The 57442-nt window shown below is 41.7% G+C and carries 64 protein-coding genes (1 of these 64 cut by a window edge); 50 read left to right on the top strand and 14 right to left on the bottom strand.

Annotated elements, in window-relative coordinates:
• Positions 1–897, bottom strand: the 5' portion of a protein-coding gene (locus tag BN1067_RS15905) for an aminotransferase class I/II-fold pyridoxal phosphate-dependent enzyme (protein WP_053219810.1). It extends 576 nt beyond the left edge of the window; only the first 897 of its 1473 coding nucleotides appear in the window; the start codon lies at positions 895–897; the stop codon falls past the left edge of the window.
• A gap of 185 nt (positions 898–1082) precedes the next feature.
• On the opposite strand from BN1067_RS15905, the gene BN1067_RS15900 reads away from it, so the two are divergent.
• Positions 1083–2060: an NAD(P)H-dependent flavin oxidoreductase gene (locus tag BN1067_RS15900; RefSeq protein ID WP_053219809.1), complete on the top strand. Its 978-nt coding sequence runs from the start codon at positions 1083–1085 to the stop codon at positions 2058–2060.
• Positions 2057–2326 carry a UPF0223 family protein gene (locus BN1067_RS15895; protein ID WP_053219808.1) on the top strand — a complete coding sequence of 90 codons (270 nt, stop codon included), beginning with the start codon at positions 2057–2059 and terminating at the stop codon, positions 2324–2326. The genes BN1067_RS15900 and BN1067_RS15895 overlap by 4 nt, the downstream gene beginning before the upstream one ends.
• Before the next feature lie 187 nt (positions 2327–2513).
• Here BN1067_RS15895 and BN1067_RS15890 read toward each other — a convergent pair whose 3' ends face one another.
• Positions 2514–3131, bottom strand: a complete 618-nt coding sequence (locus tag BN1067_RS15890; RefSeq protein ID WP_053219807.1) for a YktB family protein — start codon at positions 3129–3131, stop codon at positions 2514–2516.
• 173 nt (positions 3132–3304) lie between these two features.
• Between BN1067_RS15890 and BN1067_RS15885 the strand changes: the two genes are divergently transcribed.
• Complete coding sequence (locus BN1067_RS15885; protein ID WP_053219805.1) at positions 3305–3490, top strand: hypothetical protein; 186 nt, start codon at positions 3305–3307, stop codon at positions 3488–3490.
• Between the two features lie 229 nt (positions 3491–3719).
• On the opposite strand, the gene BN1067_RS15880 is transcribed toward BN1067_RS15885, so the two are convergent.
• On the bottom strand, positions 3720–4346 hold the full coding sequence (locus BN1067_RS15880) for a YktB family protein (RefSeq protein ID WP_053219806.1): 627 nt from the start codon (positions 4344–4346) through the stop codon (positions 3720–3722).
• 173 nt (positions 4347–4519) lie between these two features.
• Here BN1067_RS15880 and BN1067_RS15875 point away from each other — a divergent pair, with 173 nt between their 5' ends.
• Together BN1067_RS15875 and BN1067_RS15870 are read left to right on the top strand one after the other, a co-directional pair.
• On the top strand, positions 4520–4705 hold the full coding sequence (locus BN1067_RS15875; RefSeq protein WP_053219805.1) for a hypothetical protein: 186 nt from the start codon (positions 4520–4522) through the stop codon (positions 4703–4705).
• Between the two features lie 308 nt (positions 4706–5013).
• On the top strand, positions 5014–5817 hold the full coding sequence (locus BN1067_RS15870; RefSeq protein WP_053219804.1) for an inositol monophosphatase family protein: 804 nt from the start codon (positions 5014–5016) through the stop codon (positions 5815–5817).
• A 182-nt stretch (positions 5818–5999) separates the two neighbouring features.
• On the opposite strand, the gene BN1067_RS15865 is transcribed toward BN1067_RS15870, so the two are convergent.
• Positions 6000–6179, bottom strand: a complete 180-nt coding sequence (locus BN1067_RS15865) for a DUF5325 family protein (RefSeq protein WP_053219803.1) — start codon at positions 6177–6179, stop codon at positions 6000–6002.
• A 136-nt stretch (positions 6180–6315) separates the two neighbouring features.
• On the opposite strand from BN1067_RS15865, the gene BN1067_RS15860 reads away from it, so the two are divergent.
• The gene (locus tag BN1067_RS15860; RefSeq protein ID WP_234400716.1) at positions 6316–6672 is read left to right on the top strand and encodes a YlaH-like family protein; all 357 of its coding nucleotides are present in this window, start codon (positions 6316–6318) and stop codon (positions 6670–6672) included.
• 49 nt (positions 6673–6721) lie between these two features.
• Here BN1067_RS15860 and BN1067_RS15855 read toward each other — a convergent pair whose 3' ends face one another.
• The 3 genes from BN1067_RS15855 to BN1067_RS15845 form a co-directional block, all read right to left on the bottom strand.
• On the bottom strand, positions 6722–6982 hold the full coding sequence (locus BN1067_RS15855) for a YlaI family protein (protein WP_324777925.1): 261 nt from the start codon (positions 6980–6982) through the stop codon (positions 6722–6724).
• Positions 6983–7085: 103 nt separating this feature from the next.
• Positions 7086–7691 (bottom strand): YhcN/YlaJ family sporulation lipoprotein, encoded by a 606-nt coding sequence (locus tag BN1067_RS15850; RefSeq protein WP_053219802.1) that lies wholly within the window; start codon positions 7689–7691, stop codon positions 7086–7088.
• Positions 7692–7803: 112 nt separating this feature from the next.
• Positions 7804–8295 carry a hypothetical protein gene (locus tag BN1067_RS15845; protein ID WP_053219801.1) on the bottom strand — a complete coding sequence of 164 codons (492 nt, stop codon included), beginning with the start codon at positions 8293–8295 and terminating at the stop codon, positions 7804–7806.
• Between the two features lie 203 nt (positions 8296–8498).
• On the opposite strand from BN1067_RS15845, the gene BN1067_RS15840 reads away from it, so the two are divergent.
• Together BN1067_RS15840 and ftsW are read left to right on the top strand one after the other, a co-directional pair.
• Complete coding sequence (locus BN1067_RS15840) at positions 8499–8780, top strand: YlaN family protein (RefSeq protein WP_026570491.1); 282 nt, start codon at positions 8499–8501, stop codon at positions 8778–8780.
• Positions 8781–8961: 181 nt separating this feature from the next.
• The gene (gene ftsW / locus BN1067_RS15835) at positions 8962–10164 is read left to right on the top strand and encodes a putative lipid II flippase FtsW (RefSeq protein ID WP_053219800.1); all 1203 of its coding nucleotides are present in this window, start codon (positions 8962–8964) and stop codon (positions 10162–10164) included.
• Positions 10165–10251: 87 nt separating this feature from the next.
• Here ftsW and BN1067_RS15830 read toward each other — a convergent pair whose 3' ends face one another.
• The gene (locus tag BN1067_RS15830; RefSeq protein ID WP_199868542.1) at positions 10252–11148 is read right to left on the bottom strand and encodes a COX15/CtaA family protein; all 897 of its coding nucleotides are present in this window, start codon (positions 11146–11148) and stop codon (positions 10252–10254) included.
• A gap of 514 nt (positions 11149–11662) precedes the next feature.
• On the opposite strand from BN1067_RS15830, the gene cyoE reads away from it, so the two are divergent.
• The 8 genes from cyoE (at position 11663) to BN1067_RS15790 (ending at position 19163) form a co-directional block, all read left to right on the top strand.
• Positions 11663–12598, top strand: a complete 936-nt coding sequence (gene cyoE, locus BN1067_RS15825) for a heme o synthase (protein ID WP_053219799.1) — start codon at positions 11663–11665, stop codon at positions 12596–12598.
• A 185-nt stretch (positions 12599–12783) separates the two neighbouring features.
• Positions 12784–13842, top strand: coding sequence for a cytochrome c oxidase subunit II (coxB, locus tag BN1067_RS15820; RefSeq protein ID WP_053219798.1), 1059 nt, complete (start codon positions 12784–12786; stop codon positions 13840–13842).
• A gap of 38 nt (positions 13843–13880) precedes the next feature.
• Complete coding sequence (ctaD, locus tag BN1067_RS15815; RefSeq protein WP_053219797.1) at positions 13881–15740, top strand: cytochrome c oxidase subunit I; 1860 nt, start codon at positions 13881–13883, stop codon at positions 15738–15740.
• Positions 15740–16357 (top strand): cytochrome (ubi)quinol oxidase subunit III, encoded by a 618-nt coding sequence (locus tag BN1067_RS15810; RefSeq protein WP_053219796.1) that lies wholly within the window; start codon positions 15740–15742, stop codon positions 16355–16357. The genes ctaD and BN1067_RS15810 overlap by 1 nt, the downstream gene beginning before the upstream one ends.
• 3 nt (positions 16358–16360) lie before the next feature.
• Positions 16361–16675 (top strand): cytochrome c oxidase subunit IVB, encoded by a 315-nt coding sequence (gene ctaF / locus BN1067_RS15805; protein ID WP_053219795.1) that lies wholly within the window; start codon positions 16361–16363, stop codon positions 16673–16675.
• A gap of 448 nt (positions 16676–17123) precedes the next feature.
• Positions 17124–18026, top strand: coding sequence for a cytochrome c oxidase assembly factor CtaG (gene ctaG, locus BN1067_RS15800; RefSeq protein WP_053219794.1), 903 nt, complete (start codon positions 17124–17126; stop codon positions 18024–18026).
• Positions 18027–18064: 38 nt separating this feature from the next.
• The gene (locus tag BN1067_RS15795; protein WP_053219793.1) at positions 18065–18520 is read left to right on the top strand and encodes a DUF420 domain-containing protein; all 456 of its coding nucleotides are present in this window, start codon (positions 18065–18067) and stop codon (positions 18518–18520) included.
• Between the two features lie 106 nt (positions 18521–18626).
• On the top strand, positions 18627–19163 hold the full coding sequence (locus tag BN1067_RS15790) for a GNAT family N-acetyltransferase (RefSeq protein ID WP_053219792.1): 537 nt from the start codon (positions 18627–18629) through the stop codon (positions 19161–19163).
• 55 nt (positions 19164–19218) lie between these two features.
• Here the strand turns inward: BN1067_RS15790 and ytvI are convergent, their stop codons facing one another.
• Positions 19219–20277, bottom strand: a complete 1059-nt coding sequence (ytvI, locus tag BN1067_RS15785; RefSeq protein ID WP_053219791.1) for a sporulation integral membrane protein YtvI — start codon at positions 20275–20277, stop codon at positions 19219–19221.
• Between the two features lie 268 nt (positions 20278–20545).
• Positions 20546–20911, bottom strand: coding sequence for a YugN family protein (locus tag BN1067_RS15780; protein WP_053219790.1), 366 nt, complete (start codon positions 20909–20911; stop codon positions 20546–20548).
• 225 nt (positions 20912–21136) lie between these two features.
• On the opposite strand from BN1067_RS15780, the gene BN1067_RS15775 reads away from it, so the two are divergent.
• The 6 genes from BN1067_RS15775 (at position 21137) to BN1067_RS15750 (ending at position 24683) form a co-directional block, all read left to right on the top strand.
• Positions 21137–21565 (top strand): CBS domain-containing protein, encoded by a 429-nt coding sequence (locus BN1067_RS15775; protein ID WP_053219789.1) that lies wholly within the window; start codon positions 21137–21139, stop codon positions 21563–21565.
• Positions 21566–21745: 180 nt separating this feature from the next.
• The gene (locus tag BN1067_RS15770; RefSeq protein ID WP_053219788.1) at positions 21746–22813 is read left to right on the top strand and encodes a CAP domain-containing protein; all 1068 of its coding nucleotides are present in this window, start codon (positions 21746–21748) and stop codon (positions 22811–22813) included.
• A 164-nt stretch (positions 22814–22977) separates the two neighbouring features.
• Positions 22978–23391, top strand: a complete 414-nt coding sequence (ylbD, locus tag BN1067_RS15765; RefSeq protein ID WP_053219787.1) for a spore coat protein YlbD — start codon at positions 22978–22980, stop codon at positions 23389–23391.
• An 18-nt stretch (positions 23392–23409) separates the two neighbouring features.
• The gene (locus tag BN1067_RS15760; RefSeq protein WP_053219786.1) at positions 23410–23643 is read left to right on the top strand and encodes a YlbE-like family protein; all 234 of its coding nucleotides are present in this window, start codon (positions 23410–23412) and stop codon (positions 23641–23643) included.
• Between the two features lie 187 nt (positions 23644–23830).
• Positions 23831–24271, top strand: a complete 441-nt coding sequence (locus tag BN1067_RS15755) for a YlbF family regulator (RefSeq protein WP_053219785.1) — start codon at positions 23831–23833, stop codon at positions 24269–24271.
• 136 nt (positions 24272–24407) lie between these two features.
• The gene (locus BN1067_RS15750; protein WP_053219784.1) at positions 24408–24683 is read left to right on the top strand and encodes a YlbG family protein; all 276 of its coding nucleotides are present in this window, start codon (positions 24408–24410) and stop codon (positions 24681–24683) included.
• A 68-nt stretch (positions 24684–24751) separates the two neighbouring features.
• On the opposite strand, the gene BN1067_RS15745 is transcribed toward BN1067_RS15750, so the two are convergent.
• Positions 24752–25138, bottom strand: a complete 387-nt coding sequence (locus BN1067_RS15745) for a DUF7147 family protein (RefSeq protein ID WP_053219868.1) — start codon at positions 25136–25138, stop codon at positions 24752–24754.
• A 384-nt stretch (positions 25139–25522) separates the two neighbouring features.
• Between BN1067_RS15745 and rsmD the strand changes: the two genes are divergently transcribed.
• Together rsmD and coaD are read left to right on the top strand one after the other, a co-directional pair.
• Positions 25523–26083 carry a 16S rRNA (guanine(966)-N(2))-methyltransferase RsmD gene (gene rsmD / locus BN1067_RS15740; protein ID WP_053219783.1) on the top strand — a complete coding sequence of 187 codons (561 nt, stop codon included), beginning with the start codon at positions 25523–25525 and terminating at the stop codon, positions 26081–26083.
• A 2-nt stretch (positions 26084–26085) separates the two neighbouring features.
• Entirely contained in the window at positions 26086–26565 is a 480-nt protein-coding gene (gene coaD / locus BN1067_RS15735; RefSeq protein ID WP_053219782.1) for a pantetheine-phosphate adenylyltransferase, read from the top strand.
• 74 nt (positions 26566–26639) lie between these two features.
• Here the strand turns inward: coaD and ylbJ are convergent, their stop codons facing one another.
• Positions 26640–27842 carry a sporulation integral membrane protein YlbJ gene (ylbJ, locus tag BN1067_RS15730; protein ID WP_199868541.1) on the bottom strand — a complete coding sequence of 401 codons (1203 nt, stop codon included), beginning with the start codon at positions 27840–27842 and terminating at the stop codon, positions 26640–26642.
• A gap of 182 nt (positions 27843–28024) precedes the next feature.
• Here ylbJ and BN1067_RS15725 point away from each other — a divergent pair, with 182 nt between their 5' ends.
• Together BN1067_RS15725 and BN1067_RS15720 are read left to right on the top strand one after the other, a co-directional pair.
• The gene (locus BN1067_RS15725; RefSeq protein WP_053219780.1) at positions 28025–28819 is read left to right on the top strand and encodes a patatin-like phospholipase family protein; all 795 of its coding nucleotides are present in this window, start codon (positions 28025–28027) and stop codon (positions 28817–28819) included.
• The gene (locus BN1067_RS15720) at positions 28806–29819 is read left to right on the top strand and encodes a SepM family pheromone-processing serine protease (RefSeq protein ID WP_053219779.1); all 1014 of its coding nucleotides are present in this window, start codon (positions 28806–28808) and stop codon (positions 29817–29819) included. The genes BN1067_RS15725 and BN1067_RS15720 overlap by 14 nt, the downstream gene beginning before the upstream one ends.
• Before the next feature lie 52 nt (positions 29820–29871).
• Here BN1067_RS15720 and BN1067_RS15715 read toward each other — a convergent pair whose 3' ends face one another.
• Positions 29872–31092, bottom strand: a complete 1221-nt coding sequence (locus tag BN1067_RS15715; protein ID WP_053219778.1) for a nucleotidyltransferase — start codon at positions 31090–31092, stop codon at positions 29872–29874.
• A 217-nt stretch (positions 31093–31309) separates the two neighbouring features.
• Here BN1067_RS15715 and BN1067_RS15710 point away from each other — a divergent pair, with 217 nt between their 5' ends.
• The 4 genes from BN1067_RS15710 (at position 31310) to BN1067_RS15695 (ending at position 33552) form a co-directional block, all read left to right on the top strand.
• Complete coding sequence (locus BN1067_RS15710; RefSeq protein ID WP_053219777.1) at positions 31310–31840, top strand: YceD family protein; 531 nt, start codon at positions 31310–31312, stop codon at positions 31838–31840.
• Between the two features lie 114 nt (positions 31841–31954).
• A complete protein-coding gene (gene rpmF, locus BN1067_RS15705) occupies positions 31955–32128 on the top strand; it encodes a 50S ribosomal protein L32 (protein WP_026570466.1) in 174 nt (57 codons plus the stop codon).
• 100 nt (positions 32129–32228) lie between these two features.
• A complete protein-coding gene (locus BN1067_RS15700; RefSeq protein ID WP_053219776.1) occupies positions 32229–32999 on the top strand; it encodes an enoyl-CoA hydratase/isomerase family protein in 771 nt (256 codons plus the stop codon).
• Between the two features lie 70 nt (positions 33000–33069).
• The gene (locus BN1067_RS15695) at positions 33070–33552 is read left to right on the top strand and encodes an RsfA family transcriptional regulator (RefSeq protein WP_053219775.1); all 483 of its coding nucleotides are present in this window, start codon (positions 33070–33072) and stop codon (positions 33550–33552) included.
• 105 nt (positions 33553–33657) lie between these two features.
• Here the strand turns inward: BN1067_RS15695 and BN1067_RS15690 are convergent, their stop codons facing one another.
• Positions 33658–34137 (bottom strand): N-acetyltransferase, encoded by a 480-nt coding sequence (locus BN1067_RS15690; RefSeq protein ID WP_053219774.1) that lies wholly within the window; start codon positions 34135–34137, stop codon positions 33658–33660.
• 235 nt (positions 34138–34372) lie between these two features.
• On the opposite strand from BN1067_RS15690, the gene BN1067_RS15685 reads away from it, so the two are divergent.
• The 20 genes from BN1067_RS15685 to BN1067_RS15590 all read left to right on the top strand — a co-directional run bounded on the left by BN1067_RS15685 (position 34373) and on the right by BN1067_RS15590 (position 57397).
• Positions 34373–35263: a 2-dehydropantoate 2-reductase gene (locus BN1067_RS15685; RefSeq protein WP_053219773.1), complete on the top strand. Its 891-nt coding sequence runs from the start codon at positions 34373–34375 to the stop codon at positions 35261–35263.
• Positions 35256–35639: a DUF3397 family protein gene (locus BN1067_RS15680; RefSeq protein WP_053219772.1), complete on the top strand. Its 384-nt coding sequence runs from the start codon at positions 35256–35258 to the stop codon at positions 35637–35639. Before BN1067_RS15685 ends, BN1067_RS15680 begins: the two co-directional genes overlap by 8 nt.
• Positions 35640–35713: 74 nt before the next feature.
• Positions 35714–37339: a bacillithiol biosynthesis cysteine-adding enzyme BshC gene (gene bshC, locus BN1067_RS15675; RefSeq protein ID WP_053219771.1), complete on the top strand. Its 1626-nt coding sequence runs from the start codon at positions 35714–35716 to the stop codon at positions 37337–37339.
• A gap of 292 nt (positions 37340–37631) precedes the next feature.
• Positions 37632–38063, top strand: coding sequence for a division/cell wall cluster transcriptional repressor MraZ (gene mraZ, locus BN1067_RS15670; protein ID WP_053219770.1), 432 nt, complete (start codon positions 37632–37634; stop codon positions 38061–38063).
• A 32-nt stretch (positions 38064–38095) separates the two neighbouring features.
• Positions 38096–39076: a 16S rRNA (cytosine(1402)-N(4))-methyltransferase RsmH gene (gene rsmH / locus BN1067_RS15665; protein WP_053219769.1), complete on the top strand. Its 981-nt coding sequence runs from the start codon at positions 38096–38098 to the stop codon at positions 39074–39076.
• Positions 39073–39459, top strand: coding sequence for a cell division protein FtsL (ftsL, locus tag BN1067_RS15660; protein WP_053219768.1), 387 nt, complete (start codon positions 39073–39075; stop codon positions 39457–39459). Before rsmH ends, ftsL begins: the two co-directional genes overlap by 4 nt.
• A 19-nt stretch (positions 39460–39478) precedes the next feature.
• The gene (locus BN1067_RS15655) at positions 39479–41692 is read left to right on the top strand and encodes a penicillin-binding protein (RefSeq protein WP_053219767.1); all 2214 of its coding nucleotides are present in this window, start codon (positions 39479–39481) and stop codon (positions 41690–41692) included.
• 73 nt (positions 41693–41765) lie between these two features.
• A complete protein-coding gene (locus BN1067_RS15650) occupies positions 41766–43706 on the top strand; it encodes a stage V sporulation protein D (protein WP_053219766.1) in 1941 nt (646 codons plus the stop codon).
• Between the two features lie 200 nt (positions 43707–43906).
• Positions 43907–45385 carry a UDP-N-acetylmuramoyl-L-alanyl-D-glutamate--2,6-diaminopimelate ligase gene (locus BN1067_RS15645; protein ID WP_053219765.1) on the top strand — a complete coding sequence of 493 codons (1479 nt, stop codon included), beginning with the start codon at positions 43907–43909 and terminating at the stop codon, positions 45383–45385.
• 28 nt (positions 45386–45413) lie between these two features.
• A complete protein-coding gene (locus tag BN1067_RS15640) occupies positions 45414–46775 on the top strand; it encodes a UDP-N-acetylmuramoyl-tripeptide--D-alanyl-D-alanine ligase (RefSeq protein ID WP_053219764.1) in 1362 nt (453 codons plus the stop codon).
• Between the two features lie 79 nt (positions 46776–46854).
• Positions 46855–47814: a phospho-N-acetylmuramoyl-pentapeptide-transferase gene (gene mraY, locus BN1067_RS15635; RefSeq protein WP_110943619.1), complete on the top strand. Its 960-nt coding sequence runs from the start codon at positions 46855–46857 to the stop codon at positions 47812–47814.
• Entirely contained in the window at positions 47811–49160 is a 1350-nt protein-coding gene (murD, locus tag BN1067_RS15630) for a UDP-N-acetylmuramoyl-L-alanine--D-glutamate ligase (RefSeq protein WP_053219762.1), read from the top strand. Before mraY ends, murD begins: the two co-directional genes overlap by 4 nt.
• A gap of 60 nt (positions 49161–49220) precedes the next feature.
• The gene (spoVE, locus tag BN1067_RS15625; protein WP_267893613.1) at positions 49221–50336 is read left to right on the top strand and encodes a stage V sporulation protein E; all 1116 of its coding nucleotides are present in this window, start codon (positions 49221–49223) and stop codon (positions 50334–50336) included.
• A 312-nt stretch (positions 50337–50648) separates the two neighbouring features.
• Positions 50649–51452, top strand: coding sequence for a cell division protein FtsQ/DivIB (locus BN1067_RS15620; protein WP_053219760.1), 804 nt, complete (start codon positions 50649–50651; stop codon positions 51450–51452).
• Positions 51442–52140: a DUF881 domain-containing protein gene (locus BN1067_RS15615; RefSeq protein WP_053219867.1), complete on the top strand. Its 699-nt coding sequence runs from the start codon at positions 51442–51444 to the stop codon at positions 52138–52140. Before BN1067_RS15620 ends, BN1067_RS15615 begins: the two co-directional genes overlap by 11 nt.
• Positions 52141–52142: 2 nt before the next feature.
• Positions 52143–52856: a DUF881 domain-containing protein gene (locus tag BN1067_RS15610; RefSeq protein WP_053219759.1), complete on the top strand. Its 714-nt coding sequence runs from the start codon at positions 52143–52145 to the stop codon at positions 52854–52856.
• Positions 52856–53224, top strand: a complete 369-nt coding sequence (locus BN1067_RS15605) for a small basic family protein (RefSeq protein WP_053219758.1) — start codon at positions 52856–52858, stop codon at positions 53222–53224. Before BN1067_RS15610 ends, BN1067_RS15605 begins: the two co-directional genes overlap by 1 nt.
• Positions 53225–53519: 295 nt before the next feature.
• A complete protein-coding gene (gene ftsA / locus BN1067_RS15600) occupies positions 53520–54803 on the top strand; it encodes a cell division protein FtsA (protein ID WP_053219757.1) in 1284 nt (427 codons plus the stop codon).
• A 69-nt stretch (positions 54804–54872) separates the two neighbouring features.
• Positions 54873–56012 (top strand): cell division protein FtsZ, encoded by a 1140-nt coding sequence (gene ftsZ / locus BN1067_RS15595; protein WP_053219756.1) that lies wholly within the window; start codon positions 54873–54875, stop codon positions 56010–56012.
• A gap of 161 nt (positions 56013–56173) precedes the next feature.
• Positions 56174–57397 (top strand): ISL3 family transposase, encoded by a 1224-nt coding sequence (locus tag BN1067_RS15590; RefSeq protein ID WP_110943399.1) that lies wholly within the window; start codon positions 56174–56176, stop codon positions 57395–57397.
• The last annotated feature ends 45 nt before the right edge of the window (positions 57398–57442 follow it).

Raw genomic sequence — 57442 nt, 5'->3', positions numbered from 1 at the left:
GATAGCGGTTCTTGTCTTATTTGCCAGTACAATCGTTTCTTCAATGAATACTTGTCCGTTCACTGCCAGATGCTTGCGGGCAGCGTCGATGGAAGCAAGCAACAGATAGGAAGTGGAGGTGGTAGTCAGCATGGAAAGGACACTTTGTACCCTTTCATGGTTGACCAGTCCTTCTCTCAAGTTGAGTACCGAGCTCTGTGTTAAAGATCCTCCTAGCTTGTGGACACTGGTGGCAGCCAAGTCTGCACCTGCTTCCATCGCAGATACGGGAAGCTCTTCATGGAAATGAATGTGAACGCCATGAGCTTCATCAACCAAAACAGGTACTTCAAAGGAATGGGCAATTTCGACAATCCTTTTTAAGTCTGCTGCAATCCCGAAATAAGTTGGATTGATGACCAACACACCTTTAGCGTCCGGATTAGCATTCAATGCTTTCTTGACTGCTTCCGGTGTAATACCATGGGATATCCCCAGTTCTTTATCCACTTCTGGATGGATGAAAACAGGTGTGGCACCGGAAAAAATGATTGCAGTGGTCACCGATTTATGAATATTGCGCGGGACGATAATTTTGTCTCCAGGCCCGCAAACACTTAACACCATCGTCATAATGGCCCCGCTGGTTCCTTGGACTGAGAAAAAAGTATAGTCTGCCGAAAAAGCTTTGGCCGCAAGATCCTGAGCTTGTTTGATCATTCCTTGAGGATGATGGAGATCGTCAAGCGGTTCTATGTTGATTAAATCGATTCCAAGCGCATTATCTCCTATGAAATCCCGGAAATCCGGGTTCATTCCTACACCTTTTTTATGCCCGGGGATGTGGAATTGAATTGGTTTCTGTTTCATATGATTGACCAATCCAGTAAATAAGGGCGTGTTTTCCTGTGATGTCATTGTTCAAAATACACCTCTTTAGAACGCTTCGAAAAGCGGATGAATTCAATTAATAGCTCTTATTTGCCGCTCACTCTTGTGAATGTGCAGTGTATCAGAAATTATAGCAAAACAGAAGGAGAATCGCTACTTTTAGAAAAATGGACAGGTTAGTGATACGATTAAGAAAGAAAGAGGGGGATTTTATGAACTGGGAAACAAGAGTGACGGATTTGTTAGGTATTGAGTATCCGATTATTCAAGGAGGACTTGCGTATTTGGCCTATGCGGACCTGGCAGCTGCAGTATCCAATGCTGGTGGACTTGGGCAAGTAACCGCTATGAGCCTTACAGATGAAAAACAATTACAACAGGAAATAGAAAAAGTGAGAAGCATGACAGACAAACCGTTTGGAGTCAATTTTGCCATTGGACAGCAGCGCCGTCCTTTTAAGGGAATGGTACAAACCGCAATTGATGAAGAAGTTCCTGTTATCACTGTAACTGGAGGTAATCCTGAACCTATCTTGGCAATGACAAAAGGGTCAAGCATCAAAACTATGGTCCTTGTTGCAGCTAAGCGACAAGCCCAAAAAGCAGAAGAGTTGGGTGCAGATGCAGTGATTGTTGTCGGACAGGAAGGGGGCGGACATATCGGCAGAGAGGATATGGGGACCTTTGTTTTGACGCCTCAGGTTGTCGAATCGGTTTCCATACCTGTAATAGCTTCTGGCGGGATAGGAGATGGAAAAGGAATGATGGCTGCTCTTGCTTTGGGAGCTGAGGGAGTGGAGATGGGAACCAGATTTATCGCCACTAAAGAATGCATTCATGCTCACCAGGCATATAAGCAAGCTCTTATAGAAGCGGGAGAACAGGATACGATGGTAATCAAACGATCACTCGGTGCTCCTGGCAGAGTGCTCCGTAATAAATGGACAGAAAAAATAATAGAGCTGGAGCAAGACAATCCTGGTTTTGAGGTTTTACAACCTTATATTAGCGGGGATTCCAACAAACGCTATATTCATTTGGGTGATGATTCGAGTGGTTTCGGATGGGCTGGGCAAATTTCGGCAAGAATAACCGATATCCCCAGTGTGAAAAATTTAATCGAAAGAATGATTGGTGAGGCCAACGATTTTCGAAGGACTTGGTCTGTAGGAAAGGAGAGGGACTTATGAATTATAGTTATCCAATCGATGAGACATGGTCGAAACAGGAGATAATTGATGTGGTGAATTTTTACTCATTGGTGGAGCAGGCATATGAAAGTGGTGTGAAACGTGAAGACCTTATGTTGGCTTATACGCGGTTTAAACAAATCGTTCCTTCGAAAAGTGAAGAAAAGCAGCTTTGTGGCAAATTCGAAAAAGAGTCTGGCTACTCTTGTTATCGAACAGTAAATAAGGCAAAAGAAGCAGACTCTGGAGAAAAAATAAACATGTAATATATACATACGAAGAAATCCAGGATGATTAAGGTACGCCTGTCATTACAAAAATGAGCCTGGGACATAAGCATTGCGACCAATATAAAATCCGAACGATGCCAATTCGTTCGGATTTTTGATTACCTTGCCTCCGGTTGATGCAGCTACTTTCTGCCGGAATTTCTGTTTTTGCCTGTCTCGTTTCTTATCGATTTGAAATGGCAAGCTTGTAAAAAGGAAGCAAGGTATCACAGGTTTGTTTAACTTCTTGTAACAATTTATCACCATCCTGTGCTGTGGAGCTATCAGGATCTATATGTTTTCCTACAAGAAATTCAGCTTTTTTAACATCCCTGAATCGGATTAAATCCTCTTCACGCAAGTCCGAAATCGGCATTGCCGCCTTCTTGGTGTGGTCAAGAGAGACTACAAAGTTTTCCGGCAGCTGTTTCAATGCATCCATATTATCCAGATACGTTTTTGCTATGGTTTGTTTTTCCGGAAGCTCATAAATCAATGCCAGCCATATAAACATATGGTCATCAAACAACCCTACCTGGAAATGAGGGTGCTTCTTGTATCCTCTTTTGTTTGCCGCTACGGCCAGCCAAGTATCTGCTGGAGGATTGACGGATCTCCTGGCGTGTTGGGCGATATGTAAAAACATTTCGTTACCGAGCTTTGCAGCCAGGTGATCTTTTAATTCATCACCGATAACTTGAAACTTTGGTTGGATTCGTTCTCTGATTGCTCCCATTCTGGCTTCGAGACCATCGATTTTAAATGTGTCGAAATCTTTTTTTGAAAATCCATTTATTTCCACATGCGCTCTTCCTTCCTTATGTTGCTTAGTACTTATTTTATCATAGTGTCCTACCAAGACAAATGGAACAGCCTTGGTTTAAGTAAATGGACAGGGGGGTATCTAAAAATTAACAAAACGTTAAAATTAGCAAAAAATTAACGACCATAAAAACCAAAGGGAAGGGGATAAAAGTGAAATACGTAATGGAAGCAATAAAAAAACGTGAGGCGGAAGAAAAACTGCCGGTGATAAAGTTGGAAATTGATTATGAATTAATTACCTTGTATGATGCTATGAAAGATAATGATCGAGAAGCAATGGATAATTCCAAAGAACGCTTGAATGAATTGCGACGTGAAATGCTTGCCCTATCTTAAAAGGAATGAGCTTCTGCTCGTTCTTTTTTATTACCCTTTTTCACTTCTTTGTTGCTTGTTTCAAACCTTCTATAAATTTACAATAAGAAAGGAAATGTAAAAAAAAGAGGTTAGGTAGATAAAGTACCGTGACTGTCCGCTCCGATGGGATTATTTTATTTTCCATCCTCTCTAAAGAATCATCCGGAAGATCGATGCTCTGATGAAAGCGAGTGTCATCCTAGAAATTTCAGGACGTATTCATTAGAATAAGGAATACGATGTAGTGGTTGTTTGGGTTAGATAAATAAGAAAAAAGGATGTTGGCTATGGAACTGGAAGCTAGACAAAAACTCTTTGAAACAGCGAAGCAATGGATACTAGAGGCGGNNNNTTTTTTAACATCCCTGAATCGGATTAAATCCTCTTCACGCAAGTCCGAAATCGGCATTGCCGCCTTCTTGGTGTGGTCAAGAGAGACTACAAAGTTTTCCGGCAGCTGTTTCAATGCATCCATATTATCCAGATACGTTTTTGCTATGGTTTGTTTTTCCGGAAGCTCATAAATCAATGCCAGCCATATAAACATATGGTCATCAAACAACCCTACCTGGAAATGAGGGTGCTTCTTGTATCCTCTTTTGTTTGCCGCTACGGCCAGCCAAGTATCTGCTGGAGGATTGACGGATCTCCTGGCGTGTTGGGCGATATGTAAAAACATTTCGTTACCGAGCTTTGCAGCCAGGTGATCTTTTAATTCATCACCGATAACTTGAAACTTTGGTTGGATTCGTTCTCTGATTGCTCCCATTCTGGCTTCGAGACCATCGATTTTAAATGTGTCGAAATCTTTTTTTGAAAATCCATTTATTTCCACATGCGCTCTTCCTTCCTTATGTTGCTTAGTACTTATTTTATCATAGTGTCCTACCAAGACAAATGGAACAGCCTTGGTTTAAGTAAATGGACAGGGGGGTATCTAAAAATTAACAAAACGTTAAAATTAGCAAAAAATTAACGACCATAAAAACCAAAGGGAAGGGGATAAAAGTGAAATACGTAATGGAAGCAATAAAAAAACGTGAGGCGGAAGAAAAACTGCCGGTGATAAAGTTGGAAATTGATTATGAATTAATTACCTTGTATGATGCTATGAAAGATAATGATCGAGAAGCAATGGATAATTCCAAAGAACGCTTGAATGAATTGCGACGTGAAATGCTTGCCCTATCTTAAAAGGAATGAGCTTCTGCTCGTTCTTTTTTATTACCCTTTTTCACTTCTTTGTTGCTTGTTTCAAACCTTCTATAAATTTACAATAAGAAAGGAAATGTAAAAAAAAGAGGTTAGGTAGATAAAGTACCGTGACTGTCCGCTCCGATGGGATTATTTTATTTTCCATCCTCTCTAAAGAATCATCCGGAAGATCGATGCTCTGATGAAAGCGAGTGTCATCCTAGAAATTTCAGGACGTATTCATTAGAATAAGGAATACGATGTAGTGGTTGTTTGGGTTAGATAAATAAGAAAAAAGGATGTTGGCTATGGAACTGGAAGCTAGACAAAAACTCTTTGAAACAGCGAAGCAATGGATACTAGAGGCGGGGGAGAATATCCGTGCTGTGATTAACGAACCCTTGAAAATCGATACCAAATCGAACGCAAATGATCTTGTTACCCATATGGACCAGCAAACGGAACAGTTTTTCATCGATAAAATCAGGAAGCAATTCCCTGACCATTCCATCCTCAGTGAAGAAGGATATGGAGATCAATTGGAAAGTGATAAAGGGGTAGTCTGGATTATTGATCCTATTGACGGAACCATGAATTTCGTCCATCAAAAAAGGAACTTTGCTATTTCTATTGGGATTTACCAAGATGGGATCGGGGAAATCGGGTTGATTTACAATGTGATGGATGATGTGTTGTACGCTGCCCAGCGAGGCAATGGAGCCTACCGGAATGAGGAGAAACTCCAGCCGCTAAAACAGGAACTCCCTTTAGAAGAGGCGATTCTCATTCTGAACAATTTTTGGACAGGGCCGAATTTGAAGATAGAAGAGACGAAAATGCAGGCTCTTGTAAGAAAAGTCAGAGGGACGAGATCGTATGGTTCTGCAGCTCTGGAACTTGCCTATGTGGCGGAAGGAATTGCAGATGGCTACCTGACAATGAAGCTGGCACCTTGGGATATTGCCGGAGGTCTTGTCCTTGTCAGCGAAGTAGGCGGCATGACGACTAGAGCAGATGGAAGTCCGATTCATATTCTCGAAGAAAATACCCTTCTATCCTGTAATCCCAAGATCCAACAGGAACTTGTGAGAGAATACATTGAGCTTAAGTGAAGAACTCCCATTCAGTAAAAATAACAGGAATTATGCTGATTTCTATGGAGGATCCTAAGTTCTATTTACAATTTTTTATCCTATCTAATAAAAGAAAAATCATCAGCTGTTCCCTGCTGATGATTTTTCCTGGTAAAAAACGGCTTTAGACCCTGCCCGAATGAAGTTTAATAGAATGACACTCAGGAAAGCGACTGTTTTTTCCGCTTTCTTGTAAGACCTGCCCCCATCAATAGAAATCCTGCCAAAATAAATAAAACCATCCATAAGTAGTTCCGGAAGCCAATAGCAATTCCCGCTGCTACAAAGCTTGAGATAACCAGCAAAGCCAGTAACAGCATAGGTAGTTGAATTTTTTTCATGGTTTCACCTCTAATCTTCTAACATAAGTATAACGAAATTTTCTGGCATTGAAAACGATATATTCTTATGCTAGCACAGTCGATTATGTTTTAGTATGATAGGGAGGGAGTTAATCGGAAAGAAGGAGTGAAAAAGGTGGAGGAAACAACGAATGGAATCGATGTCGGCAATAATTTGCCCATTGTCGATTTTCTGTTTAATACTGCGGCAAATGGAGACCTCCTTGTTGGTTTTCTTTTGTTGTACCTGACCATTGCCATCTTGTTGGCGATTAGTTATAAATTGGGATTTGCCAGAAAATTACCGCTGCTTAAGTCTTTGATTGTCTATATCTTTTTGTTTATCGGGGCTTTTGTTATAGCAATGCTCGGGCTTAAACTACCTATGGCAGAATGTCTGGTTATCATTGCGCTAGTACTTGGTATCTACCGATTCCGTCTTGCCCAAGATCGAAAGCGGCGAAATAACCAGACAAACCCAAATGAAAAGTAATAAAAAAGGAACACACCAACGAAAAGTTAGCGGTGCGTTCCTTTTTTCATTAAATCAAATGATTCTTTTTCTTTTTTTCTCTGTATAACTTAAAATTCCCACTTGCATGTCTTTCATTGGTGTTCTTTTCAACTCTGGCATAGCAAGTTTTACAAATATACATGTGGATTCGACGATTTCGTAACCTTTTCGCCTGTAAACAGTTGCTGTCTATATTTTCAATGATATCACATAAGACACATTTCACTTTCACTAGTATCACCTCGCGGTAACTCTTTCTACCATTGTAACATAGACAAGGGGCTTTCATCTAATGCTTATTCCTGAAAAAACGGGCCAATGACCAGGGGCTAAATAAAGGACCATCACCAAAAAATGATGGTCCGTGCAAATCAGCCTTGTTAAATGGCTTGTTATTGACTTTTTTGGTGATTGGATTGGTCGTTTTCAATATTGTCCAATTCCTGTTGTTCTTTTTGCGGTATTACTTCTTTATTTTGATCAGGCTCTTCTGGCTGATCATCATTGATAGGAACTTCCGGCATATACCTGCCTACAACCGCGGAAAGTTCATCCACAAATCCTTGGGCAGGATGTCCTTGTTGAATTTTATCTGCCATGTGCCTGATTCGTTCCATCCCGTCTGCATCTGCGATGACTACTGCTGTTTTGCCATATGGATCGTGGTGGAGCGCTTCCGCAACCGAGTATTTGATGGTGCTGACACGTGAACGATCTAAATCCTTATCTACATCTATGCCGACTACTGCATAAGGGCCAGCCACGACAGAGGAAGCATCATGCACATTAGGTACATCAGCAGCTAAACTGGCTAGGTGGTCCGCTATCTCCTGGTTGCTGTAATTTTTTTGCTGTCCGTCACCAGGGTCTGAATTTTCGACCTGTATGGTAGGATCCTGGTTTTGTTGGTCAGGCAAGCTTTTTTCCTGCTGGCAACCAACAAGCACAAGTCCGAGCGACAAGCAGCCTGTACATAGGAAAATAAACCGTTTAAACATAAGGCAGTCCTCCTTTTACTCCTATCATTTCAAATCTTTTTCAGTTTATGCATGGGTTGGAGTAAAAGCGGCATGCGCCTCGTTTAAGAAAAGTTAAAAGAAAATAGGGAATTCACTCAATGATTATTTTGGTCACGCCTTCAATCGGTTCTGTTCGATCGGAACCATCCGCAAAATATATATGTACCGGACCGTTATTTTGTATTGGTTTTCCGTTTTCTGCGAATAAGAACAAGGCGTTTTCCAAATTTGATAAAGATATGATTTCCTCATGGCCATTCAAAACAAGCCTGGCTTGACTGGCATTTGATTCAATTTCAGCTGTATTAAGAAAATCCTTGATCGGCATCACGTATGTTCCTTTGAGGATTTGTTCTTTCTCAAAGCGTTTGATGCTTCGGTTAACTGGTGGTTTGCTGCTTTGGTTGACTTCGCGCTCCCAACGGGTGGAGGCTTGTCTCAACGCTTCTTCTTCATCCTTCTCCTGGTGTTTATCGAAAGCAGTAAACGCCTTTTCAAACTCAATTTTGCGATCATCAAAGATCCACACAGTGGGATCCAATGTAATGTTATATTTTACTTTTCCCGTCAGCTGGACAATCATCCGTAACCAGTCCCTTTCTATTTCTATTATAGTATTCGTTTACAAGAATAGCAGACTTCGCCTGGAAATTCATCTCTCCAAATAAAATGAAACCCTGTTGAAAAATAGGTTCCATTCCAAAGTTATTTCTGTTCTTATCTTGCATTTTTTACGGACAACAGCTAATATAAATAGAAGAGAGTCTGTTAAACGGAGGGGATTTTGTGATACCTGAAGTGGCTGTTAGCAATCGTGATAAAGCCTATGCCCTTCTAGAGGCTGATGCAAATAAAATATTGAAATTGATTAAAGTACAAATGGATAACCTGACAATGCCTCAGTGTCCTTTATATGAAGAGGTTTTAGATACGCAAATGTTTGGTTTGTCGCGCGAAATTGATTTTGCTGTCCGTTTGAATTTGGTAAGTGAAGAAGACGGCAAAGCGTTGCTTGAAAATTTGGAAAGACAATTGAACGTGCTGCATGAAGCGGCTCAAAAATCGTAAAGAAGGACGGGTGGAATGCGGTCCGTCATAAAGACGAAAACCTTTGCCTATGACGGCGGGGTTTTTTTGTTACCAAGTACTATAAATGATGCGGTTGGGTCTCAAAAACATCCTTTTCCTCACGAATACGATAAGAGTCAAATGGGATTTGGCTACCAATACATAGTAAGGAGTCATCACATTGAAACAGAAATGGAAAGATTTAGATTTCACCCTTTTTATCACCCCGTTACTATTGTCTGCGTTCGGTATTGTGATGATTTACAGTGCCAGTATGGTAATTGCAGTTGTAAAGAATGAGGTGCCAAGTAATTTTTTCATGCTTCGGCAACTAATGTGGTTTGGCATTGGCCTTGTTTTTTATTTGTTTTGCAGCATGTTTGCTTATCGCCATTATCAAAAGCTTATCAAGCCGATGATCATGATGATATTTATCTTGTTGCTGTCTGTTCTTTTGTTTGGAGATGAAGTAAATAATGCGCAGTCATGGCTGGTTATCGGACCATTAAGATTGCAGCCAGCTGAATTAGCGAAGCTGGGGCTGATCATTTATCTGGCATCAGCTTATTCCAAGAAACAACAATATATTGATGACTTTTTTAAGGGGGTATTGCCACCGTTAGTGATGACGGGCATTTTGCTGGCGTTGATTATTAAACAACCGGACATCGGTACTGCAGCAGTGATATTGTTGATAGCATCTACTGTCATTTTCAGTTCAGGCATAAAATTCCGTCATCTTTTCTTGGTGGCTGCCTCTTTACTCGTGTTAATCGGACTGGCTGCAACCCAAATGGTTACACCAGAACGTATTTCACGATTTACCGGAGCATATCAGCCTTTCGATGATCCCGACTTGAATGGCTTCCATCTGATTCAGTCTTATCTGGCAATAGGAACAGGTGGAATTACGGGACAAGGACTTGGACAAGGCATTCAAAAGCTGGGCTACCTCCCTGAACCACATACCGACTTTATCATGGCCGTTATTGCAGAGGAGTTAGGATTCCTTGGAGTGTTTATCGTCGTGGGAATGCTTGCTACAATTGTCCTTCGTGGATTATATATTGCACATCAATGTAGAGATAGCTTTGGATCTCTCATGGCAATCGGTATTTCATCCATGGTTGGAATACAAGCATTTATTAACCTCGGTGCTATTAGCGGGCTTTTGCCTATTACAGGAGTGACACTACCATTTGTCAGTTATGGTGGTTCATCCTTGCTTATCCTGTTGATTTCAATGGGAATACTCAATAATATTGCAAAATCTGTGCGGGCAAATGAACAACGGATGACAAAAGAAACGATACCGGATGATAAACCATTCGAAAAAAATAGCAAAGTGGTAAGGCAGCGAAGGTCATGGTCTCAGCTGCAATGAAAGTTTCTCAATAGATTACATCGAAAAATAAGAAGCACCCTTTCCAATCCGGAAAGGGTGCTTCTTGTTGATGATTTGAGATTCCAACTATCGTTCATACTTCGCGCTCCTGGAAGAAAGCAAAACAAAATAACTTAGTACTCCGAAGAAAATAGAAATGACCAAAGCATGAAATAGGGCAGCTGCCAAATTAACCTTTGTAAAAATCACTAGTGCCCCCAATGCGACCTGGGCTACCATCAGGAAAGAAGCCGAAGCCCAACCCCAAAGCATGACACGGTTATGTTTATATTGTTGATAAATCTTCACCATTAAGTATAAGGTCCAAATAAAAGCTAATCCTGCTGCAAATCGATGCCCCATTTGTATCCACTGAGTAAAATGAAACTCAAAGTTAAAAGGAGTTCGGTTATCGCAGAACGGCCAGCTTCGGCATGCAAGACTTGAATGGGCGTGACGTACCAGTGCACCAGTATAGACTACGAGTAATGTGTAAATGAACAAACCGTAGAAATGGCGGCGAATTCCCTTGGTGATGATCAGGGAGCTTGCGTCAAATTTCTGATCGATTTCGAATATCAGCAATGTAAGCAGAAACACTGCCGCAAAAGAAATCAGCGAAATGCCGAAATGTAGAGCAAGAACAAAATCCGATTGAGACCACAATACAGCAGCTGCCCCAATCAATCCTTGCAATACTAAGAAGAAAATTGACACAAAGGATAAAAATTTCACTTCTCTAATATGACCGACCACTTTCCAGGAAAGCACCGATAAAATCAGGACAATAATTCCGGCAGCTCCTGAGACAAGGCGATGGCTTAATTCTATGATCAGCTCTGCAGACAGTTCGCCTTCACAAATCGGCCAGTTCGCTCCACAGCCCATTCCTGATCCGGTTTTGGTCACCAATGCTCCTCCTAGCAGAACGAGCACCATGATAGTAGAAGCTATAACAGATAAACTTTTTAGGAACTTAATCAAGGTTCCACCTCACAATCTTAGTGGAAGAGATTTTCAGGCTGTCTTCAGCCAATAGATGATCGTCGAAACATACAAGGGTTATACTACCATGTTTGCCGGCTATTTTCACTATAAAAAAAACGAAAAAAGCCTTGCATTGTTGATATTTGTTTGCTAGAAATAAATATGAGGATTTGATTCTCGTATTTAACGACGTTAAAGAGCTGATTTGACCGCTGTTTCGGTTCTGTCAAAATGATTAAAGGCTTTTATGCCTTTAATTTTATTTTGTCCTGCCGTTCACAAAATTGTCATCATTTCTTTTCCGGAAAAGCCGGTTTTACGGCGTTTAGTTAAATAGATTGAATATCGAATCCGTGATACAATATGGATATAACCTGCGTAGTTGTTAAAAATAGGTTATACTAACGACATTGACGATCAACCAGGTTTGAAGTAAGGGAAGCAGCATTAGAGGTTTTCCACTCCAGGCGATTGATTGCAAAGGGAGCTGGAAGGAGGGTTGTAGGCTAGAATGAATAAAGTAGAAGCAACTTCTTCTCATGTAATAGGGAAGACAGACAGCAAGGATAAGTCTGCTCTCTGGGCGGATATTATGGCTCTCATCAAAATTGGTATCATAAATTCCAATTTGATCACTGCTTTTGCCGGATTCTGGCTGGCACTGTATTTTACAGGAGGAATCCTGTCTGATTATTGGGGAAGATTGATATTAATGGTAGTCGGAACGGCATTGTTGATAGCCGGTGGCTGCATACTAAATAATTATTACGACCGGGATATCGACCCAGTCATGAAACGAACGAAAGACCGTCCGACTGTTACAGGTAGTATTTCGTTGAAGGTGATCCTTGGAATGGGGATTCTTTCTTCTTTGACAGGGTTTGTCCTCTTGTCGTTCACGACTATCGAGGCAGCTGTAATTGGTGCTTTCGGGTGGTTTGCCTATGTTGTCCTTTATACGATGTGGACAAAACGCAGATACACCATCAATACCGCGGTCGGCAGTCTATCAGGCGCCGTTCCACCAGTCATCGGTTGGGCGGCAGTAGATCCAAGTCCGCATGCTGCGGCTTTTATTTTGTTTTTGATTATGTTTTTATGGCAGACGCCGCATTTTTTGGCATTAGCTATAAAAAAATGCAAAGAATATAAAGCTGCGAGCATACCAATGCTTCCGGCTGTACATGGTTTTTCCATTACTAGAAGACAGATGGTTATTTATGTAGCATGCTTATTGCCTTTGCCTTTTTACTTGTTTTCACTAGGAAAGACATTTTTAATCATAGCCGGTTTGTTAAACGCTGGTTGGCTGATTATGGGCATAAGCGGCTTTTTTATGAAAAACAACATGAAGTGGGCAAATCTCATGTTTGTTTATTCTTTGAATTATTTGATGATACTATTTGTAACCATGGTATTAGTAACGCTTCCAGGTGTTGTTAATTAATTTAGAATACTATAACGAAGTTCACCTATAAATCGGCGGGAAGAGCGGCTTGTTCGAACCTTGTGTAAAAATATGTTACCTTGGGTACAACAACAAGCCGTCCTGTCTACATACTATGAACTTTACATCTGGGTATTCTAATTATTTAAATAAAAGGACACAAGAGAAAGAGAGGTATCATTCGAATGAAAGGTTGGATGGGAAAGTTCCGGGCACTTGCTTTATTCGGTTTCCTGACGCTTGTATTATCAGGCTGTGGGAAAGAAAACTTGAGTGCCTTAACACCTAAAGGTTATGGATCCAAAGCAGCCTTGAACCTTATCAATATTTCTTTAGGCGTCATGATTTTTGTGTTTGTTGTCGTTATGGTGATTTACGCAATTGTCATTGTCCGCTTTAGAAAAAAGAAAGGGCAAGAGGGTTACATTCCACCGCAAACAGAGGGGAACAAAGCGTTGGAAGTAATTTGGACAGTTATCCCTATTATTTTACTGGTCATTATTGCAATTCCTACTGTGGCCATCACGTTTGATCTGGCAGACGAAAGCGCTGCAGATGAATCAATCAACGTAAACGTAACTGGTAATCAGTTTTGGTGGCATTTTAATTACGAAGGGGAAGAAATTCAAACAAGTCAAGACTTATATATTCCTACTGGTGAAAAAGTGTATTTGAACATGAAAACCAGTGATGTCCTTCACTCTTTCTGGGTACCGGCACTGTCCGGTAAAATGGATTTGCATCCGGAAAACGAAAACACGATGTACATTCAGGCAGATGAAGAAGGGGTTTACGATGGAAAATGTGCTGAGTTTTGTGGTACTTCCCATTCGTTGATGGACTTCAAAGTAATCGCTGTTAGTCCCGAAGAGTACGACCAATGGGTAGAAGACATGCAAAATGTTGATCCGGAAGCACAACCGGAAACAGCAGACGCCCAGGAAGGACAAGAATTATTCGAGGAAAACAGTTGTATCGGCTGTCACGCTATCGGTGCTTCTCCAGCTGCGACGGGTCCGAATTTGACCAACTTTGGTGACCGTACTACGTTAGCTGGTGTGGAAGAACATACCAAAGATAATATTGTTGAGTGGATTATGGATCCGGAGAGTGTGAAACCCGGAAACAAAATGACAGACGCTAACTATGAAGTGAACCAAGAAGAAGCAGAAAAAATTGCTGAATATTTATTACAATTACAACCATCGGACATTACTCCTGAAAGTGCAGAGACAAACGAGTAATAAAAAGGGATGGAAGAGGTTAAGGGAGGTTTAAAAGCGTGAGTACTGCAATTGCGCAAAAAAAAGGCTTCGGCGCATTTATCTGGGATTACTTAACCACTGTCGATCATAAAAAAATTGCCCACTTATATTTAGTGGCTGGTGGTTTGTTTTTCCTGATTGGTGGCCTGGAAGCATTACTTATTCGTATTCAGCTAATAGAACCAGGTAATGATTTTGTTAGCGCAGGCTTTTATAATGAGTTATTGACGATGCATGGGACGACGATGATCTTCCTTGCAGCAATGCCTTTAATTTTTGCAATTATGAATGCTGTCGTTCCATTACAAATAGGGGCCAGGGACGTAGCATTTCCGTTTTTGAATTCATTGGGTTTTTGGCTGTTCCTGTTTGGCGGCCTTATTCTTAATTGCGGCTGGTTCTTAGGTGGATCTCCTGACGCGGGATGGACTGCTTATGCGCCATTGTCAACCGTATCACCGGGCCATGGTGTCGATTTCTATGTGCTGGGTCTGCAAATATCCGGTGCAGGTACGTTGATAGGGGGAATTAACTTCCTTGTCACAATTATCAACATGCGGGCACCAGGCATGACTTATATGCGGATGCCGTTGTTTACATGGACGGCTCTTGTTACAAGTACGCTGATTTTATTTGCGTTTCCAGCATTGACTGTTGGTTTGTTTTTGCTAATGTTTGATCGACTGTTCGGTTCAGGATTTTTCGATGCTTCGATGGGCGGTAACTCGGTCATTTGGGAGCATTTATTCTGGATATTCGGGCATCCGGAAGTATACATCCTAATTCTCCCTGCATTTGGGGTATTCAGTGATGTACTATCTACATTCTCGAAAAAGCGCCTGTTCGGTTATACAGCAATGGTATTTGCGACTACCTTGATCGGTTTCCTTGGCTTCATGGTTTGGGCGCATCACATGTTTGCAACTGGTTTAGGACCTGCTGCCAACTCTATTTTTGCGATTGCCACCATGGCTATCGCAGTTCCGACAGGTATTAAAATTTTCAACTGGCTGTTCACACTTTGGGGAGGCACGATTACCATCAATTCTGCCATGTTATGGGCGTTGGGTTTCATTCCTTCGTTCACGATTGGGGGAACTACAGGTGTCATGCTCGCCGCTGCAGCTGCAGACTATCAATATCATGATACGTACTTTGTTGTTGCCCACTTCCACTATGTTATCGTTGGAGGGGTAGTATTCGGATTGTTCGCTGCCATGCATTACTGGTGGCCAAAAATGTTTGGAAAAGTACTTAATGAAAAATTGGGTCAAATTACTTTCTGGACATTCTTTACTGGTTTCCATCTAACGTTCTTTATCCAACATTTCTTAGGTCTAATGGGCATGCCTCGCCGTTATTGGACATATTTGCCTGGACAACATTTGGATACTGGAAACTTGGTCAGTACTTTCGGTGCATTCCTGATGGCAATTGGTGCCATTGTCTTTTTGATCAATGTTATCTATACCTCCATCAAAGCACCAAAAGTAAGTGGAGATCCATGGGATGGCCGAACGCTAGAATGGTCAATTCCGTCACCACCGCCACATTACAACTTTAAGCAAACACCGTTGGTGCGTGGTCTTGATCCACTATGGATTGAAAAGATGGAAGGGCGGAAAGGAATAACCCCAGCAGAACCGTTGGATGATATTCATATGCCGAACCCATCCTTCCTGCCATTTGTTATGTCACTCGGCCTGTTCATCGCCGGATTTGGCTTTATTTATCAGGTCGACAATTTAGCATACCTGTGGTTAGTGTTCCTGGGAATGGGTATTACACTTGGTTGCATGCTTATCAGATCGGTCAAGGATGACCTCGGACACCATATTCACAAAGAAGACTTAGTAGAAGAGGGGGCTGAACAATAATGAGTGATCAAACATTGAATCCGGAAACACTGCCGGAACAGCCCGAAAGAGCAACCCTGGAAGGAAAAAATAAATTTTTAGGATTTTGGTTTTTCCTTGGCGGAGAAACGGTATTGTTTGCAAGCTTGTTTGGTACTTACCTGGCATTGAGAAATTCGACAAATGATGGGCCTGGTTCAGAGGAACTTTTCGGCTTGGAGCTCGTGTTTATTATGACCATGCTACTTTTGACAAGCTCTCTTACAAGTGTATATGCGATGTACCATATGAAAAACAACAGTTTTAGAAAAATGCAGCTATGGCTTGGCATTACCGTATTATTAGGCCTTGGTTTCCTCGGCTGCGAACTTTATGAGTTTTATCATTACATTCATGGAGAAGGATTCACACTTCGTTCTTCTGCATTTGGTTCTGCTTTTTATACGCTTGTCGGCTTCCATGGAGGACACGTTACATTCGGTTTACTGTGGATTATTGCTTTGATGGTGCGTAATGCAAAACGGGGATTAAACTTATACAATGCGCCTAAATTTTACATTGCCAGCTTGTATTGGCATTTTATCGATGTTGTTTGGGTATTTATCTTCACAGTTGTTTATCTGATGGGGGTGATCTAAGCGATGGCCGAGAACACCAATATTCATGAGGATTATAAACGGAAGAAAAATAAGGAAGAGATGAAACAACAGGTTATCACCTTTGCATTGATGATCGTTTTTACGCTCATTGCTTTCGGTATGGTGATGGCAGATTTGAGCAAGTTATTTGTCATACCAATTTTATTGGTATTGGCTGCTGTTCAAGTAGGCTTTCAGCTTTACTACTTCATGCATATGAGCCATAAGGGTCATGAAATGCCAGCGCTGATGATTTATGGCGGAGCAGCCGTTGCATTTTTGACGGTATTGACTCTATCGGTATTGATTTGGTGGTAAATTATAAGGGGCACGGGAGAAAACTCCCGGCCTCTTTTTTATGGATTTGTACTTAAGCCTGAGATGCAGTAATCCTTTTTCTATCCATTTTGCTGCTGGATTATCCTCGCTTTTAGCAGGCGGCTGATGAGCTTCTTCGAAACAACACTGCAGTACAGCACGAGTCCGAAGATCCCACAAGAAGCGAGCTTCTTTTGAGGAAACTGAGGAAGTACCCGCGGAAAGCATCGTATCTGCCAAATCGAATCCAAGCATTTATCATTATGTCGCAGTTTGTTTAGACAATGACAAACCGTTCTACATTGATTTTAAAAACTGGTTAAACGCGATATAATGGAGAAGTGTACAGGCGGTTAATCTGTTTTTAAATTGTCACAATACATGCTCGATAAGTTTTCGGGATGCGTTATAATGGAAGAAGCAATTTTTTGGATGGAGTGAGATTGTTATGTGGCTTGATTTACAAATTTTTGGATTTCGTGCCCTCTGGAGCCCATATTATTTATTGTTTGTAGTTGGTCTTGGCTTGTTATATTATTTGGTTACGGTTACTTTCAGGACGAGATTCACCAATGAAAATAAGCCAGATCGAAAACAAATGATCTATTTTCACACAGGGTTAGTGATTCTATATCTTATCAAAGGATCGCCCATAGATTTGCTTTCCCACATCATGTTTACTTCGCACATGGTGCAAATGTCGTTTTATTACTTAGTTTTTCCTATTTTTATCATCAAAGGAATTCCGGAATGGATATGGAGAAAAATTTTTGACGTTCCTGTTTTAAAGCAGGTGCTCAATCTGTTGACTAAACCGCTGATTGCACTGTTATTGTTCAACGGTTTGTTTTCCATGTACCACATGCCGGTTATTTTCGACTTCGCCAAAGCAAATGTGTTGGCCCATGCCGTAATAACTTCTGTGATACTGATAGCTGCATTCCTGGTATGGTGGCCAATTTTTACGCCTATCCATGAAAGGGACAAGTTATCTCCATTGATGAAAATAGGTTATATTTTCGCAAATGGCGTACTGATCACTCCGGCTTGTGGTTTAATCATTTTCTCCGGACATTCCCTTTATGCTACGTACAGTGAGACAAGTGGCTGGATTCAAGCGATGTCACTTTGTGTACCTCAATCGGTACTAAACGGTCTTCCGTTGACTGGCCCTCAGATGTTCTCGCCGATCCCGATATTGGAGGATCAGCAGTTGGGGGGAATCTTGATGAAAATCATGCAGGAAATTGTATATGGTATTGTTTTAGCAAGGATTTTCTTTGGCTGGTTCAAAAAGGGCGTAGACAAAGTTGATCCGCTTCCTGCTACCAATACTACAACTGAAGCATAATTCTTTTTTTATTCAAAACAGGGAGAGGTTTGAGTTTCATGCCAATATTGCCTACAATTAGCACGTTTTTTATTGTATTAAGCGCAGTACTTATTGCAATCGGCTGGTATTTGATTGCGAAAAATAGGTTCTCCGCTCATAAACGCACGATGATTGCAGCGGCAGTCAGTGCCTTACTGTTTTTTATCATTTATATGTCAAGGACAATTTTTGTTGGAAATACGAGCTTCGGTGGTCCAGATGACATCAAGTTATATTATACATTGTTCTTGATTTTCCATATCATTCTTGCAACCGTTGGGGCCGTTTTCGGGCTGGTGACATTAACACTCGCTTTTAAAAGAAGGATAAAGAAACATCGCAAAATTGGTCCCGTTACAAGCATCATTTGGTTTTTCACCGCCATAACCGGTGTAGCAGTTTATTTACTGCTGTATATTTTGTATGATGGTGGGGAAACTACTAGCATGATTAAAGCGATACTAGGTACCTAAGAAAAATCAAGTGGGAGTTGTCATTTCAGACAGCTCCCACGTTTATTTCTCTTCATCCGATGGTATATAGGCTATAAAAGATGTTGAACGAAAGGAACGATATATGATGGATATTGAAAGTGCGCGATTGCTTATAGAACCAATAACATTGGATGAAGGCCAAATGCTGGTTAAAAATCCAATGGAGTACTACTATGAAAAGCGTATCCCATATGATGTAGAGTGGCCCCATTACTCCTTGAAAGCATTGTTGCCATACTACCTCGAAGATTTGGAAAACAACAAGGTACCGCTTGGAATGGGACCGTGGATTATTCGGGACAAGCGAAAAGGACGGATAATAGGAGAAGCTGGATTTCGGTCTTTTGACGAAGAGAAAAAAACGGTGGAAATAGGATATAGGATTTTACAGAAAAGACAAAACCAGGGATATGCGACAGAGGCTGTAAGCTCTCTTTGCCAATGGGCTTTTTATCAACAGATAAAAAAAATCAGGGCATGCTGTGATAAGGAAAACATTGCTTCCCAACGAGTACTTAAGAAAAACGGGTTTAAAAAAGTTGCCAATGATAAAGGATTACTCGTATATGAAAAAAGAAGAGCGGTTCAAAAAAAGAGTTTTCAGGGAACCAACTCGTTATAAGCAAACGGCCAATCCAATGTAAGTTTGGATTGGCCGTTTTTAGAAGGGAAATTTATTATACTTTAAAGTTCCAGTTTATGATTCCTGCTTCCTTCGCGGAGTTAAAAGCTATAACCAACAATGGCCCGAGGATGAATCCGATGATTCCGATCAGCTGAAGGCCTAGATACATGGCAATGAGCGTTGCCAAGGGCGATAGCCCGATATGGCGTCCCATTACTTTAGGCTCTACTGTTCTTCTTATCGCCAACAGTATAATCGCCAATACAGAGAGTTGGATACCCATCACAGTGTCCCCGGCCAGAAGCATATACACCGCCCACGGCCCCAGTATGACAATGGAGCCGATAATAGGGATAAAATCGACAAGCCAAATAATAATTGACATGATGATCGCCACATCCGGGGTGATATAAAGTAGTCCGATTAGTGAAACGACAAATATGATAATACTGACGAGAAATTGTGCCTTTAAAAAACCAAGGACAACGTAAGACAGGCGGGCATTCATGAATTTTACCTTTTCCGCCGTTTCCTTTGTCAGATGATTATAGGACATTGCCTTCAGTCGCGGTAACTCTAACATGAACAAAAACAAGGCAATCAAGTACACGAGCAGGCTGACAAGATATTCAGGAACCTTTGCAGCTGCTGAAGCAATTTTATCTAGCTCAAAATATTGCTTCACCTTTGTGCTTAACAATTCAAGATTGCTTTTGAACCCGTCTTTCACCTCAGCAACGAAATCCGCAGGAAGGTCTTCTGTGAACCGATCCATGTCAGATTCCCATTCTGTAAACTTTGTATTAAGCTGGTTCACATAAGAAGGTGCGTTTTCAGCGAAATTAACGACATGTGTTACGGCTCTTGTTACAAAATAAGTTCCGACAAGACTGGTGATAAGCAAAAAAATCAAAAATACAACTGTAACGGATATTTTCCGATTCATTTTAAAACGAAATTGAAGCCATCTAATGGCCGGGTTTAAAAACATGGCGGTAAGCAGAGCCAGGATAAGCGGAATGGACACTGGTAAAATGAAATAACCAGCTATAAGAATAAGAATAGCAGCAATAATTAAAATCCATTGGCGTTTTGACAAGTAACGGAACAATTGATAATGTATCTCCTTTCCAGCGCATGAAAAATAAAATCGTTGCTGTCATATTGGAACGTGATTATGTATACAAAGAAAACTGCCTCGGGGCAGTGGTTCTGTGTTACGATTTAACCGTTTAGACAGCGAGCTCTCTAAAGGTAATCATAACATGTTTTTACATTTGTTTGTTGAAAAAACAATCAATTTCTTGGGAATAGGCGCCATCTAGTTAACCTGAAAGAAGAAAAAACTGCCGGCTTGTCAGCCGACAGTAACCATGCAATTATTTTGCAAAATTGTCCAGTTCTTTTTTTGCTTTCGCAAGCAAAGACTTTGTCCGGTCGACAACACTTTCTGGGAAGTCTTCACCTTCACCATACTCGACCCCATGTGGGTAATAGTGCTTGCCAAGCAACGGTGTTGTAAGCTTTATGACCGCATCTCCACGATCTACTTCGCCTTCGACTGCATACCCCTGGATTCTTATGTAATAAGTGATATTTTTTTCTGCAGAACCAATTTTATAATCATATGTAACCCTTTCGTAATCCCACTGCCCTGCACGCACAAAAGCGATTTCATCCATCAAGTGGTCCAATGGTTTAATATCCATGATTATGCCTTCGATTCCTGTACCTTCTACTCTCATTACTTCCACCTCGCAAAAATTGTATATCTAATCTTATAATAGTATTTATTTCAATAAGTTGCAATTATTATCGTAAGGATAAATGGTGCCAGATATTTTTTAGTAAAGTATTTCAATCGAACTGGAAAGTTTTTACGCAACGAGTGCGATTTGTTTGGGCGTATTGGGGGAACAATACTTACAGAGTGGGGAGTACCATTCAGAAATCAGCTAGGAGGTCCTGCAATGAAAAAACTGAGAGAGATTATGACAACAGATCTTTCTGTTTGTTCAGCAGATGATACGTTGACAGAAGCTGCCAAAATCATGACAGACCACAATGTCGGGGCTGTTCCCGTTTGTGGAGCCAATCAGGAATTACTAGGGATGATTACCGACAGAGACTTGGTGGTGCGCGGTTTGGCGCGTGATAAAAGTACTTCGACTAAAGTAAGTGATGTCATGAGTGGGAAACTTTACTCTGTATCCCCTGATACTTCGGTACAAGAAGCAAGTAGCTTAATGGCGGAAAAGCAAATCCGTCGTTTGCCTGTCGTAGAAAAAGGGAAGTTGACGGGAATTGTTTCCCTTGGGGACTTAGCGTTGGAGGAAAAATCCAATTTAGCTGCCGGACATGCACTGGAGGAAATTTCAGAGCGTCCGCAAATTCACTAATACTGGTAACTAAGAACAGGCTGTCCCCATTTCGCATTCCTTTTAGATGGGGGACAGCCTGTTTCTTTCAATATTTTGATCTTTCTATACGAAAAGAAAAAGGGTTTCTCAATTTCTTTTCATAAACTCGGATTTCAATTATTATAATTATTTAACAGGCAAAAAAGGAGTTTAAGGGCTATGAGAGGAATTGGAAGATGGATCTTGCTAATACTTATCGGGACCGGAATCTTTTATTTGGTAAGAATAGGTGATTTTAATCCCGATGAAGCAGTACAAAAAGTAGAACAGAAATTAAAGACGAAGGAAACAGAAATGGAAAGTAAATCGACTCCAGACCACTTTACTTCCGAAATTGGCCTGGAAGGTGATTTGTACAGCAGGATTGGTGAGTCAACCGACGATTTGGTTGATGAACTGGGAGAACCGCTCAGGAAAGATAAGAGTTCATATGGCTATGACTGGTGGATTTATACAAACGATGAACATCAATATATGCAATTTGGGGTGGCAGATGGTAAAGTGGTCACTATCTTTGCAACAGGTGATGACTTATCGATTGATCCGGTAAGCATTGGACAATCTTATGAGGAAACATCCTCTCACTTTGATTTTGAGAATGAGGTATCTATTTCAGAGGGGATCACTTCTTACCGGTTCCAATTAACGGATGAAGAAATCAAGGTGCGCCCCTTGGTAAAATTGGACAAGCAAACTTACATGCAGCTATATTTTGATACGTTTACGGAGAAACTATCTTCCGTACGTGTTGTAACCAAAGATATTTTATTGAAACAGCGCCCTTATGAAATCTATTATCGCGGTAAATTACCTGAAAAACCGGAGTTGACGGATGAAGAATGGGAAGAAGTGCAAAATGGCATGGAAAAACAAATCTTTGATATAACCAATGTGATAAGAAGCCGGCATGATAAAAGTACGCTTAGTTGGGATGACCCGATTGCGGAAGTTGCCTTCTCACATAGTAAAGACATGTCGGACAACAATTACTTTTCTCATTATTCCCAAAACGGAGAGGGACTAAAAGAACGGCTTAGTGATCATGAAATTTATTACTTGTCTGCAGGAGAAAATATAGCGGCTCAGTACACGGACGGTCCGGCAGCGGTTGAAGGTTGGCTTAATAGTGAAGGGCACCGTGAGGCCTTGTTAAAAGATGGCTATACCCATCTAGGTGTAGGTGTCTACCGTTACTACTATACCCAGAATTTTATGCAAAAACCTTAGCGGGAAAGAGGCAGCCTTTTTAATGGCTGTCTTTTTTTATATAAATCCAGCGATAGTAATTAGCGGTTTATATTTTAAGGGAAGACCGTTCCTTCGTTCTTCACAGTATATTTTCAGTATTCATATAATGATTGAAAAAGGATATGGGGAGCGGGTGATTTTCAATGAGTGCATTACATCCTTCTGTCCAGGAGTTCAAAGCTTTTGTAAAACAGCATCCTGGATTGATTGAAGAAGTAAATCAAAATAGGAATTCCTGGCAGGATATATATGAAATGTGGGTATTACTTGGAGAAGATGATGAAAAATGGAAGAATTACAAGAGTGGCAGCCTGCGTGGGGGACAAAAGCAAGCAAAATCGGAAGAAGATGAGTCCCAAACAAAGCAGAATCAGCTCGCCAGTCAGTTCATGCAAATAATCGAGAAGGTAGATCTAAATAAAGTGCAAGGTCACATGCATCAATTAAACGGGGCGATTAACAATATCCAGACGTTAATCGGTCAGTTCCAAGAGTATAAAAAACAGTCTTCAGTAAAGCAGCCTTCATTCCATAAGGGCCCATGGAGTAAAGATTAGAATAGGGAGGGGAACGTCATGCAGCCTGTTATCTATCAACAGTTGAACAACCGTCCCGACTTGAAGCATTTTATCAGAATGAATCCGGAATGGTACCGGAAATTGACCCGAAATCCCGATGAACTGAAGGAAATGGAAAAAGCAGCCAAAGTTTTTTATGGAAAGACAATCCCGCAACGAATGGAACGATTAAGCGATCAAATGCAAATGGTTACGATGCTCATCCAGTTGGCTGGAGCTATGAAAGATTAAGCAGAGACTCATCTTCGTTACGTGTCATTTGTATCATTTGTATCATTTGTGCTTTTTTTGAGGAAATAAGATTGTTTTATTTCCTTTTTAAAGGTGTTATTGTCGACTTTCGTATGTTGAATCAGCCGCTACTGCTTTTCAATTCACTATATAGTTGGTATTATATAGGTTATGGAGGTGGAATACAGTGTTTGCCACTTTAGAGTTAGTCGACATTTTAGATAAGTCAGAAGCACTTGGCAAAATGATTCTTCAATCTGATGTCATGGAAGAGTATCATCAGCAAAAAAGACAGCTGCAAGAAGATGCTGAAGCGCAAAAACTGATTGCTTCCTTCACTCGTATGAAAGAACAATACGAAGAAGTTCAGCGGTTTGGACGATACCATCCGGATTATAATCAAATAATGAAGGATGTCAGGGCTACGAAACGGGAAATGGACATGAACGAAAAAGTAGCTTCTTTTAAGATTGCTGAACGCAGTTTGCAACAGTTTTTGGATGAAATCAGTGATTTGGTTGCCCATAGCGCCAGTGAGCAGGTGAAAGTGCCGAAAGATGGTGCAGCCCTTCAGGATAGCGGCTGTGGCTGTGGCAGCGGTGGAAGCTGCGGCTGCCAAGCTTCATAACTTACCATATATACATGAGTGGCTGGATCTCATACGGAATGAATGGTCCAGCCCTTTTTATTTATCCACATAAATTGATGAATGCTAAATATTCTGATAAAGTAGATGTAAATCTGTTAATAAGCGAGGATTCTATATGCGAACAAAACGCCAGGGGCTGATTGTTTGGTTTCAACATATGAAAAACATAAAACAAATTAAACGATTCGGCCATTTGATATATGTATCGAAGCAGCGAAAATATGCGGTAGTTTATGTGGATTTACTAGAAGCGGAAGAAACAGCCAGTAAACTGAATGAATTACCGTTTATCTCGAAGGTTGATTTTTCTTATAAGCCTTATGTCAATACGGAATTCGAAAATGCAAAAATGGACAAAGCGAAAGAATATGATTATAAAATGGGAATCTGAAAAACATCCTGTCCGGTTAATCGGCAGGATGTTTTTTCGCTGTTCCATTCTTTTACATGAACACCTGATTAATGAATTTTCATTAACCGGTTCATTTGAAAAATCCCGATTAAATATTGAAAGTACAATGCCTTTTCATGGAACTCCGTAGAGGGCTTTACTACTAGTGACTTGATTTCGAATCCCTTATTATCAGCTGACTTTTTAAACAATTCATACCGTTTACTTGCAGCATTTTCTGAATCCGGTACACCTTCCAAACTAATATAAATCGGCTGAAAATCACCCTGTTTGGTCGGGTTCATGATGATCGCCGGTGATGTAACCCTCTTGCCATTTTTCTCTGTTCGGAGCGATACAAAGTGGCTTATCCTATCTGGCATGTGTTCTGCAAGTTCACAGAGTTCATATAGATCTGCATACCCATTCCCCAGTTCTACAAATCGTTGAATCATTTGTCCACCTCTCTTCAACCATACTTTAGCACGAGACAAAGCCTTTGCAAATAGAGGAAGAGAAAATCCGGCAAAAAAGGACAAAAAGCCTTTCCATAAAAAAAGCCTGCAGATAAATCTGCAGGCCCTTTTTGTTCTCTTTCCAGAAAACAAAAAGGCAAAGGGAGAGGAGAAACCGGAAGAAGAACTTATGGGGAAACGTAAGCCTTCTCCGTGTTCTGAAGCAGCCGTCAGGATAGGCAGCTGCTTCACTACGTTAGTATGGACGGCTGTATTAAAAATATACCCTTCCTAAGCACATAATTTTAAAGAGAGGAAAATTTCCGCTTCCTTCTCTTTTATGATAGGATGGAGGTCGAATATAAAGCGAAGAGGTGGACGCTGATGAGAGTGATTTCCGGTAATTTTAAAGGAAGACAATTAAAGGCAGTGCCTAACCGGCTCACCAGGCCAACTACCGATAAAGTGAAAGAAGCGTTGTTTCAAATTATCGGTCCGTTTTTCCAGGGGGGGAGCTGTTTGGATTTGTTTGCCGGCTCAGGAGGACTCGGGATTGAAGCATTGAGCCGGGGAATGGAAAAAGCTGTATTTGTAGACAAACAGCCAAAAGCTGTCCGCACGATATATGATAATCTTCGTACACTGAAGCTTGAAGAGGCAGCAGAAGTTTTTCGCACGGATGCTTTTATGGCTTTAAAGGCAGCTGGAAAGCGAGAGTTGCTTTTTGATGTGATATTTTTAGACCCTCCTTACAGTAAAGTGTCCTATGAGGAATTACTAGAAGCAATTGATACATATAACTTGCTAACAAAAGAAGGCCTTATTGTGTGCGAGCATGAAAGAAGGGACACACTTAAAGATGAATGTGGAAGCTTTTCTCGGCGACAGACCGAAATTTACGGGGGTACAACCGGAATTACGATTTACCATCGAAAGGAGCAATAACTATGGGCAGATTAGCGATATGTCCGGGGAGTTTTGATCCGGTCACAAATGGGCACCTGGATATTATACAACGGGGAGCTAAGGTTTTTGACAAAATGATCGTGACCGTTTTCCATAACCAATCGAAATCTCCGCTATTTTCAGTGGAAGAAAGAATCGAATTGCTAAAAGAGGCTACTATCGAATTGGAGAATGTCGAAGTGGATTCAAGCAGCGAACTGTTGATGGAGTATGCCAAACAAAAAGAAGCAACCGCGATTATAAGGGGATTGCGTGCTGTCAGCGATTTCGAATACGAAATGCAAATTACTTCGATGAATCGCAAGCTTAATGAAGACATAGAGACATTTTTTATGATGACAAATAATGAATATTCTTTTCTCAGTTCTAGTATGGTAAAAGAAGTTGCCAAATATCATGCGGATGTATCTGATTTGGTTCCAAAGGTAGTGGAATCCGCCCTTAAGAAAAAATTCACTTAAACGAGTGAGGCTGTGCCCGGTTGTGTACGCTGTTTTGGCGTATAGGATTGGCACAGCCTTTAATTTTTGATCATTCAATGCCTTGATAGTCTGCGAAGTAAGATAAGCGCTGCGCACGCAAGTGATATCATGGTGATCATTGGTCCAAAGTGTTGAAGCAGTTCAAAGGGATAGAGCCAGTCCATATCTCCGTCGGCAGCAAAAACAGGGATGCTGCTCCAGGAAGAAGTCAGCTGATCCTGGTATAGTGGTTTGAATAATAAAATGGCCAAAGTGCTCGCAAAAACACCATGAAGGATTCTCGCAAAGAAGTAAGGGGCAAAGCGAATGTCGCTTTCAGCTAAGATACTCGCGACCTGAGCCTGCACAGAAAAACCGTTAAATGCAAGTATAAAACTAACTACTACCACTTGAGGAAGGATGCTCGGCAAATTCACCCCAGAAATCATCTGAGCACCAAGGGTGATCTCGAACAAGCCTGAAAAAAAAGGAAGTGCCAATTCCCCGGGAATACCTGCCATCGAGAAAAGCAGTGAAATACCGACAGCGAGGATTTTGGAAATACCGATCAGGAAAATCAGTTTATTGAACACGGAAAACATGATAATAAATCCACCTATCATCAATAGTGTTTGGATAGAATGGATGACAGCGTCACCGAATATTTTTCCGAATGGGCGTGAATCCTGTAATCTGGTTCGATGAAGTGCCTGTAAGGCATTGTATAAGGATACGCTTGGTTTTTCTTCCCCGCGTTCTTTCTGTTCCCTTCCGTAGAAACGCATGCAAAACCCGACAAGCGTATTTCCTCCATAGTGACAAACTGCTAATAGAATACCCAATTGGGCATCATGAAAAAATCCCACAGATACAGCTCCAAAAATAAACAAAGGATTGGAAGCGTTCGTAAAAGAAACTAGTCGTTCCGCTTCGTTTTTGGTTAATTGTTTTTCCTGTCTCAATCGAGTAGTAAGCTTTGCTCCGGATGGATAACCGCTGGCCATTCCCATTGCCCAGACGAAACTTCCAACTCCAGGGACATTAAATAGCGGACGCATGATTGGTTCGCACAAAACGCCGATAAAGCGAACAACCCCGAACCCGATTAATAATTCGGCAGTGATAAAGAAAGGGAGCAGGGAAGGAAATACGATTTCCCACCACATGTTCAATCCTCGTATACTTGCTTCCAACGTCTGGTCTGGATAGGTAATTAATGCAGCCGCCAGAAACAAAGCTATACCGGCAAGCAAAATCGATTTTATTTTTGATTTCAAAATTCCGGCCTCCCAGTTGGTGAGCTTACAAGCTTACACATTTCTGTACTTCTATTAGGGGAAATAGTAGAATATGTATAGCTCCTTTAGTACAAGCAATCCTTTAACAATATACGCTCATAGTTATTGGTTTTATGCCATAATATAGGTAAAAAACATAGGTGTTAAAGGAGCGTTCCGCAGTGAACCCATCTATTGGATTGGCGTTAGGTTCAGGAGGGGCAAGGGGATTTGCCCACTTAGGTGTGTTAAAAGCTTTAACGGACAATGATATTGCCATTGATTATATAGCGGGCAGCAGCATGGGAGCGTTAGTAGGTGCTTTTTATGCATCCGGTCAGGGCATTGACAGTTTATATCAGCTTGCCCGCACGTTCAGGCGAAAGTATTTTCTCGATTTTACGCTGCCGAATATGGGTTTCCTTCAAGGGGAACGTATAAAAGAATACATTCACTTATTTACATTCAAAAAAAACCTGGAGCAATTTGATATTCCTGTTGGTGTGACAGCGACCAATTTATATGATGGCAGTAAAAAAGTTTTCACAGAAGGTAATGCGGCAGAGGCCGTCCGGGCTAGCATATCGATTCCGGGAATATTTGTTCCTGTTAATATCGGGGGTCAGCTGTTTGTGGACGGGGGAGTGGTGGACCGTGTTCCTGTCTCGGTCGCCAAGCAGCTAGGCGCCGATCTCGTTATAGGAGTGGATTGTGCTCATTTTGAGATGAATACCGATATTGAATCCATTTACGATGTGATCATCCAAAGTATCGATATCATGCAGGATGAGTTGGTAAACGCGTCGGGTCCTCAGGCAGATATACTTTTGAAACCGAATGTATCAGCTTATAGCTCCCGGGCATTTAAAGATATAGAAGCGATTGTCGATGAAGGAGAGCGGGAAGCATTACGCAAACTACCAGAGATTATTCGCAGCATCGAGGATTGGAAGGAGAAAAGAGATGAAATTCAATAAAAAGACTCTGATTCCCGCAATCATAGTAATAGTTATTGCGGCTTTTTTGGTTAGTTACCGGTTGCCTTATTATATTTATAAGCCAGGCGGTGCTGATGCGCTGAATCCGATTGTAGAAGTAGCAGATGGATATGAGAGTGAAGGGGATATGCATCTTGTAACAATAAGAGGGGGACAAGCTACCCCTTTACAGTATTTATGGGCATCCATACGTCCCCATCAGGATATCGAACCAATTGACAAAGTGTTTCCAGAAGGAATCTCCCAAGATGACTACTTTCAGGCACAATTGCAAATGATGGAAAGCTCCCAGGAAGCTTCCACGGTCGTAGCTTATAAGGCTGCAGGTAAACAGATAGACATTGAATATGAAGGGGTATATGTGGTAGCGGTAATTGAAGGGATGCCGGCAGAGGGAAAGCTGAAAGCCGGAGACAAAATTGTGGAAATAGACGGTCGAGAACTGGAAACCTCTGATGACTTAATCGATTATGTTTCAAGTAAAAAAGCCGGTGACCAAATAGATGTCACGGTGGAAAGAGAAGAAGAAACTGTCCATAAAACCATTGAGTTAGAAAGTTTCCCGGGACAGGAAAAAATAGGCGTAGGTATTCAACTCGTAACCAATCGAAATGTAGAAGTTGAGCCTGAACTGAAATTTGCCAGTGGAAATATTGGTGGTCCAAGCGCCGGTCTGATGTTCAGTTTGGAAATTTACGATCAATTAACAGAAGATGACTTGACGCATGGACATCAGATAGCCGGAACAGGCGAAATTAATTATGAAGGGGAAGTTGGTCGTATTGGAGGCATCGATAAAAAAGTCATTGCTGCTGATCGGGAAGGCTGTGAGGTCTTCTTTGCGCCGAATGAAGGAGGAGCCGAGGATTCCAATTATCATGTTGCTGTAGAAACGGCAAAGGAAATTGGAACAGATATGAAGGTTGTCCCAGTAGATACATTTGATGATGCGTTATCCTATCTCCAGGAAATGGAATGAACCAGTTGGTCATGGAAAAAGAGTCCGGTCAAGCTTACCCGGACTCTTTTTTCTATGCTTCAGATGATATGTAAGGGGAAGTACGTTCCTGGCGTCTAAGTTTGCTCCTCGTATGCTGATTGGCGACACTATAATAGGCGTTTGAAGCTTTTTCGTCAATCACGGCAAGCGGGCCTTTTTGTTTTTTTAATTGGGAAACAAGTGGTGCTTCGATATCCTTTCGCTTTTGATTGATGTAAGCCCGTCCGGTCTTATTCATAGCCAAAATCCGTAAATGCGGAACCTTTTCAATAGCCAGTAACGGTTGGATGGTTTGTTTTTTGTTGTTCAGCAATAGGTGCACCATTATTCGTTGGAGTCTTGTCCAAGTATATCGTTTTGTTTTTAAAGCGGTCATCCAATCCATAAAGTTGTCCGCCTCGGCAGCAGTTGCTTTTAATCGATTTTCCAACCCCTCCTCAACCCCATGAATCTCCCGGATTTCTTCAACTTCCATGGTAAGTATGCGGTACTGAAGAATGTCAAAGTAAGCCTGCCAACTATGCCATAAACCGGCCTCTGCTTTGTATTCAAACAACAATTGTTGAACGGGTTCAGGGAGCGTCTTTTTTGCATCTTCCGTAATCGTTTGGTGTTTGTTTAGCTCATTCCGAATACTGGTTGCACTAGCAATAGAGTGATTGATTACCGGTTCATGGAAATCGTTATGCACACGTTTTATCGTTAAAGGATGTATGGATAATCCATAATCTCTGATCGTTTTCACATAACTGTAACCGAGGATATTGTTCGGTTTGGACAAGTCGAATGTTTCTGCGTTCAACCCGATTGATTGATAAGCAATCCTGCTTGCTTCAGGAAAGGAATAGCCATTTCTCAATGAACGTTTAAGTTCCTGGTCGTATTTCTCCTGATGCTGGTTGTAATGCTCGTAAGCCTGGTTGAAAGTATCAATCCTGCCATGTTCACTGCCGAAACACACCGTTTCTACTTTTAATTCATCCAAGGTGAGCAGGGCTCCTTTTGCAAACAAGTCACTGTTTTGCACAGCAAAAACTGCTGGCAGTTCGACTACCAGGTCGACTCCACACTCGATGGCAGCTTTTGCACGAGAAAATTTGTCAATGATGGCAGGCTCACCACGCTGCAAAAAATTACCGCTCATAACCGCTACAACGCAGTCGGCACCAGATTTTCCCCGTGACTGCTGCAAATGGTAAAGATGTCCGAAATGAAACGGATTGTACTCCACTATCAGTCCACACGCTTTCATGTAAAACCAACTCCTGTCCATCGTTTACCATCATTCTACCAAATAAGCTGTATAACTGCATTTTAATTTGGGTATTTATCGGGAATATGTTAGTATACAAGAATATGCGCTCATTGCCAGTATTTAAGTTGGAATAAAATCAACTCTGTAAAGAAAAAATATTGACAAATGCCACAATTCCTTTTAAAATATTTTTTGTTGCCTTGAGGTGATATAAATGAAATTTCCTCTTCAAAAGTTAAAGATGGCCGGTGTGGAAGGCTATTCATTTGAAGACCATGTAGATATTTCTGAGATTGAAGAAATGAACAATGATATTCGGAAAATTGATCCTGTTTTGGTCAAAGGCCAAGCTACTACGCAGGGGAATGAAGTTACCTTTCATTTTACGATTGATGGAGAAATGATTCTGCCTTGTGCCAGAACGTTGGCGGATGTTCCTTATCCATTCCATATCGATGCCTTGGAGGTATTTTCTGCTTCTCCATATTACCAGGAGGAAGATGATTCAGAAATTCATCCGGTTGATGGAGAAATGCTTGACTTAAAACCTTATATAAAGGAAAATGTTTTATTGGAAGTACCGTTTCGTGTATTTTCCGATGATCCGAAGGTGCAGGAAAATGCTCTGACGGAAGGGGAAGGCTGGGAATTGCAAACCGAGGGTAAATCCGAGGAGAAGGTCGACCCACGTCTGGAAAAACTGCAATCATTGCTAAACAAAAATGATCAAGAAGAAAATCGTTAAGGCAAGCTTTTGGGCTTTGCCTGTACCTTATTAGAATAAATAGAAAAAATCCTAAATTATTTTTTCGTAAAGATAAGGAAAGATTTTCGTTATTAGTTGAAGGAGGTGTAAGACATGGCAGTACCAAAAAGAAGAACTTCTAAAAAAGTCAAAAATCAACGCCGTACGCATAAAAAACTCCACGTACCAGGCATGATTGAGTGCTCTAACTGTGGTGAATACACAAAACCGCACCATGTTTGCAAAAATTGCGGTCATTATGACGGAAAACAAGTGGTTGAGCAATAATATCATCAATCGGCGTCTTATAAAGAAATCACCTTTTGAACTAGCTATCCGAGCGGTTTGAAAGGTGATTTTTTTATTTGATCAAAAGGATGGGGAATCGATGGATTTTATTGAATTTAACATGGTAGAGGGTCATTTTGCGGTCATCCGCTTGCAACGCCCGGAGAAACATCATGCAGTCTCACTAGAGATGGCTGCAGAGTTAAACGAAGCACTGTCGTTGGCTGAACAAGCTATTGATCAGGCGGCTATCAAATGCTTGATTGTCACAAGCGGTGAGAGCCCCTTTTTTTGTGCGGGTGGAGACTTGGGTGACTTTCACGTCGAATTGAGTCCGGAAGAGGCGTTTAATCGACTGAACCAAATGAGGAATTTTTTGTATCGTTTATTCATTTTTCCTTTACCGACAATCGCTCTGCTTAATGGGGATGCACTTGGGGGTGGCTGTGAAATTGCTACCGCATGCGATGAACGATTTGCGTCAGGCGGCCGCAAATTTGGTTTTATTCAGTCAAAACTCGGTATTACCCCTGGTTGGGGAGGCGGAGCCTTATTGTACCATCGCATCCTGCCTTCGCATGCATTTCGCTGGTTGTCGAGGGGGGAGATTTATTCGGCAAAAGAGCTAGTGCAATCTGGCTGGCTGCATGGAATATATTCAGAAGAAAAATCGTTGGAATACTTTGCAAGTCCTTTTCTTACCAAATCAACCGATTTGCTTCGTCTATTAAAAAAACAATACTTGAACGATGTTAATGTAGAAAAGATTTTTGGAGAAATGGAAAAGGAAGTGAAAGATTGTGCTTCTTTGTGGGATTCCCCCGAACATATACAGGCAATAGAAGCATTTCACAACCAAAGAAAAAAATAGAAGCGGATTTTATTCTATCATTCCTATCTTTCGCATACATTGATAGCAAACCGTGAACAGGAGGGATGATATGAATAATACGAGACAGGACGCGTGGAGCCAGGATGAGGATATCCTGCTTGCTGAGACTGTTCTTCGCTATATTAGAGAAGGGAAAACCCAGCTTGAAGCATTCAAGGAAGTAGCAAACAGACTATCCAGAACACCAGCAGCCTGTGGGTTTCGATGGAATGCTTCCATAAGAAAACAGTATCAGCAGGAAATCCAGCTTGCAAAACAGGAAAGAAAGCAGGCCGACCATTATCCTGTCTATCAACCAGAAGTGCAAAATAGTGGGAAAGATACCGGGCTCGAGACCGCTATATCGTTGTTGGAAAAACTGCGGCACCAATACGAAAAAGCCGGAAAACAATCGACCGATCTGGAAATCGAGAAATTAAAGACGGAAAATGAGCAATTGAAGGAACGGTTGAAAAGGTACCAGGATGCCTGGCTCGAAATCAGGGAGTTATGGAACTGGGCGGAAAACCAGGAGGAAGAACCACGGAGTTAAATTAAAATCCGGTCAATAGAAAAGAGCCGTCTTCAAGAGACCGCCAAAACAGGCAGTGCTCAAGTGGGACGGCTTTGGTGTTCATCCAATCCTCCAACGGTTACCTCACGAAACACTTTGCTCGGCTACACCTTCAGGAGTCCATATTAGCGGGTTCTCTCCTAAATCTCTCTCCATGTTATATTTAGCTTTTTGAAAGCCCATCTTTTCCCAAAAACCATGAGAATTGATCCTTGGATTCGTTTTAATCGGCAACTGATATTCTTTGGCAAAATCGACCAGACGGCTGCCGTATCCTCTTCCTTGGTAATCAGGTAATACTTCAAGTTTCCAGAGCTCGAGATAGTCTTGTGGAGGGGTAAAATACTGGTCATATTTGGCGTCGACTTTATACAGGCTCATCCTGGCTACTAAAGCGTTTCCATAGTAAATCCCGAAAAAAGGTGATTCACTGTTATTTTCAATGATGTTGCTTTCCAAATCCTCCAGCATCGAAAGTTCCTGGTTTCCGTATTCTTTGAAACGCTTGAATTTCTCCAGCGTTTTGTAATTGACTAACAGCCTTTCTACCTTCACTTGATGCATCATCATTTCCCCTTTCCTACTGTACTTCTCCTCTGGTTGTCACCAGATTATATACCAAGCTTTCCGGTGAAGAGGGAAAGCTTTCTGAACCCTATTGCTTTCCATTTTATTATAATATAAAAATTTTCAGAATGAAATGAATTGTATATTTTTACTGCATAACAAAAAAGTTTTGCAGATATTTGCGGAATTCTTTGCTACAATCCTAATAGTTGGATTAATTGGGGGTAAAAACATGAATGTCGGCATTATAGGCGGCGGGGCGGTCGGGCTCCTTACCGCTGCCCGTTTAACGGCAGGAGAGCATGAAGTTACTGTCTATGTAAGAAGGAAGGAGCAGAAAGATAGAATCAATAACAATGGAGTCTTTTTAGTTCCTGATAAAAAAGCTTTTCCGGTAAAAGTGCTTCTTGTGGATGAGATGAAAAAAGAAGACATCATACTGGTGGCGGTAAAACAATACCAGTTAGCTGAAATCCTTCCAAGCTTGCATGCTTTTCCAAAAGTGCCTTTGATTTTCATGCAGAATGGAATGGGGCACCTTGCACAATTGAACAAAATGAATGAAAGCCATACGATTTTCATAGCAGTTGTTGAGTTCGGGGCGATGAAGCATGATGATAATACCGTCGAACAGACTGGGATAGGGGTATGTAAAATTGCTCCGTTAGCCATTGGTGATACGTCCAGTAACGAAATCGAGCGCAGGCTGGCAAGTTCCTCTTTCCCGATTTGCATAGAAGATGATTGGTATCGTATGTTGACTGAAAAACTAGTTGTCAATGCGGTGATCAATCCACTCACTGCTTTGTTTCAAGTTAAAAATGGAAGTTTGTTGGAGAATGAACATCTTTTGTGGCTTGCTCGGAAGCTGTGCCAGGAAGCGTGTGAAGTGCTTGGTTTAAGTCTGGAACAATCATGGGAGCGAGTAAAGCGAATAGCATTTCAAACAAAAGATAATCACTCTTCCATGAGGAAGGACATCGAAACAGGAAGAAAGACCGAAATCGAAGCAATAACCGGTTATATCCTTGAAATTGCTCTGTGTGAACCTGTTTATACTGCTTTTGTTTATCGAAGCATAAAGGCCTTGGAGTGGAATGCGGGAGGATTGAGGAATGATTGATTTGATTGTATGGTTGTTCGCTTTTTGTTTGACCTTGCCGGCAGTTGTATCCTGGCTTGTTTATTTCATTGCCAGAAAAATAAGAAAGAACCGGCTGAAAGCGCTGCATGTGTCGGTTAATTATACAACACTTCTCTATATTCTCTCGGTAGGAGTGATTTTACATCACTTATATGAAACGAATTATTTTGGATATATCGCTCTTTTCCTGCTTGTTTTGCTCAGTGTGTTTATCATCGTTCAATTTAAACAAAGGGGAGAAGTGTTATTCCGGATCGCATGGAGAAAGTATTGGAGGCTTAATTTCCTGCTTTTCAGCTTGCTTTATCTTTTGCTCGTTATTTACGGCGTAACAGCAAGTCTTCTTGAGGTGTAAACATAATAAGTGAATTTCCTATTTGTTTTCTGTAAAATACGAATAGGCTAATTTAAATAAAGGAGCAGGTAATTGTGCGGATCGACCCAATTGAAATAAACAAACAAACAAAACTTATCTCTGGTTACAGATCAGGAGATAAAGTGATTCAGGATAAATTTGATTACCAGCCTTTCCAACAGGAGACTTATGTCCAAAGGGCTGCGGATCTTAGTGGCAAGCAATATAACCGTCAGGGATTGTCCGCTGTATTAGAAGAATTAAATCAAGGATGGGGTGCACCCCAGGCGACAATGCGCAATATCGAACGACTGAAAGAAGAAAATAGCATGGTTGTAATCGGCGGGCAGCAGGCAGGGCTGTTGACCGGTCCTTTATATACAATACATAAAATTATTTCCATCCTCCATTTTGCCAGAGAACAAGAAAAACTGCTTGGCAAGCCAGTAATCCCTGTCTTCTGGATTGCCGGGGAGGATCATGATTTCGATGAAATCAATCATATAATGATGCCGCAAAAAAATCGCATGAAAAAAAACAAAGTAAGACAGCAACCGGAACAAAAAAACTCCATGTCCACTTTAGAAATGGACCATGCCATGTTGGAAGAATGGCTGGAAAGGATTTTCTCGCAGCTTTCAGAAACTGAAAATACGAGGGAGTTGTACGATTGCTGTCAGGAGTTGCTGCATAGTTCTGTAACTTATGTCGACTTTTTCGCCAAGCTGGTGTTTTGGATATTTGATGAAGAAGGGATCGTTCTGGTTGATTCGGGAAATCCGCTTGTTAGAAGCTTGGAGAGTGAAAATTTCTTGGCAATGATTGAGAATCAGCCTGCCATCAGCCATGATGTTTATCAGGCTATTCAACAAAACAGTAACGAGGGATATGCGGTTTCACTAGATGCTGAACCAGAAAGCGGACATCTTTTTTACCATCAGGATGGGGAAAGGATTTTGCTTTTTAAACAGGATGATGGCACTTGGGCTGGGAAGCAAAATGAATGTAGCTTTACGACAGAGGAGCTACGGTTGATTGCCATGGAGCATCCTGAGAAGTTAAGCAACAATGTGGTGACGCGTCCGCTCATGCAGGAATTGCTTTTTCCTACGCTCGCCTTTTTTGGGGGACCAGGAGAAGTTGGTTATTGGTCGGTTTTAAAACCGGCATTTCATGCACTTGGTTTGAAAATGCCGCCGGTACTTCCGCGTTTATCCTTTACGCTAGTGGACAGGAATGTCGAAAAAATAATCCATAACCTCTCTTTGAGCATTAAGACGGTTGTCGAACGTGGCGTGTATTCAGATAAGACAAATTGGCTGGCTTCCCAATCAAATCCTCCTATAGAAGCACTGGCTGATCAAGTTAAAAAATCAATCGAAGAAGTGCATCGTCCATTAAGGAAAGCTGCGGAGGAAATACGGGCAGACCTCAAGTTTATTGCAGACAAAAATTTGGAGTATTTATATGAAGATATTGATTTTATAGAAGATAGAATCCAAAAAGCCTTACAGGAAAAACATAGAAAAACATTAGAAGGTTTTGATTTAGTAAATATTTGCTTGCATCCGGAAGGAGGATTGCAGGAGAGGTGCTGGAATATCCTGCCTTGGGTCAATCAATATGGCAAAGATTTTTTAAAGCAGCTTACAGCATCTTCCTTTGATTACTACAACGCCCACTATGTTGTTTATTTATAAGGCACCGTGACTTCCCCCACTTTTCACCACCTTATTCGGTAAGTGGGAGAAGGAGAAGCTGGATCACTTTCCTTCCTGAATGAAATATGTATTTTAATTGATAGCCGCCCCGTTTTTAACGGGGCGGTTTTTTTGTGTGTTAAACGTTCGGATCCTTTGTTTCTCGCTGCAATCATGGACGGTAACTGAATTGTTACAAACAAAATTTCTTGTAAATAAGTTTTAATGAAAAATAAGTGGTGAATAGTGGGGGAATGTGGTACGATTAATTTAGAAAGTGGGGGCGGTCTCTATGTTCATGGGTGAGTTCCAACATAATATTGATACCAAAGGCCGAATCATCGTCCCTGCAAAATTCAGGGAAGGGCTTGGAGATACTTTTGTTCTTACCCGTGGCCTTGATCAATGTTTATTTGCATATCCCATGGACGAATGGGGACTATTGGAAGAAAAACTGAAAAAGCTTCCACTCACCAAAAAAGACGCCAGGGCGTTTACGAGGTTTTTCTTTTCGGGCGCTGTGGAATGTGAAGTGGATAAACAGGGGAGAATAAATATACCAGCCCCTTTACGGAAATACGCAGGGTTAGAAAAGGGATGTGTGGTCATAGGTGTCTCCAACAGAATTGAATTCTGGTCTGACAGTGAGTGGGAAACCTATTTCGAAGCATCTGAAGATTCTTTTACTGAAATAGCAGAAAATATGATGGATTTTGATATTTGATTACAATAGACAAAGCTTAAGCAGGTGACGGTATGTTTGAACATTTTAGTGTGCTGAAGCAGGAAGCGGTAGAAGGTTTGCAAGTAAAGCCAAATGGAACGTACATAGATTGTACCCTTGGGGGAGGCGGTCATTCAGAGATGATAGCCAGTAAGCTTGATTCTGGTGGAAGGCTGATAGCTTTTGACCAGGATGAGCAGGCGCTCCAAGCGGCCAAACAACGGCTCGCTCCTTATCAAGGTCAGGTTCTGTATGTCCATGCGAATTTCCGGAATTTGAAAGAAGAATTGAACAAGCATGGTTTTGATCAAGTGGATGGGGTGCTATTTGATTTAGGCGTTTCCTCTCCTCAGTTGGACGACGCAGAGAGAGGCTTTAGCTATCAACATGACGCTGCCTTGGATATGCGAATGGACCAGTCGCAGGATTTTACGGCATATGAAGTTATTAATCAATGGCCATATGAGCAGCTTGTCAAAATTTTCTTTCGGTATGGAGAAGAAAAGTTCTCCAAGCAAATTGCCAGGAAAATCGAAGAGCGACGCAAAGAAAAAATGATTGAAACCACCTTTGAATTAGTGGATATAATCAAGGATGCAATCCCGGCGCCTGCCAGAAGGAAAGGCGGACATCCTGCTAAAAGAGTCTTTCAGGCTGTCAGAATAGCCGTAAATGATGAGCTGAACGCTTTTGACGAAGCGTTGCACCAAGCAGCGGAAGTTATTGCCGTCGGCGGGCGGTTATCCGTCATTACCTTCCACTCCTTGGAGGACAGACTATGCAAGCAGGCATTTAAGAAGTGGAGTACGACACCACCTCTGCCAAGGAATATTCCGGTAATACCCGAAGAAAGCAAGCCACCGTTTCAACAGGTGAATCGTAAACCGATTCTTCCTGAAGAGGAAGAACTAGACGCAAACCGTCGCTCTCGCTCAGCGAAATTGAGAATATTAGAGAAAATAAAACCTTGGAAAGACGAATTCAGTTACCAAGAAGGGTGGAATAAAAAATGAGCACATCCCCATTGAAAAATTGGCAGGATTCCTGGCAGGAAACCGGACGCCATTCAAGGCCGGAACCGACAAAACAAGTAAAAGTAAAAGTTCAAAAGAAAAAATGGATTACAACTGGAGAGAAATTCATTTATACTGTATTCAGTGCTGTAGTTGTTGGCGCCTTATATTTTTCTGTTTCGTTCAGTAATACCACGGATGCTTTGAACAGAGATGTCCAGCAACTCGAACAGCGTGTGGAAAGCCAGCAGGAACTGAATCAGAATTTGGAATATAAAAAGCAAGAATTAAGCAATCCAGATCGAATTTTGGAAATCGCCAAGAAAAACGGTTTGAAAATCCAAAATACAAAAGTTAAGCAGGCAACCCAAATATCTGAGTGATTAAGGATGGAGATATGACGTGCGAAAGAATAAGACAACCCATGTCATGTCATCGGTGTTTATGCTGTTGTTCATTGTTATTTTCCTTGTTATATCGGGTCGCTTTTTATACATACAGGGAACAGGTGAAGTGGATGGCGTCTCCCTGCAGGAATGGGCGGACAAAAAACGGACCAATTCCTATGTGATAGAAGCGGATAGAGGGCAGATACTGGACCGAAATGGCATGACCCTCGCCTATGACCGTGCAGTTTATCAATTATCAGCAATAGTTGACGAAAGCTATTCGGAGGGGTTGGAAGAACCGAAGCACGTTAAGGATATTGATAAAGCTGCCGAACAACTGTCCCCGCTCCTGAATATGGATGCTGCGGAAATTGCCAGCACCTTGAAAAAAGGACAGGAAGAAGGCAGGTTCCAAGTGGAATTTGGCGTCCACGGGAAAAATATTACCCAGGAAACAAAGGAAAAGATCGAAGACTTGGACATACCAGGGATCAACTTTGAAAAAGACTCCATTCGTTACTATCCGAATGGCACTTTTGCTTCCCAAGTCATCGGTATTGCCCAGCAGCAGGAGGGAAAACTGGTTGGCAGAAATGGGATAGAAGCTGAAATGGACAATGTGCTGAGTGGAAAGAATGGTTCGATCTCCTATAAAAGGGACAACTTTAACACGAAACTGCTTGATCCGGATGAGGTAATCAAACAGGCAGATGACGGAGAAGATGTTTACCTGACGATTGATCAAAAAATCCAAACGTTATTGGAGGATGCCATGAGTCAGGTTGACAAGGAATATAGCCCGGAGAAAATGACGGCAGTGGTAATGAATCCCAAGACTGGTGAAATTGTGGCCATGAGCAACCGTCCAAGTTATAACCCGAATAAACTGGAAGAAGTGAGCAATTGGTATAACGACGTAGTCTCCAATCCTTTTGAACCTGGATCTACGATGAAAATTTTCACGCTTGCGGCTGCAATAGAAGAAGGTGTGTTTAATCCGGATGAAACATTTGAATCAGGATCGTATAAAAACGATCACATGAACAGTCCCATCCATGACTGGAGAAGAAATTGGGGGACAATCTCTTACAAAGAGGGTATCCAGCGCTCTTCCAATGTCGCGGCAGCAAAACTTGTTTGGGAGAAGCTTGGACCGGAAAAATTCCTCGATTATTTGAAGGATTTTCACTTTGATAAACCAACAGGGATCGATTTACCGAATGAACAGCCGGGTCGAATTCTTTATGACTGGCCAATAGAGAAAGTGACTACATCTTACGGTCAGGGAACGACTGTTACACCGATACAATTGATGATGGCTGGATCTGCTATCGCAAATCATGGGAAAATGATGAAGCCTTATGTCATCTCGAAAATTGTGGATTCTGAAACCAAAAAGGTCATAAAAGAGAATCAGCCAAAACAATCGGGACAGCCTGTTTCTGAGGAAACGGCAGAGGAAGTCAAAGATATCCTGGAAACGGTAATAACTTCCGAAAATGGTACAGGTTACAATATATACAATCTGAATGATTATACCGTTGCAGGTAAGACAGGTACCGCCCAGATTCCGGATTCAGAGACGGGACGTTATATGACCGGAGAAGAAAATTATTTGTTTTCTTTTCTTGGAATGGCGCCGAAAGAAGATCCGGAGTTGATGATGTATGTATCGGTGAAACAACCGGATTTAGAAGAAAACGAATCCGGATCGGCTCCGGTTTCCTTCATTTTCAAAAATGTAATGGAAAACAGTCTTCATTACTTGAATATAGAGCCTGACAAGGAAAATGAACAGAAAGTGGAACATGTCAGCATGCCGGATATTCAAGGCCATTCCGTTAACGAAGCAAAAGAAAAATTGGAGTCGAAAGGGCTGCAGGCTGCGGTAATTGGAACCGGGGATAAAGTAGAATCTGTCAGCGTCCAGTCGGGTAAACAGCTTTTGGCGAACGAAAAAGTCATCCTGGTAACAGATGAACCGAAAATGCCGGATGTAACCGGCTGGTCAATACGGGATGTGCTCAAAATTGGAGATACTCTCGGAATTGAGATAGAAACGATGGGGAATGGTTATGCAGTAAAACAAAGCATTGAAAAGGGGACAGACCTTAAAAAGGATGATTACTTAGTAGTCGAATTTTCCCCACCTCGCCGTTCAGAAGGAAGCGAAAATAAACAGGAAGAAAACTCGGATACAGCCGAGGAGTCTTCCGGAGAACAATAAGAACAGCAGTGTTCTAATCGTTTTCAGCCATTCATATATTGGATACAAGCATACCTTTGTAAGGAGATGTCCTATGAAACGTGTATCCAATGTTACAATGCGAAAACGTTTAGTCACTGTTTTTCTTTTGGGAATTTTGATGTTCGGGATTATCGATATTCGTCTTGGTTATGTACAATTTGTCTTAGGGGAGTGGCTGACGGGAGAAGCGAAGGAGTTATGGAGCAGGGATATCATTTTCGAACCGGAGCGTGGCGAAATTTTGGACAAGAATGGCGAAGTTTTGGCTGAAAATGTTTCTGCACCTACTGTTATGCTCGTCCCTCGTCAAATTAAGAATCCTGAACATACGGCAGAATCCTTGGCAAAAATACTTGATATGGATAAAGAAAAGGCTTATCAAGAAGTTACCAAAAATGAAAATATCGTAAGGCTGCATCCGGAAGGAAGGAAAATTTCAGAGGAAAAAGCCGATGCCATCAGAGCTCTGGGGCTCGATGGTGTGTACATTGCAGAAGATTCTAAGCGTCATTACCCTAAAGGATCTTACTTATCCCATGTACTCGGGTTCAGTGGTATTGATAATCAGGGTCTTATGGGCCTGGAGCAATATTATGATGAACAATTGAGCGGTGAAAAGGGGAGTCTGTCATACTTTTCCGACGCTAAGGGGCAGCGAATGGCTGATTTGGCAGATGTGTACAATTCTCCTGTAGATGGTAATACGTTGAAATTGTCCATTGATACCAGAGTCCAAACCATCATGGAACGGGAGCTGGATCTTGCAGAAACGAAATATAACCCGGATGGGGCAATTGCGATTGCTGTTGATCCAAAAACCGGGGGAGTACTAGGAATGTCCTCCAGGCCAACCTTTGACCCGGAACAATATCAGGATTACGATGCAAGTGTTTATAACAAAAACCTTCCGATTTGGAGCACGTACGAACCGGGATCTACCTTCAAAATCATTACGTTGGCAGCTGCATTAGAAGAAGACGCAGTAGACCTCGAGAACGAACATTTCCATGATAGTGGATCGATAGAAGTGGGAGGTTCGACTTTGCATTGCTGGAAAAGTGGTGGTCACGGACATCAGACGTTTCTCGAAGTAGTTCAAAATTCTTGTAACCCTGGATTTGTGACGCTAGGTGAAAGACTGGGAAAGGAAAAATTGTTTTCTTATATTGATAAATTTGGGTTCGGGAAAAAAACCGGCATCGATTTACAAGGGGAGGGGACCGGGATTCTTTTCAAGCCGGAAAACATAGGTCCGGTAGAATTGGCGACAACTGCCTTCGGTCAAGGTGTTTCGGTAACCCCTATTCAGCAAGTAATGGCTGTTGCAGCTGCTGTTAATGGAGGATATCTATACGAACCGTATGTTGCGGCAGAATGGATAGATTCTAAAACAGACAAAGTTATTGAAAAAACCGAGCCGACCCTTCGAAAGAAAGTGATTTCCAACGAAACTTCTAAAGAGATCAGGGAAGCATTAGAAAGTGTGGTTGCAAAAGGAACCGGAAGAAGCGCGTATGTAGAGGGGTATCGGGTTGGAGGGAAAACAGGTACCGCTCAAAAAGTAGGCGAAGATGGCAAGTATATGAGCAATAATCATATTGTTTCATTTATTGGGTTTGCACCAGCCGATGATCCAGAGATCGTCGTTTATGTAGCAATCGATAATCCTAAAAATACGGTGCAATTCGGTGGTGTCGTAGCTGCTCCGATTGTCGGGAATATTATCGGAGACAGTCTCATGGCGCTCGGGGTCGAGAAACGTAAAGATGGATTGGAAAAAGAATATCAATGGCCAGACCAGCCATTGGTGGAAGTCCCGGACTTGATCGGATTAAGCAAAAATGAGTTGATGGAGTATATGGTAAACTTGACCATCGAAACAAATGGTACAGGGGACTATATTATCGACCAGGCACCGGAAGCCGGAACCAAATTGGAACAGGGGAAGGAAGTCAGGATATATCTTTCTGATAAAAAACCAGATGGAAATTAGCAATCGATTCGGTCATCAGTAAAAACTTCTGTTATAATAAAATGATGTAAAAACATTTCTGGCTACTGTCGTTCAATTGTCTGTGGAAAAGTCGTTTCTGCGGCGATTGGACGATTAACAGTGTGAAAAAAAGGGAATTTAGTCAGAATGTCATGGGAGATTAAAAGAATTTGGTTTTAGAAGGTTAGGATGTGGAATAAATGAAACTTAGTGAAATTGTCGATGCTTTGCATTTTTATCGACTAACGAAAGATATTGCTAACATAAATATTACCGGTATGGAAATTGACTCCAGAAAGGTCAGTGAAGGCGACCTGTTTGTATGTATCAAAGGTTTTACAGTGGATGGACACCTATATGCACGGCAGGCGGAGAAGCAAGGGGCTGCCGCCATTATCTCCGAGAAACCGTTGGATGTTTCTTTGCCTGTTATTATTGTCAATGATACAACAAAGGCCGTAGCCATGCTCGCCAATAAATTTTATGATTATCCGACCGAAAAGCTAGAAGTTATTGGTGTGACAGGCACTAACGGCAAAACATCGGTAACGTATTTACTGGAAGCGATTTTCAAAGAACACCGGCGAAAAACCGGGCTGATCGGAACAATTCAGATGAAAATGGAAGACGACTGTTTTGATGTCAAAAATACGACACCGGACTCCCTGTTCCTGCAGAGAAGCTTTCAGAAGATGGTAGAAAGAAAGATAGATACCGTTTTTATGGAGGTCTCATCCCATGCTCTTGATTTAGGGAGGGTTTACGGGTGTGATTTTGACATAGCCATTTTTACAAACCTTTCTCAAGATCACCTGGACTACCATACGAGTATGGATGATTATTTACGTGCAAAAAGCTTATTGTTTGCCCAGTTGGGAAACAAATATGATAAAGAGAAACCGAAATTTGCAGTTATCAATAAAGATGATAAGAATCATGAGAAGTTAATAAAGAGTACCTCACAGCCTGTCGTCACATATGGAATCGACCAACAGGCAGATGTTCAGGCGATTGACGTCAACCTTGATGCAAATGGCAGCAGCTTCCTGTTAAGAGTGTTTGATGAAGAAGTGCAAATCACAAGTAAATTAATGGGTAAATTCAGCGTTTACAATATGCTTGCGGCAACTTCGGCTGCGTACTGTGCCGGAATCCCGTTACATACGATCAAAAAAGCATTGGAATCCACGACAGGAGTAAGCGGGCGTTTTGAGCCTGTAAATCTCGGTCAACCTTTTGGGGTGATTGTAGACTATGCGCATACACCTGATTCTTTGGAAAATGTACTTACTACCATTCGCTCTTTCGTAAAAGGAAAGGTGTATGTTGTTGTTGGCTGTGGAGGAGACAGGGATAAAACGAAACGGCCGTTGATGGCCGATTCTGCCGTGAAATATGCCGATTTAGCTATCTTCACTGCCGATAATCCCCGCACAGAAGATCCAAAAGCGATTTTGGATGACATGATTGCTGGTTTGAAGCAGGACAATTACCGGATTATCGAGAATCGCAGGCAAGCTATTGAAGAGGCAATAAGCCTTGCGGAGGAAAACGATATCGTGCTGGTCGCAGGAAAAGGGCATGAAACATACCAGATAATTGATGGTGAGGTTCATGACTTTGACGATAGACTGGAAGCAGCAAATGCAATTAAGTTGAATTGGAATAAGGAGAATTAAGTTGAATTGGAATAAGGAGAATTAAGTGATGTTGTTTACCACCAAGTTTTTATCAGAAGTTTTTAAGGAGTATAAGGGAGCTGTCAAGGATGGTATAGAGATAGAAGAAGTAACTACAGACAGCCGCAAACAAAGTCATAAATCTTTATTTATCCCACTGGTCGGGGATTCCTTTGATGGTCATGACTTTTTAAAGGGGGCCTTTGATAATGGAGCAGTAGCAGCTCTATGGGAAAAAGGAAGGAAGCTTCCCGACTTCCTTCCAGCCGGTTTTCCAATATTCTATGTCGATGACACTTTGGACGGTTTGCAACGGCTTGCCCGTGAATATCGGAAACAAGTCAATCCTACAGTTATCGGTATTACTGGCTCCAACGGAAAAACAACCACAAAGGATTTAATCGGAACGGTAACTGCCTCGTATTACCGCACGCATCGGACAAAGGGGAATCTTAACAACCATATCGGAGTTCCATTGACGATATTGTCGATGGCGCAAGAAACAGAAGTCCTTGTATTGGAAATGGGGATGAGCGGTTTTGGAGAAATCGAATTACTGTCACAAATAGCAGAACCCGATTATGCGGTCATTACGAATATTGGAGAATCACATATCGAATACTTAGGTTCAAGGGAAGGAATCGCCCAGGCTAAGTCGGAAATCACGGCAGGGTTGAAACCTGAAGGGAAACTGTTTATCGATGGAGATGAACCACTGCTAGCGCCTTTGAAGGAAAGGAAAACTGTCATAGGCTGTGGATTTCACCAGGACAACGAAATCACTGCCGCTGATATCAGGATGCTGTCCGACAAAACTACTTTTCTGTACAATGGGCACACTGCATATGAATTAAATATGCTCGGTGAACATAATGTTAAGAATGCGTTGTTTGCAATATCGATTGCTGAACATTTAGCGATACCGGTAGATAAGATTAAGACTTCCCTGTCAAACTTGGAATTGACTGGGATGCGATTCGAGTTTGTGAGGGGAAGAAACCAATCAACAATTATCAATGATGCATATAATGCTTCTCCGACTTCGATGAAAGCCTCTATTCATGTAGTCCGGCAATTAACCGGTTATAAACGGAAAATCCTGGTGCTTGGTGACATATTTGAACTGGGTAAGCAGGCACCTGATCTTCATCGGGACGTAGCAGACAGCATCAACGAAGAAATTGATGTGTTGTTTACTGTCGGCAGCAATGCGAGCGAGATTTCTACGGCTAAACAAAATGAAGTGCCTGTCGTCCGGCATTTTGCTTCGTTGGATGAATTGACGACTGCACTTATTCCTTATCTCGAGAAAGGGACACTCGTATTGTTGAAGGCATCCAGAGGCATGAAACTTGAAGCGATGCTAAAGGATATCGCTATCGCTGAATAACTTTGTGAAGAATACAATGGGCGGGTTTTTGTACTAAAGGAGGAAATAAGAAGTGAACGAATATGTATTACTAATAACTATGGCAATATCTTTTCTAATAACCGTCCTGATTTCTCCAGTATTTATCCCATTCTTAAGAAGATTAAAGTTTGGACAAAGTATTAGAGAAGAAGGTCCTAAATCCCATATGAAAAAGACGGGAACACCGACAATGGGCGGAATCATGATTCTCGTCAGTGTAGCTGTCACAACACTAGTGATGATCGGAAAATTCAATCCGCACCCCTTCAGCTTTCAAATTGTATTGCTTTTGATTGTCTCGTTAGGTTTCGGCTTGCTTGGTTTTCTTGATGACTTTATTAAAGTAGCGATGAAACGGAATCTTGGGTTGACCTCTAAGCAAAAGATGGCTGGACAAATTGTTATTTCATTAATTTTTTATTTTATTTTGAGGGCAAATGATTTTCCAACTTATATCCAAATTCCAGGAACGAATATCCAATGGGATTTGGGCTGGGCTTATGCCATCCTTATTATTGTCATTTTGGTCGGCTCGTCTAACGCTGTAAATCTGACAGACGGTCTAGATGGTTTGCTGGCAGGAACAGCAGCTATTGCATTCGGGGCATTTGGAATCCTGGCGTGGTATGGTTTTACTCAATTTGAAGTGACCATTTTCTCATTGGCAGTAGTCGGGGCTTTGCTCGGTTTTCTGGTATTCAATGCGCACCCGGCAAAGGTGTTTATGGGTGATACTGGTTCTCTGGCGTTAGGCGGGGCCATCGGAGCGATCGCCATCCTCACCAAGATGGAAATCTTGCTTATCATCATAGGCGGGGTTTTTGTCATTGAAACATTATCGGTCATTATTCAGGTTATATCTTTTAAAACAACAGGAAAACGAGTGTTCAAAATGAGTCCTTTACATCACCATTATGAACTTATTGGATGGTCAGAATGGCGGGTAGTTACTACCTTTTGGCTGGTAGGGCTCGTATTTGCAGCACTTGGGATTTATATTGAGGTGTGGTCATTTTGAAAACATTGAGTAATTTTCCATATAAAAGAGTTCTTGTACTTGGACTTGCCAAAAGCGGGACAGCAGCTGCTAAGTTGCTGCATGATAGCGGAAAAGAAGTCCGGGTCAACGATCTGAAAGCAGACCAAAACGACCCCCAAGTCCGAGAATTGACGGAATTAGGAATCGAAATGATAACAGGTGGACATCCGTTATCTGTATTGGAAGGCGTCGAACTGCTGGTGAAAAATCCTGGGATTCCTTATGAAAATCCTATTGTAGAGGAAGCTGAAAAAAGGAAAATTCCTATTTATACCGAAGTGGAATTGGCTGGGCAGCTTGTGAATGATTCGATTATCGGAATTACCGGTTCGAACGGAAAGACGACAACCACAACATTGATTTACGAAATGCTCCATCATAGTGGCTGCAAAACCAAATTAGCTGGCAATATCGGGAATGTGGCCTGTGAAGTGGCTCAAAACATGGACGAAGAGGAACGGATGGTCATTGAATTATCCTCGTTTCAGTTAATGGGAATTGATCGTTTTAAGCCAAAGGTATCTGTTTTGCTTAATTTATTTGAAGCACATCTCGATTACCATCATACCTTTGAAAATTATAAGCAGGCGAAGGCAAATATCACGAAGAATCAAACCGAAGAAGATTACATTGTGTACAATGCCGATGATAAGAATATTGCCGATATCGCAGCCAAGTCTGCTGCTGTCCGGGTACCTTTCTCCAAAACGGAGAGAATGCCAGAAGGTGCCTGGTGTGATAACAGGTATCTATATTTTAAACAGGAACCCATTATCTTATTAAAAGAAATAGCCTTAGTCGGCAGCCATAACCTTGAAAATATCATGGCTGCAGTAAGTGCAGCCAAGTTAAGTGGTGCCGATAATGAAGGCATAAAGCAAGTTTTGAATACATTCACTGGCGTTAAGCACCGGCTTCAATTTGTCAGTAATAAAAATGGACGATTATTTTACAACGATTCAAAGGCTACCAATATTTTGGCAACCAGCAGGGCGCTGTCTTCTTTCGCCCAGCCGACCATTTTATTGGCCGGGGGATTGGACAGGGGCAACTCTTTTTCGGATTTAATCCCTTCGCTGGAGAATGTGAAAGCGATGATCGTATTTGGAGAGACTGCGGAAAAATTGGCAGGAACGGCATTAGAAGCAGGAATCCAAGCAATTGAATATGCTGAAAACGTAGAAGAGGCTGCCCGTAAAGCTTATCAGCTTTCTGAGAAGGAGGATGTGATTTTGTTGTCGCCGGCTTGTGCCAGCTGGGATCAATATCGCACTTTCGAGGAAAGAGGAGACATGTTTGTGAAAGCTGTGCATACATTAGAGTAGGGGGCTTGTACTACTACTCACCCCCATGTACCGATGAAAGAAGGGAAATGGGGTGTTTTTTTGGCTGAAAAATGGTTTAAAGGTGCAAAGAATTCTCCGGATTATTTGCTTGCCTTCACGATTTTACTATTATTGTCAATAGGCGTGATCATGGTTTACAGTGCTTCTGCAATTTGGGGAGAATACAAGTTTGATGACGGTTTTTTCTTTGTAAAGCGACAGCTGCTTTTTGCTGGAGCTGGTATTGCAGCCATGTTGGTTGTCATGAATGTTCCGTATTCTTCCTGGCAGAAATACGCCAAGCCACTACTTTTTATATGCTTTCTATTGTTGCTTGCTGTGCTGGTCCCTGGTATTGGACTTGTGAGGGGAGGAGCTCGAAGCTGGATTGGGGTCGGAGCATTCAGTATTCAGCCTTCAGAATTCATGAAGCTCGGCTTGATTATATTCTTATCAACCTATTTGGCCAGCAATCAAAAATACATTACTTCTTTCAAAAAAGGTTTTTTTCCTGCTTTACTTCTTATATTCACTGCTTTTGGCTTGATTATGCTGCAACCTGATCTAGGGACAGGCGTAGTTCTTGTACTAACCTGTTTCGTTATGTTGTTCGTAGCGGGAGCAAAGCTCTCCCATTTTGCGGGGCTTGCCGTTCTTGGCATCGCCGGATTCCTCGGTTTGATTTTGTCTGCTCCATATCGGATTAACCGGATTACGGCATTTTTGAATCCATGGGAAGACCCGTTAGGAAATGGATTTCAAATCATTCAGTCATTATATGCGATTGGCCCCGGTGGCTTGATGGGGTTAGGACTCGGTCAAAGTCTGCAGAAGTTCTTCTATCTTCCCGAGCCACATAATGATTTTATTTTTGCTATTCTTGCTGAAGAACTTGGTTTTATCGGCGGGACATTTCTAATCATTCTGTTTGGGGTGTTTTTATGGAGGGGGATCCGCATTTCTTTGGCAGCCCCTGATACATTTGGCAGTTTGCTCGGCTTAGGAATCGTCGGTATGGTAACGATTCAAATCATGATCAATGTCAGTGTCGTCATCGGCCTTATCCCGGTAACAGGTATTACGCTCCCATTTTTGAGCTATGGCGGTTCCTCGCTTACTTTAACGTTATGTTCGATGGGGATATTGCTGAACATAAGCAGGTATGCAAAATTATGATTGTGATTGAGTGTGCTAACCAAGAGACCAGTTCCCCTAACACAGGGGAGCTGGTCTCTTGTTATTTGTTATTTCAAAAACTAACGTTTGAAAACTATCAAAGAATGCGATTAGCGGCTTTATGAAAATAGAAATGCAATTTGCTACGAAAGTATTATTCTAAAACGTCACGAAGCTTTTAGAAAATATGATATAATTTTAGCAGAAACCATTGTAACGGCATCGGGGATGCCGTTTGTTTAGGTTTTGATCCTAATGGACGGGATGTTGTGCTTCACATTTAATATCTTTAAATTAAAAGGGAAGATAAAAATGAGTCAAAAAAAAGTTGTATCAATAGAAGATCGTATTCCGAAGCTGAAACAAGCGCGCAAGAAAAAAGCCAACCGCCGGTTGATTTTTTATCTTTCCATTTTCTTTGTCTTGATTTCCATTGTGGTTTACCTGCAATCCCCTTTAAGTCAAGTTCGTCACATAGAGGTGGCAGGAAACGAGTACATAGACCAACAAGAAGTAAAATCGTTAAGTGGGTTGTCGACGGAGGATAATTTCTGGAACGTGGATAAACAAATGGTAATCGACAATATCCAGCAGCACCCGGTTGTCAAGGATGCGGAAGTGTTGAGACATTTTCCGACAACGATCGAAATAAAGGTAAAAGAATACAACAGGGTAGGATATGTGAGGGAAAGCGGGGCCTATTATCCAGTTTTGGAGAATGGACAAAGCTTGAAACAGGAAAAGATGAAATCGGCCCGAGCGGATGCTCCACTTTTATCCGGATTTACGAAGGATACATATCTCCAGGACATGACGAAAGAATTGCAACGTCTGCCAGCGAGTATTGTCGGATTGATTTCCGAAATCAATTGGGAGCCTACCGAAGAAAATCCATATAAAATTACCCTTTTCATGAATGATGGTTTCGAAGTTGAAGCAACGATCCGTAATTTTTCGACAAAAATGAAGGCATATCCTTCCATTGTAGCCCAGCTGGAACCGGGAAGCGAGGGAATCATTCATATCGGAGTTGGAGCTTACTTTGAATCCTATCAGGAAGGTGAAGAGCAAGAGCAGGATATAGAAGAAGGTGACCAGGTTGAAGGTGAAGGGTAGACATGTCATTCTGTCATTGGTTTTACTCGTTTCCGGTTTTTTAATAGCTATCAGCTATGAACATACAAAACAGGAACCGAAAGTAGTCCAGGTCAATGATCAGGAATGGGAAAAAGATTACTACTACCGTCAACAGCTAATTAATCTCGAAGAAAAAAATCGAGAATTGAAACAGGAATTGGAACATAAAAGGAAAGAAATCCAGAATTTGGAGAAGGAATTAGGCGGACAAACAGAAACAATCAATAGCTATGTCGATCGCAAACTGGAATTACAGATGATTACTGGAGAATTGCCTGTAATTGGAGAAGGCGTCCAAATAACACTTAGTGATGCTGACTATGTACCTTCAGAAGAAAATGCGAATCAATATATTGTGCACGAGCGTCACATTTACCGTGTGGTAAACGAATTACTTAGTGCGGGAGCAGAAGCAATTGCGATCAATGGCCAACGAGTGTTTCGAGATAGTTATATCAATTGTGTCGGACCAGTAATCTCTGTAGATGGGAAGACACATCCTGCTCCCTTTGTCATTTCAGCGATTGGGGACAGAGAAGTTATGTATGCAAGTATTAATCTAACAGATGGACTTGTAGACGAATTGATCAACGACAATATTGAAGTAGAAATGGAAAAGATGGATGAGATTGAAATGAGCGCAAGGGTCGACCTGGAAAGGGGATAGCAGTGAAAATCAAACAGAAAATAATTCTATCCTTTGTTTTCGGACTGGTCGGTCTGATGGTTGCTATTCAGTTTCAAACGAAACACGAACCTGATGAGCGGGATACAAGAGACTTGTGGGAAATTAGGGCCCAGCTGCAAGAGGAACAAAAGCTACAGCAAAATCTTTATCAGCAAATAAGAGATGCGGAACAGACCATTGAGCAATATGAAGCAAATTCTGAGTCTGAAAAGGTTGAAGCATTGAAGGGTTCTTTGGAAAAACTGGAGTCTGAAGCAGGGTTGACGGCTGTCAAACAACCTGGAATCATCATCCGCGTGGAGCCGATATTCGTGGAAAGCGAAGGTGGACAGACGTATCCTTCTATCACTCCGGATTTGCTCAACCGGCTGATAAATGAGCTTAATACTTACGGGGCAACGGACATACAAATTGCAAATGAACGGATTGTTGACGTAACTCCGGTACGCTCGGTGAATGGAGAGACATATGTCAATAACCATCCATTATCTTCCGTCCCATTGGAAATTAAAGTGTTGGCTGAAAATCCTGAAAGGCTTAAAGATTATATGGAAGTCAGCCATTCAAAAGACGATTTCGCTATTGAAAATTTGGAAATGGAGTTCAAATATGAGGAACAGGTTACATTAACTGGATACGAGGAACCTGTCCGCATTGATTCCATGCGTGTTTCAGAAGAGACGGGTGATAACTAATGTGGCTTCCTGTATTGTTTTTAATAGTAGGAATAGGATTAGGTTTGCTAACGGATATCCGCGTACCGGAAGCGTACGCGGACTACCTATCGATTGCTTTACTCGCTGCCTTTGACACCTTGTTTGGCGGAATAAGAGCTTACCTGGAAGAAAAATTCGATGAAAAAGTTTTTCTTAGCGGTTTTTTCTTTAATGTATTGCTTGCGGCACTTCTTGCATTTATCGGTGTACAGCTCGGTATCGATTTGTATTTGGCCGCAGTATTCGCCTTCGGTGTGCGCTTGTTTCAAAATATCGCGACAATTAGGCGATATGTCATCGACAAAAAATACTTCTCCAAGAAATTAGATGAATGGAGAAGAAAATAACAGGATTTCGTCGATATTTGTAGAATACGGTAGGTAATCAAGTTTACTTCGACCGTAAAAAGGGAATGATAGCTAAGTTGGCTATCTGGATGGATGCTGTTGCCATAAGAAGCCGAATTTCATTTTAATTGATAATTTTTATTGATAACAATCGTCAGATAGCTTAAAATTTCCATATACTTTACTGTCAAGAAATGTTTTACTTAATAGGAGAGCTTATTTTCTTTGAGAAAAATAAAAATGTTCGATAGTATATGAATTACTTAAAATGTTTTGGACTAGGAGGTGCCTTTCTTTGAACAACAGCGAAATATTAGTCAGCCTGGATATAGGTACATCAAAAATTAAAGTAATAATAGGCGAAGTGTTAAACGATTCATTGAATATAATTGGAGTCGGTACAGCAGCTTCCAATGGAATGAAAAAAGGTGCCATCGTCGATATAGATCAAACCGTGCAATCCATTAAAACGGCCGTTGAACAAGCAGAGCGAATGGTGGATATGCATATTGACCGCGTCGTCGTGGGCATAAATGGCAATCATATTCAATTGCAGCCGTGTCACGGAGTGGTTGCAGTGTCAAGTGAAACAAGGGAAATAGGCAACGAAGATATTGGCAGAGTAATCGATGCCGCACAAGTAATCTCCATTCCACCGGAAAGAGAAATTATTGATGTCGTGCCGAAACAGTTTATTGTAGATGGACTGGACGAGATAAATGATCCCCGAGGAATGATCGGTGTAAGGCTGGAGATGGAAGGAACGATCATTACTTGCTCGAGAACTTTATTACATAATATTTTGAAATGTGTGGAGCGTGCCAATCTGGAAGTGCTTGATATATGTCTTCAGCCACTGGCCGCCGGTTCTATTGCACTTTCAAAAGATGAAAAAAACCTGGGAGTTGCCTTGATAGATGTAGGCGGTGGAAGTACGACGGTTTCTGTTTTTGAGAATGATCATTTGGTATCTACAAGCGTAATAGCACTAGGCGGTGACAACATAACCAAGGACTTGTCGATCGGACTCCGTACCTCTTCAGAAGAAGCAGAGTTGATTAAGTTGAATTATGGACATGCTTTTTTTGATGATGCACGTGAAGAAGAAACGTTTGAAGCGACCATCATTGGCAGCAATCAAAAACAAACATTTAATCAACTGCAAATTTCTGATATGATTGAAGCTAGACTAGAAGAAATCTATGCTTATGCAGAAAGAGAAATCCGAAAGATGGGATACAAAGAGCTGGCGGGCGGTTATGTGCTTACCGGCGGAACAATCAGCCTTCCAGGTGCATTGGAACTTGCCCAGGATGTGTACCAATCCAACGTACGCATTGCGATACCAGACTACATAGGTGTCAGAGAGTCGCAATATACCTGTGGCGTTGGTATCTTGAAGTTTGCATACAGCAATGCGAAAATACAAGGAAAAGAGATTTCTGCATCCGTACAGCCTGCTGAACAGGAGGTACATAAGCAGAGTAATCAAAAACGGGCAACAAAGCAAAAGGATACATCGCCTAAACAGAAAAAAGAATCCGGAATCGCTAATTTGTTTAAATACTTCTTTGATTAAACAAGCGTTCCCTTACAGAATGTATAACTTCAATGAATCTTGTAATCTTGCAAATTAGGAGGAACGAAAATGTTAGAGTTTGATACGAATATGGATCAGCTTGCAACGATTAAAGTAATCGGTGTAGGCGGAGGCGGAAGCAATGCGGTTAACCGTATGATTGAGCATGGAGTAGAAGGGGTAGAATTCATTGCTGTCAATACGGATGCGCAAGCATTGAATCTGTCCAAAGCAGAAGTGAAAATGCAGATAGGTTCGAAATTGACCCGCGGGCTGGGCGCTGGAGCCAATCCTGAGGTCGGCAGAAAGGCAGCAGAGGAAAGTAAGGAACAGCTCGAAGAGGTTCTACAAGGTGCGGACATGGTATTTGTCACTGCAGGAATGGGCGGTGGAACGGGTACTGGTGCAGCACCGGTTATCGCTCAAGTAGCCAAAGAAATCGGTGCTTTGACAGTCGGCGTTGTCACTCGTCCGTTCAGCTTTGAAGGACGCAGGCGCTCTACTCAGGCTATCAGTGGAATTGACGCATTGAAAAGTAATGTAGATACATTAATTGTCATTCCTAACGACCGGTTATTGGAAATCGTCGACAAGAATACGCCGATGCTGGAAGCATTTAGAGAGGCGGATAATGTTCTACGTCAAGGTGTCCAAGGTATTTCCGACTTAATTGCCAAACCAGGGTTGATCAACGTCGACTTTGCCGATGTCAAAACAATCATGTACGATAAAGGCTCTGCTTTGATGGGAATCGGTGTTGCAACGGGAGAAAATAGAGCAACAGAAGCGGCGAAGAAGGCGATTTCTTCACCGCTGCTTGAAACTTCTATCGATGGAGCTCATGGAGTATTGATGAATATTACCGGAGGAGCTAACTTAAGCCTGTATGAAGTACAAGAAGCAGCCGACTTGGTTACTTCTGCTGCGGATCAGGAAGTCAACGTTATTTTCGGTTCGGTAATCAATGAAGATTTAAAAGATGAGATCGTTGTGACGGTCATTGCGACTGGTTTTGATGAATCCCAATTGAAAGCTAATCAGCCTAAGCAGCGGCCAGCTGTCAACAACCAGACACAATCTGCCAGTGCTGGTGAAAAACGAAAAGAAGAGCCTCGCCGTGAGGCACCTGTACAAGGCCAACAGGTCAAACAGGAAGAGGACACCTTAGATATCCCTACATTTCTTCGAAACAGAAATCGCAGAAGATAATTGGTTGGAAGAACCCTTCAAGTTAACGCTTGAAGGGTTTTTTAATTTTTTGGCTCTACAATATTTGTTGGGGTTTTAGAAAAATTCCGCATAAAAAATACACACAAGCTCCTATCTCTACTACACTTGAATTGACTAAGAAACAAGCAGATAGGAGTTGTGTGTACATGCATTCTAACATGACATTACCCGGATTAGAAAGTGTTTCTATCAAGAAAGTAGAAGAGGTGGAGGGAGCTTACCACATAGAGGTGGAGATGCCCAGGCAGGCGCAAACCTGTCCGGCGTGTGGTAACCAGACTTCCCGCGTTCATGATTACCGAATACAGAAAATCCAGCACTTAAAGGTATTTGAACGAACCACCTATTTGTTTTACCGCAAACGACGCTATGCCTGTTCCTGTGGTAAACGATTCGCAGAAGCCAATCCGATGGTGGACCGTTATCAGCGTCATTCAAGAGAGTGGAACCAGGCACTTGGCCTTCGGGTGATCCAGGGGATGAACTTCAAGGATACCGCTGCGCAGTTCCGTACCTCACAAGCTACAGCCATTCGCCGGTTCGATCAGGTGGCCACACCAGAACTTCAAGAGGTGGAAGAGCTTCCAGAAGTGATTGCGATTGATGAATATAAAGGCGATACCAATGCGGGGAAATACCAGGTCATCATTGGCGATGGAGAGACCGGAAATCCAATAGATATCCTGCCTGATCGATCCGTCAAAACCGTCAAGCAGTACCTTCGGGAAAAAGGGGGTAATGTCCGGAAGGTCATCATGGACATGAGCTATAGTTTTAAGTCAGCTGTCCGGAAGGCGGTGGGAAGCCCCATCATTGTGGCCGATCGTTTCCATTTTTGTCGGTATATTTATTGGGCTTTGGAAAAGGTGCGCAGGCGAGTCCAAAAGAACTTCCATGAATACGACCGGAAAAAGTGTAAACGGATGAAACATATCTTTTACAAGAAGCAGGAGGAACTAACCGAGAAGCAGCGCTGGTATCTGAACCGATACCTCGATCTATCGGATGAACTACGAGTCGCCTATAAGCTGAAAGAGGCTTTTCGCAGCTGGTTTGAAGAGGCAAAAGCAATGGGGAAAACCGATATTGGCTATGTAAAACAACGATTGTATCAGTATTATGACCGAGTGAAGCAAAGTGGTATGGAAGAATATCTACAAGCGATTGGCACCTTGAAGAATTGGCAGACAGAGATTCTGAATAGCTTTGCGCTCGATTATAGCAATGGGTTTATTGAAGGATTGAACAACCAAACGAAAGTCATCAAACGGAATGCTTTTGGGTTTCGTCGTTACGATCGCTTAAGAACGAAAGTGTTATTACATCATCAACTGAAGGAATTCAGGGGCTTTCAAGTGGGTTAAGGAGTAGGAGCAAATTTCTCCCACCCCAACATTTGACGTAGAACC

Origin of the sequence: Virgibacillus senegalensis (genome assembly GCF_000821245.2) — a bacterium.
In the GTDB taxonomy this organism is placed as follows: Bacteria; Bacillota; Bacilli; order Bacillales; family Amphibacillaceae; genus Sediminibacillus; species Sediminibacillus senegalensis.
The sequence above is the reverse complement of the archived record's forward strand: the minus strand, read 5'-3'. Positions and strand labels throughout refer to the sequence as shown.

What these genes read in the sequence shown, in the direction of transcription:
- BN1067_RS15900 (WP_053219809.1), top strand. Translation starts at nt 1,083, where the DNA reads ATGAACTGGGAAACAAGAGTGACGGATTTGTTAGGTATTGAGTATCCG.
- BN1067_RS15895 (WP_053219808.1), top strand. Translation starts at nt 2,057, where the DNA reads ATGAATTATAGTTATCCAATCGATGAGACATGGTCGAAACAGGAGATA.
- BN1067_RS15870 (WP_053219804.1), top strand. Translation starts at nt 5,014, where the DNA reads ATGGAACTGGAAGCTAGACAAAAACTCTTTGAAACAGCGAAGCAATGG.
- BN1067_RS15865 (WP_053219803.1), bottom strand. Translation starts at nt 6,179, where the DNA reads ATGAAAAAAATTCAACTACCTATGCTGTTACTGGCTTTGCTGGTTATC.
- BN1067_RS15855 (WP_324777925.1), bottom strand. Translation starts at nt 6,982, where the DNA reads ATGAAAGCCCCTTGTCTATGTTACAATGGTAGAAAGAGTTACCGCGAG.
- BN1067_RS15850 (WP_053219802.1), bottom strand. Translation starts at nt 7,691, where the DNA reads ATGTTTAAACGGTTTATTTTCCTATGTACAGGCTGCTTGTCGCTCGGA.
- BN1067_RS15845 (WP_053219801.1), bottom strand. Translation starts at nt 8,295, where the DNA reads ATGATTGTCCAGCTGACGGGAAAAGTAAAATATAACATTACATTGGAT.
- cyoE (WP_053219799.1), top strand. Translation starts at nt 11,663, where the DNA reads ATGAATAAAGTAGAAGCAACTTCTTCTCATGTAATAGGGAAGACAGAC.
- coxB (WP_053219798.1), top strand. Translation starts at nt 12,784, where the DNA reads ATGAAAGGTTGGATGGGAAAGTTCCGGGCACTTGCTTTATTCGGTTTC.
- BN1067_RS15810 (WP_053219796.1), top strand. Translation starts at nt 15,740, where the DNA reads ATGAGTGATCAAACATTGAATCCGGAAACACTGCCGGAACAGCCCGAA.
- ctaF (WP_053219795.1), top strand. Translation starts at nt 16,361, where the DNA reads ATGGCCGAGAACACCAATATTCATGAGGATTATAAACGGAAGAAAAAT.
- ctaG (WP_053219794.1), top strand. Translation starts at nt 17,124, where the DNA reads ATGTGGCTTGATTTACAAATTTTTGGATTTCGTGCCCTCTGGAGCCCA.
- BN1067_RS15795 (WP_053219793.1), top strand. Translation starts at nt 18,065, where the DNA reads ATGCCAATATTGCCTACAATTAGCACGTTTTTTATTGTATTAAGCGCA.
- BN1067_RS15790 (WP_053219792.1), top strand. Translation starts at nt 18,627, where the DNA reads ATGGATATTGAAAGTGCGCGATTGCTTATAGAACCAATAACATTGGAT.
- BN1067_RS15780 (WP_053219790.1), bottom strand. Translation starts at nt 20,911, where the DNA reads ATGAGAGTAGAAGGTACAGGAATCGAAGGCATAATCATGGATATTAAA.
- BN1067_RS15775 (WP_053219789.1), top strand. Translation starts at nt 21,137, where the DNA reads ATGAAAAAACTGAGAGAGATTATGACAACAGATCTTTCTGTTTGTTCA.
- BN1067_RS15770 (WP_053219788.1), top strand. Translation starts at nt 21,746, where the DNA reads ATGAGAGGAATTGGAAGATGGATCTTGCTAATACTTATCGGGACCGGA.
- ylbD (WP_053219787.1), top strand. Translation starts at nt 22,978, where the DNA reads ATGAGTGCATTACATCCTTCTGTCCAGGAGTTCAAAGCTTTTGTAAAA.
- BN1067_RS15760 (WP_053219786.1), top strand. Translation starts at nt 23,410, where the DNA reads ATGCAGCCTGTTATCTATCAACAGTTGAACAACCGTCCCGACTTGAAG.
- BN1067_RS15750 (WP_053219784.1), top strand. Translation starts at nt 24,408, where the DNA reads ATGCGAACAAAACGCCAGGGGCTGATTGTTTGGTTTCAACATATGAAA.
- BN1067_RS15745 (WP_053219868.1), bottom strand. Translation starts at nt 25,138, where the DNA reads ATGATTCAACGATTTGTAGAACTGGGGAATGGGTATGCAGATCTATAT.
- rsmD (WP_053219783.1), top strand. Translation starts at nt 25,523, where the DNA reads ATGAGAGTGATTTCCGGTAATTTTAAAGGAAGACAATTAAAGGCAGTG.
- coaD (WP_053219782.1), top strand. Translation starts at nt 26,086, where the DNA reads ATGGGCAGATTAGCGATATGTCCGGGGAGTTTTGATCCGGTCACAAAT.
- BN1067_RS15720 (WP_053219779.1), top strand. Translation starts at nt 28,806, where the DNA reads ATGAAATTCAATAAAAAGACTCTGATTCCCGCAATCATAGTAATAGTT.
- BN1067_RS15715 (WP_053219778.1), bottom strand. Translation starts at nt 31,092, where the DNA reads ATGAAAGCGTGTGGACTGATAGTGGAGTACAATCCGTTTCATTTCGGA.
- BN1067_RS15710 (WP_053219777.1), top strand. Translation starts at nt 31,310, where the DNA reads ATGAAATTTCCTCTTCAAAAGTTAAAGATGGCCGGTGTGGAAGGCTAT.
- rpmF (WP_026570466.1), top strand. Translation starts at nt 31,955, where the DNA reads ATGGCAGTACCAAAAAGAAGAACTTCTAAAAAAGTCAAAAATCAACGC.
- BN1067_RS15700 (WP_053219776.1), top strand. Translation starts at nt 32,229, where the DNA reads ATGGATTTTATTGAATTTAACATGGTAGAGGGTCATTTTGCGGTCATC.
- BN1067_RS15695 (WP_053219775.1), top strand. Translation starts at nt 33,070, where the DNA reads ATGAATAATACGAGACAGGACGCGTGGAGCCAGGATGAGGATATCCTG.
- BN1067_RS15690 (WP_053219774.1), bottom strand. Translation starts at nt 34,137, where the DNA reads ATGCATCAAGTGAAGGTAGAAAGGCTGTTAGTCAATTACAAAACGCTG.
- BN1067_RS15685 (WP_053219773.1), top strand. Translation starts at nt 34,373, where the DNA reads ATGAATGTCGGCATTATAGGCGGCGGGGCGGTCGGGCTCCTTACCGCT.
- BN1067_RS15680 (WP_053219772.1), top strand. Translation starts at nt 35,256, where the DNA reads ATGATTGATTTGATTGTATGGTTGTTCGCTTTTTGTTTGACCTTGCCG.
- mraZ (WP_053219770.1), top strand. Translation starts at nt 37,632, where the DNA reads ATGTTCATGGGTGAGTTCCAACATAATATTGATACCAAAGGCCGAATC.
- rsmH (WP_053219769.1), top strand. Translation starts at nt 38,096, where the DNA reads ATGTTTGAACATTTTAGTGTGCTGAAGCAGGAAGCGGTAGAAGGTTTG.
- ftsL (WP_053219768.1), top strand. Translation starts at nt 39,073, where the DNA reads ATGAGCACATCCCCATTGAAAAATTGGCAGGATTCCTGGCAGGAAACC.
- BN1067_RS15650 (WP_053219766.1), top strand. Translation starts at nt 41,766, where the DNA reads ATGAAACGTGTATCCAATGTTACAATGCGAAAACGTTTAGTCACTGTT.
- BN1067_RS15645 (WP_053219765.1), top strand. Translation starts at nt 43,907, where the DNA reads ATGAAACTTAGTGAAATTGTCGATGCTTTGCATTTTTATCGACTAACG.
- BN1067_RS15640 (WP_053219764.1), top strand. Translation starts at nt 45,414, where the DNA reads ATGTTGTTTACCACCAAGTTTTTATCAGAAGTTTTTAAGGAGTATAAG.
- mraY (WP_110943619.1), top strand. Translation starts at nt 46,855, where the DNA reads ATGGCAATATCTTTTCTAATAACCGTCCTGATTTCTCCAGTATTTATC.
- BN1067_RS15620 (WP_053219760.1), top strand. Translation starts at nt 50,649, where the DNA reads ATGAGTCAAAAAAAAGTTGTATCAATAGAAGATCGTATTCCGAAGCTG.
- BN1067_RS15605 (WP_053219758.1), top strand. Translation starts at nt 52,856, where the DNA reads ATGTGGCTTCCTGTATTGTTTTTAATAGTAGGAATAGGATTAGGTTTG.
- ftsZ (WP_053219756.1), top strand. Translation starts at nt 54,873, where the DNA reads ATGTTAGAGTTTGATACGAATATGGATCAGCTTGCAACGATTAAAGTA.